This window comes from Xanthomarina gelatinilytica, assembly GCF_000348685.1.
In the GTDB taxonomy this organism is placed as follows: Bacteria; Bacteroidota; Bacteroidia; order Flavobacteriales; family Flavobacteriaceae; genus Xanthomarina; species Xanthomarina gelatinilytica.
The window spans coordinates 115,343-173,013 of the sequence record NZ_ANLA01000004.1 but is presented as its reverse complement, the minus strand read 5'-3'; the positions used below and the strand labels follow the sequence as shown (position 1 = coordinate 173,013).

43 protein-coding genes (2 of these 43 running past the window's edge) are annotated in these 57,671 nt (G+C 35.8%); 26 read left to right on the top strand and 17 right to left on the bottom strand.

What is annotated here, in order from left to right; translation table 11 throughout:
- Positions 1-402, top strand: the 3' portion of a protein-coding gene (locus D778_RS01375) for an acyl-CoA thioesterase (RefSeq protein WP_007646995.1). Its footprint begins 78 nt before the window's first position; 402 of the gene's 480 nt are visible here — the last part of the coding sequence; its start codon lies off the left edge, out of view; it ends in the stop codon at positions 400-402.
- Here the strand turns inward: D778_RS01375 and D778_RS01370 are convergent.
- Entirely contained in the window at positions 391-1,287 is an 897-nt protein-coding gene (locus D778_RS01370) for a DMT family transporter (protein WP_007646994.1), read from the bottom strand. The genes D778_RS01375 and D778_RS01370 overlap by 12 nt on opposite strands.
- Positions 1,280-1,633 (bottom strand): arsenate reductase family protein, encoded by a 354-nt coding sequence (locus D778_RS01365; protein WP_007646993.1) that lies wholly within the window; start codon positions 1,631-1,633, stop codon positions 1,280-1,282. The genes D778_RS01370 and D778_RS01365 overlap by 8 nt, the downstream gene beginning before the upstream one ends.
- A 107-nt stretch (positions 1,634-1,740) precedes the next feature.
- Between D778_RS01365 and D778_RS01360 the strand changes: the two genes are divergently transcribed.
- The gene (locus D778_RS01360; RefSeq protein ID WP_007646992.1) at positions 1,741-2,196 is read left to right on the top strand and encodes a DinB family protein; all 456 of its coding nucleotides are present in this window, start codon (positions 1,741-1,743) and stop codon (positions 2,194-2,196) included.
- Here the strand turns inward: D778_RS01360 and D778_RS01355 are convergent.
- Positions 2,191-2,907 carry a DUF3298 and DUF4163 domain-containing protein gene (locus D778_RS01355; RefSeq protein WP_007646991.1) on the bottom strand — a complete coding sequence of 239 codons (717 nt, stop codon included), beginning with the start codon at positions 2,905-2,907 and terminating at the stop codon, positions 2,191-2,193. The genes D778_RS01360 and D778_RS01355 overlap by 6 nt on opposite strands.
- Before the next feature lie 180 nt (positions 2,908-3,087).
- On the opposite strand from D778_RS01355, the gene D778_RS01350 reads away from it, so the two are divergent.
- Positions 3,088-4,227, top strand: a complete 1,140-nt coding sequence (locus D778_RS01350; protein WP_007646989.1) for a cystathionine gamma-synthase — start codon at positions 3,088-3,090, stop codon at positions 4,225-4,227.
- Positions 4,228-4,276: 49 nt separating this feature from the next.
- Here the strand turns inward: D778_RS01350 and D778_RS01345 are convergent, their stop codons facing one another.
- Positions 4,277-5,077, bottom strand: coding sequence for a THC0290_0291 family protein (locus tag D778_RS01345; RefSeq protein WP_040491194.1), 801 nt, complete (start codon positions 5,075-5,077; stop codon positions 4,277-4,279).
- 238 nt (positions 5,078-5,315) lie between these two features.
- Here D778_RS01345 and gdhA point away from each other — a divergent pair, with 238 nt between their 5' ends.
- The 4 genes from gdhA (at position 5,316) to D778_RS01325 (ending at position 12,272) form a co-directional block, all read left to right on the top strand.
- Entirely contained in the window at positions 5,316-6,659 is a 1,344-nt protein-coding gene (gdhA, locus tag D778_RS01340) for an NADP-specific glutamate dehydrogenase (protein ID WP_007646985.1), read from the top strand.
- A 110-nt stretch (positions 6,660-6,769) separates the two neighbouring features.
- Positions 6,770-9,115, top strand: a complete 2,346-nt coding sequence (gene porZ, locus D778_RS01335; protein WP_007646983.1) for a type IX secretion system anionic LPS delivery protein PorZ — start codon at positions 6,770-6,772, stop codon at positions 9,113-9,115.
- Positions 9,115-9,837: a DNA repair protein RecO gene (gene recO, locus D778_RS01330; RefSeq protein WP_007646982.1), complete on the top strand. Its 723-nt coding sequence runs from the start codon at positions 9,115-9,117 to the stop codon at positions 9,835-9,837. Before porZ ends, recO begins: the two co-directional genes overlap by 1 nt.
- A gap of 17 nt (positions 9,838-9,854) precedes the next feature.
- Positions 9,855-12,272, top strand: coding sequence for a TonB-dependent receptor plug domain-containing protein (locus D778_RS01325; protein ID WP_007646980.1), 2,418 nt, complete (start codon positions 9,855-9,857; stop codon positions 12,270-12,272).
- A gap of 135 nt (positions 12,273-12,407) precedes the next feature.
- Here D778_RS01325 and D778_RS01320 read toward each other — a convergent pair whose 3' ends face one another.
- Positions 12,408-17,714 (bottom strand): choice-of-anchor D domain-containing protein, encoded by a 5,307-nt coding sequence (locus tag D778_RS01320; protein ID WP_007646978.1) that lies wholly within the window; start codon positions 17,712-17,714, stop codon positions 12,408-12,410.
- 118 nt (positions 17,715-17,832) lie between these two features.
- Between D778_RS01320 and D778_RS01315 the strand changes: the two genes are divergently transcribed.
- The 4 genes from D778_RS01315 (at position 17,833) to D778_RS01300 (ending at position 22,572) form a co-directional block, all read left to right on the top strand.
- Complete coding sequence (locus D778_RS01315) at positions 17,833-18,303, top strand: regulatory protein RecX (RefSeq protein WP_007646976.1); 471 nt, start codon at positions 17,833-17,835, stop codon at positions 18,301-18,303.
- Positions 18,304-18,930: 627 nt separating this feature from the next.
- The gene (locus D778_RS01310) at positions 18,931-20,217 is read left to right on the top strand and encodes a Y-family DNA polymerase (protein ID WP_007646974.1); all 1,287 of its coding nucleotides are present in this window, start codon (positions 18,931-18,933) and stop codon (positions 20,215-20,217) included.
- Positions 20,218-20,288: 71 nt separating this feature from the next.
- Entirely contained in the window at positions 20,289-20,729 is a 441-nt protein-coding gene (locus D778_RS01305; protein WP_007646972.1) for a LexA family protein, read from the top strand.
- 31 nt (positions 20,730-20,760) lie between these two features.
- On the top strand, positions 20,761-22,572 hold the full coding sequence (locus tag D778_RS01300) for a sodium:solute symporter family protein (protein WP_007646971.1): 1,812 nt from the start codon (positions 20,761-20,763) through the stop codon (positions 22,570-22,572).
- Positions 22,573-22,622: 50 nt separating this feature from the next.
- On the opposite strand, the gene D778_RS01295 is transcribed toward D778_RS01300, so the two are convergent.
- From D778_RS01295 to D778_RS01275, 5 genes are all read right to left on the bottom strand, one after another.
- Positions 22,623-26,024 (bottom strand): PKD domain-containing protein, encoded by a 3,402-nt coding sequence (locus D778_RS01295; protein ID WP_040491192.1) that lies wholly within the window; start codon positions 26,022-26,024, stop codon positions 22,623-22,625.
- A gap of 100 nt (positions 26,025-26,124) precedes the next feature.
- A complete protein-coding gene (locus D778_RS01290; RefSeq protein WP_007646967.1) occupies positions 26,125-26,418 on the bottom strand; it encodes a F0F1 ATP synthase subunit delta/epsilon in 294 nt (97 codons plus the stop codon).
- 78 nt (positions 26,419-26,496) lie between these two features.
- Entirely contained in the window at positions 26,497-28,005 is a 1,509-nt protein-coding gene (atpD, locus tag D778_RS01285; protein WP_007646966.1) for a F0F1 ATP synthase subunit beta, read from the bottom strand.
- 180 nt (positions 28,006-28,185) lie between these two features.
- Positions 28,186-29,688, bottom strand: coding sequence for an SGNH/GDSL hydrolase family protein (locus D778_RS01280; protein WP_007646965.1), 1,503 nt, complete (start codon positions 29,686-29,688; stop codon positions 28,186-28,188).
- Positions 29,689-29,699: 11 nt separating this feature from the next.
- Positions 29,700-32,444 (bottom strand): TonB-dependent receptor, encoded by a 2,745-nt coding sequence (locus D778_RS01275; protein WP_007646964.1) that lies wholly within the window; start codon positions 32,442-32,444, stop codon positions 29,700-29,702.
- 254 nt (positions 32,445-32,698) lie between these two features.
- Between D778_RS01275 and D778_RS01270 the strand changes: the two genes are divergently transcribed.
- From D778_RS01270 to D778_RS01265, 3 genes are read left to right on the top strand one after another with little or no spacing between them, the layout of a single operon-like run.
- Positions 32,699-34,012, top strand: coding sequence for an arylsulfotransferase family protein (locus D778_RS01270; protein ID WP_007646963.1), 1,314 nt, complete (start codon positions 32,699-32,701; stop codon positions 34,010-34,012).
- A gap of 6 nt (positions 34,013-34,018) precedes the next feature.
- A complete protein-coding gene (locus tag D778_RS14655) occupies positions 34,019-34,162 on the top strand; it encodes a hypothetical protein (RefSeq protein WP_007646962.1) in 144 nt (47 codons plus the stop codon).
- Positions 34,162-35,550 (top strand): sulfotransferase domain-containing protein, encoded by a 1,389-nt coding sequence (locus D778_RS01265; RefSeq protein WP_155949855.1) that lies wholly within the window; start codon positions 34,162-34,164, stop codon positions 35,548-35,550. The genes D778_RS14655 and D778_RS01265 overlap by 1 nt, the downstream gene beginning before the upstream one ends.
- A 1-nt stretch (position 35,551) precedes the next feature.
- On the opposite strand, the gene glmS is transcribed toward D778_RS01265, so the two are convergent.
- From glmS to D778_RS01250, 3 genes are read right to left on the bottom strand one after another with little or no spacing between them, the layout of a single operon-like run.
- Positions 35,552-37,399 (bottom strand): glutamine--fructose-6-phosphate transaminase (isomerizing), encoded by a 1,848-nt coding sequence (gene glmS / locus D778_RS01260; protein ID WP_007646960.1) that lies wholly within the window; start codon positions 37,397-37,399, stop codon positions 35,552-35,554.
- Between the two features lie 5 nt (positions 37,400-37,404).
- Positions 37,405-39,024 (bottom strand): DUF4270 domain-containing protein, encoded by a 1,620-nt coding sequence (locus tag D778_RS01255; RefSeq protein ID WP_162138285.1) that lies wholly within the window; start codon positions 39,022-39,024, stop codon positions 37,405-37,407.
- Between the two features lie 25 nt (positions 39,025-39,049).
- The gene (locus tag D778_RS01250) at positions 39,050-39,859 is read right to left on the bottom strand and encodes a glycogen/starch synthase (RefSeq protein WP_040491188.1); all 810 of its coding nucleotides are present in this window, start codon (positions 39,857-39,859) and stop codon (positions 39,050-39,052) included.
- A gap of 108 nt (positions 39,860-39,967) precedes the next feature.
- Here D778_RS01250 and panC point away from each other — a divergent pair, with 108 nt between their 5' ends.
- From panC to D778_RS01205, 9 genes are all read left to right on the top strand, one after another.
- Entirely contained in the window at positions 39,968-40,816 is an 849-nt protein-coding gene (gene panC / locus D778_RS01245) for a pantoate--beta-alanine ligase (protein ID WP_007646953.1), read from the top strand.
- A gap of 13 nt (positions 40,817-40,829) precedes the next feature.
- Positions 40,830-41,180, top strand: coding sequence for an aspartate 1-decarboxylase (gene panD / locus D778_RS01240; RefSeq protein ID WP_007646951.1), 351 nt, complete (start codon positions 40,830-40,832; stop codon positions 41,178-41,180).
- A gap of 3 nt (positions 41,181-41,183) precedes the next feature.
- Positions 41,184-42,170: a lysylphosphatidylglycerol synthase transmembrane domain-containing protein gene (locus tag D778_RS01235; protein WP_040491186.1), complete on the top strand. Its 987-nt coding sequence runs from the start codon at positions 41,184-41,186 to the stop codon at positions 42,168-42,170.
- Between the two features lie 156 nt (positions 42,171-42,326).
- Positions 42,327-43,475, top strand: coding sequence for an alpha/beta hydrolase (locus D778_RS01230; protein ID WP_007646946.1), 1,149 nt, complete (start codon positions 42,327-42,329; stop codon positions 43,473-43,475).
- Between the two features lie 59 nt (positions 43,476-43,534).
- Positions 43,535-44,893: a DNA repair protein RadA gene (radA, locus tag D778_RS01225; RefSeq protein WP_007646945.1), complete on the top strand. Its 1,359-nt coding sequence runs from the start codon at positions 43,535-43,537 to the stop codon at positions 44,891-44,893.
- A 70-nt stretch (positions 44,894-44,963) separates the two neighbouring features.
- Complete coding sequence (gene ileS / locus D778_RS01220; RefSeq protein ID WP_007646943.1) at positions 44,964-48,401, top strand: isoleucine--tRNA ligase; 3,438 nt, start codon at positions 44,964-44,966, stop codon at positions 48,399-48,401.
- A gap of 4 nt (positions 48,402-48,405) precedes the next feature.
- Positions 48,406-48,789 (top strand): TraR/DksA family transcriptional regulator, encoded by a 384-nt coding sequence (locus D778_RS01215; protein WP_007646941.1) that lies wholly within the window; start codon positions 48,406-48,408, stop codon positions 48,787-48,789.
- Positions 48,790-48,967: 178 nt separating this feature from the next.
- Positions 48,968-49,588 carry a DUF4097 family beta strand repeat-containing protein gene (locus tag D778_RS01210; RefSeq protein WP_040491185.1) on the top strand — a complete coding sequence of 207 codons (621 nt, stop codon included), beginning with the start codon at positions 48,968-48,970 and terminating at the stop codon, positions 49,586-49,588.
- An 86-nt stretch (positions 49,589-49,674) separates the two neighbouring features.
- On the top strand, positions 49,675-50,295 hold the full coding sequence (locus D778_RS01205) for a lipoprotein signal peptidase (protein ID WP_007646937.1): 621 nt from the start codon (positions 49,675-49,677) through the stop codon (positions 50,293-50,295).
- On the opposite strand, the gene D778_RS01200 is transcribed toward D778_RS01205, so the two are convergent.
- Genes D778_RS01200 through D778_RS01185 form a run of 4 tightly spaced genes read right to left on the bottom strand, consistent with a single transcriptional unit; the run spans position 50,296 to position 53,161 of the window.
- Complete coding sequence (locus tag D778_RS01200) at positions 50,296-50,859, bottom strand: 5-formyltetrahydrofolate cyclo-ligase (protein ID WP_007646936.1); 564 nt, start codon at positions 50,857-50,859, stop codon at positions 50,296-50,298.
- Between the two features lie 6 nt (positions 50,860-50,865).
- Positions 50,866-51,840 carry a succinylglutamate desuccinylase/aspartoacylase family protein gene (locus D778_RS01195; protein ID WP_007646935.1) on the bottom strand — a complete coding sequence of 325 codons (975 nt, stop codon included), beginning with the start codon at positions 51,838-51,840 and terminating at the stop codon, positions 50,866-50,868.
- Positions 51,840-52,712, bottom strand: coding sequence for a 30S ribosomal protein S6--L-glutamate ligase (gene rimK / locus D778_RS01190; RefSeq protein ID WP_007646933.1), 873 nt, complete (start codon positions 52,710-52,712; stop codon positions 51,840-51,842). The genes D778_RS01195 and rimK overlap by 1 nt, the downstream gene beginning before the upstream one ends.
- Positions 52,713-52,732: 20 nt before the next feature.
- Positions 52,733-53,161, bottom strand: a complete 429-nt coding sequence (locus tag D778_RS01185) for an ATP-dependent zinc protease family protein (RefSeq protein ID WP_007646931.1) — start codon at positions 53,159-53,161, stop codon at positions 52,733-52,735.
- Between the two features lie 204 nt (positions 53,162-53,365).
- Between D778_RS01185 and uvrC the strand changes: the two genes are divergently transcribed.
- The 3 genes from uvrC to D778_RS01170 all read left to right on the top strand — a co-directional run.
- Positions 53,366-55,159, top strand: coding sequence for an excinuclease ABC subunit UvrC (gene uvrC / locus D778_RS01180; RefSeq protein ID WP_007646927.1), 1,794 nt, complete (start codon positions 53,366-53,368; stop codon positions 55,157-55,159).
- Positions 55,156-57,387 carry a patatin-like phospholipase family protein gene (locus D778_RS01175; protein ID WP_040491184.1) on the top strand — a complete coding sequence of 744 codons (2,232 nt, stop codon included), beginning with the start codon at positions 55,156-55,158 and terminating at the stop codon, positions 57,385-57,387. The genes uvrC and D778_RS01175 overlap by 4 nt, the downstream gene beginning before the upstream one ends.
- Before the next feature lie 260 nt (positions 57,388-57,647).
- Positions 57,648-57,671: the 5' end (the start) of a homogentisate 1,2-dioxygenase gene (locus D778_RS01170; RefSeq protein ID WP_007646925.1), read on the top strand. Its footprint extends 1,137 nt past the window's final position; only the first 24 of its 1,161 coding nucleotides appear in the window; its start codon is at positions 57,648-57,650; its stop codon lies off the right edge, out of view.

Below are 57,671 nucleotides of genomic sequence, written 5' to 3'. Positions count from 1 at the left end.
TTTATGAGTCATACCAGAATGGCCTTTTTGGTTGAAAATGGTTTTAGTATGAAAACTTTGGGTGAATACCATATTGGTCCTGTGGTGTTTTATGAACATATGTATTATTTTAAAGAAGCATTTTTAGGACAGCAAATCGTTGTTGGTTTAGAGGTTTCTGGCTTAAGTGAAGATGGGATGTTTTTTAAATTCGATCATAATTTTTACAATGAAAAAGGAGAAAACATTGCCCATTGCGAAATGCTTGGTGCTTGGATGGATCTTAACTCCAGAAAGTTAACCAAATTGCCGGAAACGTTATTGGCCATTAAAAACACCTTCCCAAAATCTGATGCTTATAAAACCCTTACAAAAGAAGACACAAGGGTTTCTGGCAAAAAACCGGTTCATTTAACGATATAGTTTGGGTTTTTTGGTTACCAAATAAACACCTGTAAAAATTAAGCAAGCAGCTACAATTTTAATTAAATTCATAGTGTCGCTTCCCATTAATAAAGCAAAAATACTGGCAATTACAGGTTGTATATATAAAAACGTACTTACAGTTGAAGCTTTTAAATGCCTTAAGGCAATTGGGTTTAAAAGATAAGTGGTGAAGGTTGCCCCTACCACTACAAATAAGACTGAAAACACAATATATGGTGAAAAAGAAGTCCAGGCTATGGTAGAAAATTCGCCATATCCAAAAGGCAGAACCAAAATAAACCCAAACAAAAACAACCATTTTATAAACGTAAATGGATGATATTTGCTGGTTAGTTTTTTTATAACAATAAGGTAAATACTATAAGAAACAGCATTAATAAATACCAATAAATTTCCAAGAGGAATATGATCTGCTACGTGAGTGGATTTGCCGTAAACCGATAATACTATAGCCCCTGAAAAGCCGAGTAAAATCCCTATAATTTTTAAACCGGTAATTCTTTCCTTTAAGAAAAAAGCAGACAAAACCAACACCACAATTGGAACTACCGTCATAATTACAGAGGCATGGATGGGAGTTGTATATTCAAGACCTTTAAAGAAAGTTAACATGTTTAAGGCAATACCAAAAACAGAGGCAAAAAACAGTATGATAAAATCTTTGGGTTCTATGCGTTGTTTGGGAGTAAACAAACTTAAAATCCAGAATAAAATGGCTGCTCCCAAAACACGTATAAAAATAAAACCGAAAGGTTTTATAAATCCATCGTCAATAACATCGTTGGCAAACGTAAAGGTAAAACCATAAATAACCTGCACCAAAAACACAGCAATAAGCGCAAAAATCCTGGTTTTATCCATGTATGGCTTCTTTGGCTAGTTGGATTGTTTTTTTGGAATTCCCAATAAAAATATGGTTGTTGTAAACAATTACAGGGCGACTTAAAAAGGTATAATGTTCCAAAAGATATTGTTTGTAATCGGCTTCTTTCAGGTCTTGATTTTTTAAATCCATTTCTTTGTAAAGCTTGGCTCTTTTACTAAAAAGGGTTTCATAGGAGCCAGCCAACTGTTTCATTTCTTCAAGTTGCTTAACAGTAATCTCTTCGTTTTTAATCTCTTGTAAAACAAACCCGGAAGGTAGGTTTAGTTCCTTTAAAATACGTAAGCAGGTATTGCAAGTTTTTAAATAATAGACCTTCTTCATTTTATGCTCACGTTAGTGAGTAACTTTTGTGTTAACATTTATTTTCTCTTGACAAAGAACGTCCATTTTTATTGAAAAAATAATTACTTTTAATAAAAAATAACAAGATGGATTGGGCTTTTGACATTACAAACAAAAATAGGGCAATATTTAAAACGTTTTTAGAAACCTTCACTTTAGAAGAACTCAACAAGGTTCCCAAAGGCTTTAATAACAATATTATTTGGAACATTGCACATACCATTGTCACTCAGCAATTGTTGGTTTACAATTTGTCTGGATTGCCAATGCTTTTAACAAACGACATGGTAGAAAAATACCGAAAAGGCACCAAACCGGAACAAGATGTTACTTGGGCTGAAGTGGATTTGATAAAAGGTTTGCTGTTTTCTACCATAGAAAAAACAAAAGAAGACTACAACAATAACGTATTTGAAACTTATAATGAGTACACGGTTACTACCAAAAGCACTTTAACAAATGTAGATGAAGCCATAGATTTCAATAATTTTCATGAAGGCATTCATTTAGGTTATATCTTGGCGCTAAAACGTGCTCTATAAATAGTTTAATGAAGTCTGTAATTCTTCCCATGGAATCTGTATTTCAGTCATTCCAGAAGAATATGGAGCTATTTCATAGGTGTTGTAAAGCAAAATAACACCTTCTTCGTTAAATCCAATATTTTCGGGAAGTGTAAAATTATCTGGTTCAAAATACAGGTCTTTTTTATCTGCAATTTCCTCATCAAAATACGTTTTGGCAATCTTGGTAAATGCTAAATAATCTTCAAACAGGTCTTCATTTTTCAACATTTTACCTGTTTGGGCATTAAAATTCAAAAAAGAAACATTTAAGTGTCCATGAGCACCACCAGTGTTCATGTAGGTTGTAATGGAGAGTGAAATAACATCCGCAGATTGGTACATGACTTCACCATCTATTTGAGCTTCCCATGCGATAATGGTTTCAGGAAAATCAGACTTAAAAGATTCGTACTCATTGTTAAAAGCATCAATACTTTCTTCTATGGTTTTTAAGGCTGGAGCTTCAGTATCTTTTATGTTTAAAGAATTTATAACATGCTGATGGATGGAAAAATTAATGTTTTTGGAAATATCATCGTTTCCAGAAGCTTCTGGTATGTGAATTTCAAGTAGTTTATTGTTTGTTGTAGTTTTGGTAACTTCTTGAAACTCCACGGTTTTTTCCTCTTTACAAGTTTGTGAGATTAAAGAAATGATGATGGCATAAATAAAAATTTTAAAACGCATGGCACTAAAGGATTAAGATGATGTTAAAGGTAGTTATTGCATTCCAATAGACCGAATGAAACAGTAACTTTGTATGAAATAATTTTTTAATTTGTAATGGTAAGCTTTACCCATACATTTTTAATGAACTTTAAATAAGAAAGCAAACAGGTTTCTTATTGGCTTAAAACTTTACAACCCATGAAATTCAACACCAAAACAATACATGGAGGCCAACAACACGATCCAGCATATGGCGCTGTTATGCCACCTATTTATCAAACCTCAACTTATACTCAATCTACACCTGGAGCACATAAAGGTTATGAATATTCCAGATCCCATAACCCAACTAGAACAGCCCTGGAAAATGCTTTAGCAAGTCTTGAAAACGGGAATTACGGACTGGCTTTTGGTTCTGGTTTAGCTGCCATAGATGCTGTGTTAAAACTGTTGCAAGTAGGCGATGAGGTTATCTCTACAAACAATTTGTATGGAGGGTCCTATAGGTTGTTTACATCCATATATAAAAAATTTGGGATTAAGTTTCACTTTATTGGGATGCAACAAGCTGAAAACATAGAAGCTTACATCAACGAAAATACCAAACTTATTTGGGTTGAAACCCCAACCAACCCAATGATGAACATTATAGATATAAAAGCTTGTGCAGCCATAGCAAAAAAACACAAATTACTTCTTGCTGTTGATAATACTTTTGCAACCCCTTATTTGCAACAACCATTAACTTTGGGTGCGGATATTGTCATGCACTCTGCAACCAAATATCTTGGTGGTCATAGCGATGTGGTTGTGGGAGCTTTGGTGGTAAAAGATAAAGACTTGGCAGACAAACTTTACTTTATTCAAAACTCCAGTGGAGCCATTTGTGGCCCTCAAGACAGCTTTTTGGTATTACGAGGCATTAAAACCCTACATGTAAGAATGCAGCGTCATTGTGAAAATGGGAAAGCAGTAGCCGAATATTTATCCAACCATCCCAAGATAGAGCACGTGTATTGGCCTGGATTTGAGAATCATCCAAATCATGCAATTGCAAAAGCACAAATGAAAGGTTTTGGTGGAATGCTGTCATTTTCTACCAAAGGGAATAATTTTGAAGAAGCCATTAAAATTGTTGAAACATTAAAGGTGTTTACCTTGGCAGAATCTTTAGGAGGTGTTGAGTCTTTGGCAGGACATCCTGCAAGTATGACACATGCCAGCATACCCAAGGAAGCGCGTGAAAAAACAGGGATTTTAGACTCCTTGATAAGGTTAAGTGTTGGCATTGAAGATATAGACGACTTGATTGAAGACTTAAAACAAGCTATAAATTAAACCAAAAAAAACCAAGAACATGTCTTGGCGTCTTATGTGTTTTAAAATTTTAATCCAGATAATAAATATATCCAAAATTCAACCAGATTAGCCAATCGTTATATTTGTTAGAAGATAATTGATGGTTTAAACCGTCTATCCAGTCACTTCCATAATACTGCCACCTCAAATCCAGCATCAAATCAGATAGAGGAGCTAACTTATATCGAACTCCAATACTGGTTACCACAGACCAAGTACTCCCTTTGGAAGGGTCTATGGAACCAGGTTCCCAAGCACTCCAGAAATTGTTGGCATTGTTAATGTTTCCATCTACAATTCCTGTATCAGGATCCATAAAATTGGTATATGCCTTAGGGTTGTACGATGTATAATGAACTCCTAAACTCACAAAAGGCGCAAACCTGTAAGCAAAAGCCATAAAGTCTCGAATACTTAAAGGGAAATATTCTAATTGCATACCAATATCAAAATTATTGGCTTCCCCAGTGTGGGCTCTTAGCCTGGCAGCATCAACCGAATTTCCATCAGCCCATTGTCCATGATGATCTAGCTTGGTTTTGTTAAAGGAAATCTCACTTCTTAATTTGAAATGATCGTTAAAATAAGTGTCTGTAGAATAACAATTACAATCTGCTCTGTAGGCAAAATTGATGTAGTGCACAATACCTATTCCATATCCTGAGTTTCCATAATTGGTACCTTCATCATTTCGAACTCCAAAATCCGATCGAAATTGAACGGGACCTACTATGGCTCCAATTTCATGTGAAAATCCAAGTTGAGAAAAACTTGACTGAATTCCAATAAGTAGGAAAAAGAATACGGTTAACTGTTTCAAATTGCACATATAAGCATTCGATAATTAGAGCATAATAATAAACAAATATATAAAAACTCGACCAACTACCAAATAAATCAGATAAAACGCAAATTACAGGTAGTTTTTTACTTTAATAAGCTAAATCTAATAATTTATTCTCCAATAAACATTGTGAAAAAACAAAAAATAATAATTAATTTTTAAAGATAATGTATATTTGCTGAACAAATTAACAAATTACACAACAGTATTAAATTTAAATTAAATGAAAAATAAAATAGATGCTTTTCTAAGTCTTGTAAAGGAAAAGAATGGGCATGAACCGGAGTTTTTACAAGCTGTACATGAAGTGGCAGAAACTGTAATTCCATTTATAGAAGCGAATCCTAAATATCAGGATAAAATGTTGTTAGAGAGAATGGTTGAGCCGGAACGCACAATAATCTTTAGAGTGCCATGGATTGACGATCAAGGAAAGACTCAAGTAAATAGAGGGTTTAGGGTAGAGTTCAATTCTGCTATTGGACCTTACAAAGGTGGTTTGCGTTTTCACCCATCTGTAAACCTAAGCATATTAAAATTTTTAGGATTTGAACAAGTATTTAAAAACTCGCTTACAACCTTGCCAATGGGTGGAGGAAAAGGTGGAAGTGATTTTGACCCTAAAGGGAAAAGCGATAATGAAGTTATGCGTTTTTGTCAATCGTTTATGACAGAGTTATTCCGTCATATAGGTCCAGATACCGACGTTCCTGCTGGAGATATAGGAGTTGGTGGAAGAGAAGTTGGATATATGTTCGGACAATATAAAAGATTAAGAAACGAATTTACAGGTGTCTTAACAGGAAAGGGGATCTCTTTTGGAGGATCTTTAATTAGACCAGAAGCTACAGGTTATGGCTGCGTGTATTTTGCCAAAAATATGTTGGCCACAAAAAATGATACGTTTCAAGGAAAGACTGTGGTGATTTCTGGATCTGGAAACGTCGCACAATTTGCATGTGAAAAAGCCACAGAACTTGGAGCCAAAGTAGTAACCTTATCGGATTCTTCAGGATTTATTTACGATGCTGATGGAATTGATGCAGAAAAATTGGCTTATGTTCAAGAAATCAAAAATGTTAGAAGAGGTAGAATTAACGAATATCTTGATAAATACCCTTCTGCAACCTTCCATGAGGGAGAGAGACCTTGGTCTGTAACCTGTAATGTAGCTATGCCATGCGCCACTCAAAATGAATTAAACGAAGCAGAAGCACATATGCTAATAAAAAATAAGGTTCAGGTAGTGGCAGAAGGTGCTAACATGCCAACCACACCTGAAGCTATTACAGCTTTCCAGAATGCAAAAGTGATGTTTTCTCCAGGAAAAGCATCCAATGCAGGAGGTGTGGCAACTTCCGGATTGGAAATGAGCCAGAACTCTTTAAGGCTAAATTGGACTAGAGACGAAGTGGATGCCAAGTTAAAACAAATCATGGATAACATTCATGAGTCCTGCGTTCTTTATGGTACACAGGATAATGGTTATATTGACTATGTGAAAGGAGCGAATATCGCTGGATTTGTTAAGGTGGCAGATGCCATGTTGGCACAAGGCGTGGTATAATTTCCTAAATATAAAAATGAAAAGCTTCCAAATTGGAAGCTTTTTTTGTTCAATTTATATGTTTTTATTCTAAAACTCGTTATATATAGATATATTTGAAAAGTTTTTAAATGACTATGAATATCAGAAACTACCTAATTTTAATCTTCTTGTTTCCAGTATCTTTAATGGCCCAGGATTATTCTGCGTTATGGAAAGGACACTTTTCCTACCTAAATGTAAAGGATGTCACACAAGGTAATGGTAAAATATACGTGGCTGCAGAGAATGCTGTGTTTTCTTATGATCTTATGTCCTCTGAAATGGAAACACTTACAACTATAAACGGACTTTCAGGTGAAGAAATCTCAACCATTCATTATAGCGAAGCATATCAAATGCTCGTTATTGGCTATGCAAATGGACTTATAGAAATTGCTTTGGAAGATGATACCAATATCTTAACGGTTGTTGATATATTGGAAAAACCAACCATTCCACCTAATGATAAAATGATTAACCATTTTGAAGAATACAATGAGCTGCTTTATATAGCTACTGATTATGGTATTTCAGTATACGATATGTCCAGACTGGAATTTGGGGACACCTATTACATCGGTACAGGTGGAGCTCAGTTAAGGGTCCAACAAACAGCAATTTCCGAACAATATATTTATGCAGCATGTTTAGATGGTGGAGGCTTAAAAAGAGCCTTGGTGAACAGTGACAATTTAATAGACTTTCAAGAATGGCAAACCGTAACAGGAGGTAATGTCATTGCTGTAGAATCTACAATGGATGATAGAATTTATATCATTAAGGCAAATAGACAGGTGTTTGAGGTTTTAGATACTTCCATAAATTCAATAACAACCATACCAGATCCAATTTTAGATTTTAGTGAATCCAATAACAATCTATTTGTAACTACTAAAAATGAATCTTATTTTTTCGACAATGCTTTTAATGAAATAACCGTTGTACCAATACTTCCAGATTACCCTACTGAATTTTCTGTCACAACTTTTGATAGTGAGTACATGTATATTGGAACAAGAGATTATGGTATTTTAAAAATTGCATATAACAATCAAACAGATGTGACCGAAATTCATCCAGAAGGACCTTTGTTAAATAACGCATTTGCCATCCAGGCAATGCCTAATAACCTTTGGGTAACTTATGGAGATTATTCCTTAACATATAATCCAGCTCCTGTAAGGAAAAGAGGGTTTAGTCATCTTATTGATGAATCTTGGGTTAATGTACCTTATGATAGTGTTTTAGGAGCTAGGAACTTAAATAAAATTGCTGTTAACCCATTCAACACTCAACAAGTGTTTATCAGTTCCTTCAATGATGGTCTTTTAGAAGTAAATAATGATAGTCCCACTGTATTGTATGATGAGTCCAATAGTGCTTTAAGATCTCTCGTGATACCTGGAAACCCTAACTTTAAAAGCATTAGGGTTAGTGCGTCTAATTTTGATGTAAATGGAGTACTGTGGACCATGACAGCTAGAGTCGCCAAACCTTTAGTTTCGTACGACCCTAATTCAAACCAATGGAATAGTTATGATTTTACCAATTTAATCCCTGATGCTTTAGAAGGCGAATGGGGTTACAGTGATATTGAAATTGATGCCAATGGTACCAAATGGATTGGAGCTTATAAAAATGGACTTATAGGCTACAAAGATGGACAACTTAGAGGGTTGTATTCCGAAGAACAAAACATGCCTACAGCATTTGTTTCTTCATTGGCCATTGATAAAAGAGATCAAATCTGGATTGGTACAATTAGTGGTTTAAGGGTGTTGTACAATACGGCAGGTTTCTTTACCGATCCAGCAATAGAAGCGCAATCTATTATTGTATTGGATGATGGATTGCCACAAGAACTTTTATTTCAAACCTATGTGTCTGACATCGAGGTGGATGGCTCCAACAACAAATGGATTGGAACTATTGGTGCTGGATTATACTATTTTTCATCAGATGGCCAAGAAACCATTTACCATTTCACAAAAGACAACTCCCCTTTGCCAACAAACAACGTGGTAGATGTTGCCATTGACCAAACCAACGGCATAGTTTACATTGCTACAGACAAAGGACTGGTGTCTTACGGCTCCGGTGGTTCAGAGACCATGACTACCTTAGAAAATGCCTTTATTTTTCCAAATCCAGTAAGACCGGATTATAACATGAATGATAAAAAAATTCAAATAAGAGGCATTACCGAAAATATGAATATTAAAATTACAGATATAGAAGGTAATTTGGTAGCAGAAGCTCAATCCAACGTAAATACCAGATATAGAGGTTATAATTTAGAGATAGATGGAGGTTCAGCCTATTGGAATGGAAAAAACCTAGGGAATAACTCTGTTGCTTCTGGAGTGTATCTTATCATGCTATCCGATTTGGATTCTTACGAAACAAAAGTGCTTAAACTAATGGTGGTGAGATAATGCTAACAACTACAAATGCCATTGTTTTATCAAAGATAAAATACAGGGATAACGATTTAATTGTTAAATGTTATACTCAAAAATATGGTCTTGTAAGTTATTTGCTTAGAAACGTATCCAGTTCTAAAAAAGGAAATTCAAAATCTGCCTATTTTCAATTGCTATCCCAATTACAGCTAGTCACTTTGCACAAAAACAATAGGTCTTTGCAAGAAGTTAAAGAGGTTAAGGTGCACTATCTGTACAGTAACTTACAAACCCATGTAATAAAAAGCGCCATTACTTTTTTTTTGGCCGAACTTCTAACCAGCACCTTAAAAGAAGAAGAATCAAACGAACATCTTTATACCTACCTGGAAACCACTTTGCAATGGTTGGATACCCATAACCATTATGCCAACTTCCATTTGCTGTTTTTACTGAAGCTCACCAAACATTTAGGATTTTATCCTGAATTACCACAAAACAACGAATCTTGGTTTAATTTGGCAGAAGGAACCTTCCAACATCACAAAACAAATATGTATGCAGTTTCAGGTGAAAATATAATTCTCTTAAAACACCTCTTGGGCATAAATTTTGATAAGTTAAACACGATTAAAATCAATTCAAATCAAAGACAGTCTTTTTTAAAAATGATGCTTTTATATTTTGAATTGCATCTGGAGGGGTTCAGAAAACCTCAATCCATGGAAATTTTTAATCAAGTATTTAATTCATAAATTTTTAACTAACCAACATGAGATTGTTTTTAACAATAGGTCTCTGGCTCTGTATTGTCATACCTGCTCAAGCCCAAGAAATTAAAGTATTAGAAAGTGAATCTAGGCTACCCGTTCCTGGTGTAACTATTTATAACCAAACTAAAACCATAATGGTGATAACAGATTTTGAAGGGATGGCCTCTTTAAATTCTTTTACAGACTCTGAATATCTTTATTTTGAAGATTTACTCCACAAAAAGTTAAAAATTAAAAAAGAGACCATCATTGCCAACAACCATACGGTTTTATTGGAAGCCAAAATTGAAGGTCTGGATGAAATTGTTATTTCTGCCTCTAAGTTTGAACAAAACAAAAGAGACATTCCTCAAAAAATTATTGGAATTTCTGCCAAGGAAATCCAAATCTCAAATCCACAAACCAGTGCCGATTTGTTGGAAAGCTCTGGGAATGTGTATATCCAAAAAAGTCAGTTAGGAGGAGGAAGCCCTATGATTAGAGGTTTTTCAACCAACAGATTGTTGCTTACCGTAGATGGTGTGCGAATGAACAACGCCATTTTTAGAAGTGGAAACCTTCAAAATGTCATCTCTATCGATCCGTTTACCATACAAAACACAGAAATTACCCTTGGAGCTGGTTCTGTGGTTTATGGTAGTGATGCCATAGGAGGTGTTATGAGCTTCTATACCAAAAAACCACAAGTGTCCTATTCAGACAAGCTGTATCTTAAAGCCAATGCTGTTGCTAGATATGCAACGGCAAACAAAGAAAAAACAGGTCATCTGGATTTTAATTTCGGTCTCAAAAAATGGGCGTTATTAACCAGTGTTTCATATTCCGATTTTGACGACCTAAGAATGGGAAGCCATGGACCAAACGATTATTTAAGACCAGAATATGTGGTAACCAATAATGGCCAGGACCAAATAGTGTCTAATGACAACCCTAAATTACAAGTGCCAACAGGTTATGACCAAATAAACCTCATGCAAAAAGTACGTTTTGAGCCACAAGAAAACTTAAGTTTCGATTTAGGTGTAACTTATACAAAAACGTCGGATTACCCAAGATACGATAGATTAATTAGATATCGTGGAGATGATTTACGTTCAGCTGAATGGTATTACGGTCCACAGCAATGGTTTATGGGTAACCTACAAATGACCAAAATAAGCAGCAGTTCCAATTTATACGATAAAATTCAAACAACTCTAGCCTATCAAAATTTTAAAGAAAGCAGAAACGATAGGGACTATCGAGATGTGATGAAAAGCATGACAGAAGAAGCTGTAGATGCAGTGTCGTTTAATGCCGACTTTGAAAAATTACTATCTCCAAAAACCGAATTGTTCTATGGTGTGGAATATGTGTACAATAAAGTAAAATCCATAGGCAAGGAATTGAACATAGAGACCAACGAAACTGCTCCAATCGTGTCTAGATATCCCAATGGTTCTACATGGCAATCCATGGCAGCTTATACTAATATTAAGTTTAAACCAAACCATAAATTTATCCTACAGTCTGGCTTACGTTACAATTATATTTTAATGCATGCCGATTTCACCGAAAACAATCAATTTCTAAATTTACCTTTTACTGAAACCGATCTAAATTTTGGAGCTTTAACGGGTTCGGCAGGAATTAGTTGGTTAGCCAATGATATTTTACAATGGCGATTTAATTTATCTACGGCTTTTAGGGCACCCAATATTGATGATATTGGAAAGGTTTTCGATTCAGAACCTGGTTCTGTGGTAGTGCCTAATCCAGACTTAAAGGCTGAATATGCTTATGGTGGTGAGTTAGGTCTAACCCTAAATTTTGATGATATGGTTATTTTTGATGTCGCTACTTATTATACCTATTTAGATCAGGCATTGGTAAGAAGGGATTATACTTTAAATGGAGAAACTGAAATTATGTATAATGGTGAATTGAGCAATGTACAGGCCATACAAAATGCTTCTGATGCCAAAATATACGGTTTTGAAGCTGGAGTGCGTTTAAACTTGACCAATCATCTTAAGCTTACCTCCCAATATAATGTTACTGGTGGAAAAGAAGAGGATGCAGATGGCAGTGAAGTTCCAGCGAGACATGTGTCGCCTAATTTTGGGAACACCCATTTTATTTGGCAAAAAAATAAATTTTTAGTCGATGCCTTCGCTGAATACAACAGCGAATTGTCTTTTTATCAATTGGCACCTTCAGAGCAGGAAAAGGATTATATGTATGCTCTAGATGACAACGGAAACCCTTACGCTCCTTCTTGGTACACCTTAAATTTAAGAACCCAATACCAAATCACGAAAGCAGCAACCCTAACAGCCAGTTTGGAGAACATCACAGACCAACGTTATAAAACCTATTCCTCAGGAATTGCTTCTCCAGGAAGAAACCTGATTATTTCTTTAAGCTATAGCTTGTAACTAAAAACAAACAAAAAAGCCACTACAAACATGTGTTGTAGTGGCTTTTTCTAATTTGTGTCACACTCAGCCTGTCGAAGTGTCTTCAAAGTGTATTATCGCTCCTCAACAACAAACAACAACTAAACAACAAGCTTACTTACGTTTTACAGCCTTTTTAGTGAGCACTTGCCCATTTGCTAAAGTTACTCTAGCTACATAAGTTGCCTGGCTTAAATTAGAAAGATTGTATGTTTCGGTGGAACTATTTCCTTTTAAGTTGTAAACAGTTCTTCCTAAAAGGTCTATAATATCAACAGTTTGTATTTTATATTGACTTGGAACCTTAAATGTAACCTCTCCATTGTCATGTTCTATGATACTAACATGGTTTGAAGTAAGTTCTTCTTCATTTACCGAAAGGAAAGAGTCCCTAAACACCAATTCAAAACGCTCATTAAATTCACCTACTCCTGAAGTGAATGTGTAAGGAGCATTATTTAAATTATGGATAATGTTTAATAGATTGTCTTTTACAAAAACATTGTTATTGGAGAAAAACTCCCCTTCAAATTGCTCAATGGACAAACTATATAAAGTTGCTTCATTTATAGATGTGTAAAAGCCGAGTGGAATAACTTCATCTAAATTCAAACTGTTAGGGTGTTTTCCTTGAATGGCATATTTTTTATCAGATTCTGGTATTAGAGAATATAATATAGAGTTAGCTCCTGTTGATAAGTTCCTAAGTGCATCAATAGCCATAGCATCAACATCATTTGTTGCTCCATCAAGGTAGCCGATTAGAACTTGATTAAATACACCATTATCCGAAGTTAAATTAACCCATAACCTGTTGGCTTCTGTAGTTGAAGTTCTAAAAAATTGATTGTTATTTCCAGTAACTCTCATGGAGTTGTTAAAAATAGGTTCATTATAAAACCCAGGAGAACCTGCAAAAGATTTGTTTCCTATCACAAAGAAACCTTGTCCAGAAGCAATATACCCATTGGGTATGTTTGAACCACTTACAGAAGCAGAACCTGTAGCCACTCCTCCAACATAATTAATTATGGCATAATCATCTTGAGAAAAATTTAAATTTTGATTTCCAGGAGCATTAGCATCAGCGTTTGTATAATGAGACCACAAATAAATAACTCCTTCAAGAATGGAAGATGTTTCTTCAAAAAATGTTTGAGCACTAATAGCAGAAGGATAGGGGTTCCCTATAAAATTCCAATTATTATAGACAACAGTTGGGTCTATATAAATAGGGACATTTACAAAGCCATTATTAAAAGCTCCACCAGAAGTTAATGAGCCTTCAAACAAATATAGATAAGATTGATTTGCCGTAAAACCTATATTGCTATGGGTAGCAGCATATCCTACACCTGGAGTCATAGTTCCAGAAGGCTGATTGAACCAATCGTTTCCATCGTCGTCAATATCATCTTGACCAGGAGTAAAAGTTCCTGTATTTGCATCTTCAATTAGTAAGTCATTAAAGAAATTGGCTCTGTAAACATATCGTCTGTTCGCATTGGCGTCTATTAAAGCGTTTTCAATTTGGGCACTTTCTAAAGGAGAACTCCAATACGTGTAATCGTACCAATGTTGGAGTGGATGAGTTAATTTAGATAAAGTGTTTTTACCAGTACCAGTAAGGGTCATGGTTCCTAAATCATTCACTTGTACCAGAGATCCTTGTGGGTCTACATATATTTCGCCAGCTACCAAAATATTATTTTCAACTTTTAGGTAAGTGTTGTTTGAAATTGTTACTGTTGCAGTTGAATTAATTTCACATTCACAAGCTTCAACACTACCACCATGATTTGCAGTAACATAATCTCCAGTAAAAACAGCTTTTTGATACGATGTTGGTGCTGAGCCATCTCCATTCCATGCAAATCCATCCCATATTTTAACTTGATCGACGGTAGAAGTTAATTTAAAGTTATCCAATCCAACTTCATCAAATGTTAATCCAGCACTTACATCTGGATAAATTATAATCTCAAAGGTGTTTACAGTATCAGGAACTGCATGGGTTACTTGAGTCCATCCACCAGAATCTTTTAATAAAGCCACAGTACCCTGAGAGGCACTGTCGTAAAATATTTCATAAACCAAGCTGTCTTCAGAGTCTAAATCAAAAGTATAATAATAAAAACTAAATTCAACATTTTCATAAGCTGTAAGACCTGTATGTGTAAAATGCATTTCATGGGTTTGATTCGTGTGTCCGGAACGTTCCAGATCTGTAATCCCCCAAAAATTTGAACCATTTTGAGCTGCATTAATTATGGATAAATTAGACGTTACATCCCAATAATTAGGGATAGGTGCATGAATCACAGTATAAGCCCAAGTATCAGATGTGCTGGATTCAAAATCTTGGGCTACAATTATTTGAGGAGCAGCTGGAGCACATTCTGTATAATTTAAAGCGTTTCCTTGAATAGCAAATGTATAAGGGTTTTCTCCTCCAGTAATATCATTATTGGCTATAGATACTATGGCATTTTTAATTCCTAGAGTAGAAGGGTCAAAAGTAACAGTGATGGTTTCAGAATTCCCTGCTGCTACAGAAAAATTTGTTGGTGTTACTGAAAAATCTAAAGCATCGGCTCCTGTGATTGAAATAGTAGAAACATTCAAAGATTGATTCCCTAAGTTTTCAATTTCAAATGTTTTCGATGCTATTGTAGGGTTTAAAGGATTTAAATTGGCACTTCCTATAAAAGTATGATCCAATGGACTGATAGCTACATTTCCATTAGGAATATTCATGCTGTTTCCTTGAACATTTATTTCTCTTCCATTCCCAACCCCTTTAACAGTAAAAACGTAAGGGTCTTCGCTATCCGTAATATCGTTGTTTTGTATAGAAACGGTTGCAATACGTGTCCCGACATCAGATGGCGTAAATGTAATATCAAAAGATGTTTGAGTTCCTGAAGCTATCGAGTTGGAAGGGGATGCAGTTACGGTAAAATCGCTCGCATGGGTTCCACTAATTTGAACAAGTTGTGGTGCGCCAGTTAAGTTCAAAGTACCAGTACCAATACTTTCAATATCAAAGGTTTTAACAATGGATGTGCTAACATTTGTTGCACCAAAAGCCGTATTGTTCAAACCACTGGTTGTGGTATCTCCATTGTTAATAACATTATTATTACCTTTCAAGTGTATTTCTGGCCCTGTTGGTCGTACAATGTTTATGGTGTAGTCTTCTACTTCGCCAAAATTAAAAATACCTTCTTCACATGGTGTAGCATAACCTTCACCGTTATCAGATTTTGAACTAACTCTCATTCTCACATTTCCAATTGCTGCATTAGTAGGGATACTGATGTTTAATGGAGATAAGGAAGGTTGCCCATTTGTGGTGTTCGTTAATGTGCCTAATTCTATAGCTTCATTAGAAGAATTGTTAAAAGAACCATCCCGATTCCAATCAATCCAAACTTTTACATGCGAAGTATAATTTCCACCCGTATTAACATTAACACTTAAATCATATTGTTGACCTAAAGAGAGGCTTGTTGTAATCCCAGTAAAGTCGGTATAAGCATTAGTAGAGCCAGATGAATTGTTAATAGTGTTTAACTGAACATTCACAATTCCAGAATTAGTAGATGTTCCTCCACTAGATGAACAATAAGTAATTCCTGTTGTTTGACAAACAGTATTCCCTCTAGACCAATCATTTGTATTTATGTTCCTTACAAAAATGGTATAGCAATAGTTTAGGCCATCTGTTAAACCAGTTACTGTTGTAGTGATGGCATTACCCTTAAATACAAAAGAATCAGGCCCACTATAGTTTGGGTTCGCAATATAACCAGAACCATCACCTGTAGGATTAAAAGTTGTTGCACTTCCTTGGTTAGCAACTATTAATATCTCGTAACAGGATGTAGGTAAAGGATTATTCCAAGATATTACAGATGATGTAGAAGCGATGGAAGCGCTTGTAATGTTGGCATCAGGTGTGTCAATAAGGAAAGTATCATTCCATGAACCCGAAGAATTAATTCCACTTGCCCACCCTGTAAGGGTATTACCATTGTAGGCAACTACCTTAAAAGTATAATCCAAACCATTGGTTAAACCTATTATGGTTATATTATTAAGACTGCCTTTATAGACAGCTCTGCCCAATGTTCCATAAGTTGTGGCTAGAGTATAGTTGGTATTTGCAATATAGCTATCTGCATCTCCAGCACTTGTAGCTGGCATAAAAGGAATGGTGGCATTAGGTTGAACAAAAACAATATATCCAGTAGCGCCACTTGAAGAATTATTCCAGCTTAAATCTATACTTGTATCACCTATACAAGCTTCCAGTCCAGTAGCATTATTAGGAGGGTTATTAAAAACAGTTAAAGTCCCAGAAGCAGAATTAAGATTGCCACAAGGAGCATTGGCATTTATCACACAGCGATATAGATTGTTGTGCATCCCTAGGGTTACATTGGAAATATTCAAGGTATTTGTAAAAACATTGGAATATGGAGCAGCATTGGTTAAATTGCTCCAGTTGGCACCTCCATTGGTAGACACTTGCCATTGATATCCAGTTGCATTGGCAGCTACCACATTAAAAGTGGTGTTATTTCCTATCGCAATATTTCTATTTGGAGGCTGAGTACTGATTACCGGTGGATTGTTTATGGTTACGGCATAACTCGCGCTATTGGTGGACCAACAAGAAACCCCATCAAAAGCCCTAACATAATAAGTGCCTGATGTAGAGACATTATAGGTTGCCGTTGTAGGATTGGCCGTTGAAGTTCCTGTAGCTGTTGTTTGCCAATATAAATTGGCATTTGGCGCAGAATAACTTAAAGTGGTATTGTTACAGGCTGGAGTTGTACCAGAAATGCTTCCAACTGGATCGGCTGGAGGTGTGCAGGAAATCACTTGATTAAATATAAAATCATCCCAATAAACAATAGCTCCAGAATAAGTTCTTACTTCAAAATTAAAATTATCGGCTGTTGCTGGTGCAGTAATCGTCACGTTATATTGAGTCCAACCCCCTGAATTATTAGGCAGATACCCATTATTTGGGCCCCTAATAGCATCTTCTGAATCATAGTCATTATTGTCAATATTAGTACTACCATTTCTCCAATAAGACCAAATTCTTGCATCTGTTCCATCATCTTCAATAACTTTATACCAAAATGACAACTCATAATCTTCTCCAGGTATTATACCGTAAATAGTTTGGCCTAAATCACTAGTTCCACCAACATGTCTTGCAGAATAAGTTCCACTATGAACATTTATTGGCGTAGATTCTTGAGTTATATTTTCTATTGTAGTCCATGAAGTAGGTGTTGTTGAATTTATCCATAATTCAAAACCACCATTAGCAATCTGCCCAAAACCAGACAAAACAAAGCACAAGAAGGCTGCTAATACAAGGGAGTATTTTTTAATCATAGGGAATAATTAATTAAGGCTCATTAAAAAATGAGCACACAAATATAACACAAATTATCTTATAATTCAATGGTTCACAACTACTTACTTGTTAACAAATTGTTATTATCTTGCAGCCATGAAATCCAGTAAAACCTACACTTTAGAAGAAGCCAAGCGAACACTTGAAAACTACTGTGCTTACCAGGAACGTTGCCACAAAGAAGTGGTTCAAAAACTTAAAAACATGCGCATGATTCCAGAAGCCATAGACGTGATTATCGTGCATTTACTGGAACATGATTTTCTTAATGAAACCCGTTTTGCAAAATCGTATGTGCGTGGCAAATTCCGTGTTAAAAAATGGGGTCGCAAACGTTTGGAACTGGAACTTAAAAAACGCGACATTAGCCTTTTCAATATCAAGGAAGCTTTTAAGGACATTTCAGAAGCAGACTACTTAAACACCTTTCATGCCTTGGCAGAAAAAAAAGCAGCCAGCATTAAAGAAACCAATCCTTTAAAGAAAAAAAAGAAATTGGCAGATTACCTGCTTTACAGAGGTTGGGAAAGCCACCTGGTGTACAATAAGATCCATGAACTGTTTTAAAATAAGTCTACCTGTCATTGCGAGGACGAAGGACGTGGCAATCTCATTCAAGTAAGCATATGTCCACAAACTGTTTAGCTTCTATATAGCTCAAATATGGCTCAAGTATAGATAGTGTAGGAGAGTGTATGAAAAATATACAGTCATTTTAGGATTAAGAAAAAGAATTGTATCCTGATATCAGGATTTATTTATTAATCTGTATAGTTATTTTAGGACGGGTCATTTTTTCTATACACAGCTTAAATAATAGCCTCGTTTTTTTGGACTTTAAGAAAAAAGGCGTATCTTAATTTTTCAAAGTCCACTCCCTTGAATCAATACAGGTTATGCCTGTTTTCAACCGCTCTAAACCCTTATAAATAAAAGCATCCTTAGGGGTTCACCCGTAGTTACTCCCTAGTTACTCCGTATGTAAGTAATATAAACCCCATATCACACCCTAAAACAACCTAAGAAAACCTGCTCTTAAAGTGAGATCCATAGCAGGATAGGTCAGAAACTTGTATGGGCCTTTGGTACAAGCAATAGAACTTAACATCTAGCTATTGGAACTTCAATTTTTTTTCAACCAAACAACAAACATTTTAACACCTAACGTTTTTAAAAATTCAATACCTTTATGCCATGTATGCCCTTGTAGATTGCAATAACTTTTACGCCTCTTGCGAACGGGTTTTTAACCCTAGTTTGCGCCACAAACCTGTCGCTATTTTAAGCAATAACGATGGTTGCGTGATTGCGCGAAGCGATGAAGCTAAAGCCTTGGGTTTGCCCATGGGAGCTCCTGCTTTTAAATACGAAGCCTTTTTTAAAGAACACAACGTACAAGTTTTTTCTTCTAATTATCCACTGTATGGAGACATGAGCAGTCGTGTTATGAGTATCTTAAAACAGTTCACGCCAGATGTGGAAGTGTATAGTATAGACGAAGCTTTTTTACAATTTAGAGGCTTTGATGGGATAACACAAAACTCTCAAAACACTGAAAGATTTGACTTTAAGGAATATGGAGATCAAATTAGAAAACGCATTTTAAAATGGACTGGCATTCCAACCTGTGTTGGTGTGGCACCAACCAAAGCTTTAAGCAAGGTAGCCAATAAAATTGCACGTAAATTTCCAGAGCAAACCAAAGGCGTGTACGTGATTGATTCTGAAGACAAACGCATCAAAGCCCTTAAGTGGCTAAAAATTGAAGATGTTTGGGGAATAGGACGTGCCTTGCACAAGCGTTTAAAAGAAAAACACATTCTTACAGCCTATCAGTTTACACAACTTCCCGACGAATGGGTTAGAAAGAACTTTTCTATTGTGGAATGGCGTTTAAAAAAAGACCTGGAAGGCATTCCAACCTTACAGTTGGAAGAAGTAGCTTCAAAAAAGGCCATTGCAACCACCAGAAGTTTTGAATATACCTTTTCAGATATCCATAATTTAAAGGAACGTGTATCTACCTTTGCCAGCAGTTGTGCCGAAAAACTGCGCAAACAAAAAAGTAGTTGTCATATCATCTTGGTAAGCTTAAGCAGCGATAGGCACAAAAAAGATTTGCCTCAGCATCGTGTTAGTAAAATGATCCAGTTGGCATACCCAACAGACTCCTCCCTTATTATAAGTAACGAGGCTGTAAAGGCCGTAACTGCCATGTTTAAAAAAGGGATTAAATATAAACGTGCTGGAGTTGTAGTTACAGGACTGGTTCCTACCAATAACCATCAATTACATTTGTTTTTGCAAGAAAACCCAAAACATAAGCCTTTGATGAATGCCATAGACAAACTAAATGGAAAGTATGGCGACCATAAATTAAAACTGGCCAACCAAGATTTAAAACGCACCTGGAAAATGCGTCAGGAACGGTTGTCACCACGCTATACAACCAATATAAACGATATTTTAAAGGTGAAATAATTTTGTCCATAAAAAAAAAAAAACCATAAATAAAAACTAAATTCAATATTGAAATTAAAACAAGTTTTCCCATGATAATGCACAAATCAGAAACCCTCACTTTCTTCACACCAGATGTTTCAAACCAATCTGGAGCTGTTTATTTAGACACAGGCATATCAGCAGGATTTCCTTCTCCAGCTGAAGACTTTAAAGAAGAAAGGCTCTCTTTGGACAACATTCTGGTAAAAAACAAACTAGCCACTTTTTATGCACGTGTTTCAGGACAAAGCATGGTTGGTGCAGGATTGGACGATAACGATTTATTGGTGATTGACAGAAGCCTTGAGCCTGCTCACAATAGAATTGCAGTTTGTTTTCTGGATGGTGAATTTACCGTAAAACGTTTACGTGTGGAAAAGGATGGAGTATGGCTACAACCTGAAAATGAAAACTATGAGCCTATTAAAATTACTGAAGAGAACGATTTTGTTATTTGGGGCATTGTAACCAATGTCATTAAAAAAGTATAACTTAGAAACCTAAAGTAAATACCACACACTTATGGTCCAATTATCTTCGTTTGATGTTGTTTTAATTGTTTTGTTTTTTGCCATCACACTCTTTATAGGCATTTATGTTTCCAAACAATCTGGAAAAAGTGCAGCCGAATATTTTCTTTCTGGAAGGAACATGCCTTGGTGGCTGTTAGGGGTTTCCATGGTGGCAACCACTTTTTCTACAGATACTCCCAACTTGGTAACAGACATTGTAAGAACCAATGGTGTATCGGGAAACTGGGTTTGGTGGGCCTTTTTATTAACGGGACTTTTAACCGTTTTTGTGTATGCCAAGCTCTGGCGAAAATCGGAAGTCAATACAGATATCGAGTTTTACGAATTGCGCTATGGTGGAAAACCAGCTCGTTTTTTAAGAGGCTTTCGTGCCATTTATTTAGGAATTATATTCAATATTCTTGCCATGTCTGCCGTAACCTTGGCAGCTATAAAAATAGGTGCCATCATGTTGGGTTTGCAACCTTGGGAAACGGTTATTTATGCTGGAACCATAACCGTTGTTTTTAGTGCCTTAGGAGGTTTTAAAGGCGTGGTCTACACCGATTTTATCTTGTTCTTTACAGCCATGGCTGGTGCTTTGGGAGCAGCTTATTATCTGGTTGGCTTACCTGAAGTTGGTGGCTTGGAGGCATTGTTGCAACATGAAAACGTGGTAGGGAAACTAAATATCTTACCGGATTTTAGCAATACAGAAGCCCTAATTACCTTATTGATCATTCCATTGGCAGTTCAATGGTGGAGCTCTTGGTATCCTGGAGCCGAACCAGGTGGTGGAGGATATATTGCGCAACGTATGTTGGCAGCTAAAAATGAAAATCATGCCATTGGAGCCACATTCTTTTTTAACATCATGCATTATGCTTTACGTCCTTGGCCATGGATTATTGTTGCCTTGGCTTCATTGGTTGTTTTCCCTGATATAGCTAGTATTCACCAAGCCTTTCCTTTGGTGGCAGAAGATAAACTTGGGCATGACTTGGCTTATTCTGCCATGTTAACCAAACTGCCTAGTGGCTTGTTAGGTCTGGTTTTGGCTTCTTTGGTTGCAGCCTATATGAGTACCATTTCCACCCACTTAAACTGGGGAGCATCGTATGTGGTAAACGATTTTTATAAACAACAAATCAATAAAAACGCCACTGAAAAACAATTGGTTACAGTAGGTAGGCTGGCAACAGTAACTTTAATGGTTTGTAGCGCCTTACTGGCTTTGGTGCTTACCAATGCTTTGCAATTATTTGATATTATTTTAATGTTTGGAGCAGGAACAGGATTGATTTTTATTCTGCGATGGTTTTGGTGGCGCATCAACGCTTGGAGCGAAATTTCAGCCATGTTTGTTTCCGGAATTGTTTCCATCCTATTAAATTTTACCGATTTAGGAATTTACTTTTTTGGTGATGAAGGGCTTTTTCCTGCTTGGGCAAAATTCCCTATGATTGTCTTGGTTACTACCATTGTTTGGGTAGCAGTAACATTTTTAACTCAAGCTGAAAGCAAAACCGTTTTACAAAATTTCTATAAAAAAATACAACCAGGAGGTCCAGGATGGCAAAAAATTGTATTGGAAGCTAGACAAGAAAACATTGAATTGGAAAATACGAAAGCAGGTTGGAGTGTGCCTTCGGGAATATTGGCTATGTTAGTAGGTTGTGCACTTATTTACTCTATTATGTTCGCTACAGGCTATATTATTTATGGAAATTACTTAAATGGCTTATTGCTTATTGGGGCAGCCCTTATTTTTGCACTGTTGCTAATGAAGCTTTGGAAAAAAATAAAAGTGACTATTTTGTAAAACAAAAATGCCAAGCAACTGCTTGGCATTTTTGAATATGACCGAAGGATTTAAAATAAGATTTTTCTATACACAACATGATTGTTTTCCAAAGTAATCTTTAACACTAAAACCGTATTTGATTTTTTAATGGATTCTATTTCAAGCTTGTTTGAATGTAAATCGATTTCATTAAATAACTGTCTGCCCAAAATATCATAAACCACAACATTGTTTAATGTTTCTTTTTGAGAATGAATCACTAAATGGTCATCACCATAGATGTTAATGGTATTTGTAAGGGATTCAAACTCGGTAACGGAAATGGTATTTTGATCAACCAATTTAATGTCGTCCAAAGCGATATCCGATTCAAAACCAGATCCAGTAATACCTCTAAACCTTATTTTAATGGTTTTTCCATCGTAGGTAGCTAAATCTACGGTTGCTGTATGCCAATCAGTTCCTTGATCCCCGGAAATGGCAGGAATGATGTTTTCATTCCAAACACCATCAGCAAAGACATCTATATGTAAGCTGCCCATGCTTGCTCCCTCCATATGGTAAGCAAATTCCAAATTATATGTAGCATCCATAATCATACAGGAACTTTCTAAAATGGCAGTACTGCCAAAACAATTAGAAGCTTCGGTATAGATATAATTGCCAGTTGTTGAACCTGGATTGTAATCATTTGTTGGTCCTGTTCCACTGGAAGTGGTTCCGCCTTCATCCACACGCCAATCTATATCGTCTTCACTTCCATTGCTTAAGTTTATCCAAAAACTGGAGCTTAGATTACAAGTTGTTGCACCACAATCTGAAGCTGTTCCACATAGTGCTTCTCCTTCAAAATCTGTACTAAAACCAGAAGCGATAGTTCCAGGATAAACAGTTATATAATCCACCTTAGTGGTTGTATGGTTTCCATTGGCATTTGTAACAGTAAGCGCTATGGTATAAGTACCCGAACTGGTAAAAATAACTTCTGGATTTTGAGAATTGGCTGTTGTACCATTGGTAAATGTATACGTTGCAGGAGTAATGTTCCATAACCATGAGGTAGGAGTGTAATCGGATTTATCCGTTAATACCAAGGTGCTTCCTACACAACCTTGTGTGGTTTCTGCCTTAAAACAAGCTGTTGGAGCCACATTTCCAGGATCTTTTAAATCGCTCATCCACAAGCCTTGTCCGTAGGTTGCAGCATAAAGTTTACTGCTACACTCTGTGATGTTTGAATGAATTTCCAACTCTGTTACTTCCAAATTGGCCAATCCTGTATAAAAAGGTGTCCAGTCCGAAAGGGTATTATCTTTATAATAAACACCTACATCCATCCCTACATACATGGCATCAATAGGACTGGAAGCGTCAATTACAATAGTATTTAACGAGATATTAGGCAACGTTCCTGATATGTCTGTCCAAGTATTTCCTGCGTTTGTGGATTCATAAATGTTATTTCCTAGAGCTATAAAAAGATGATTGTGGTCTGTTGGATCTATTTCAATGTCTTTTGGAGACGAAGAACTAGGTAAATTAGCTGTTAAATTACTCCATGTTGGTGAAGCGGATAAGGCGTTATTGGAATAATAGAATTTTCCAGAGCCACTTCTGGACGCATACACCACATTGCTGTTAGAAGGAGCTATGGCAAGATCCACCATGTTTGAAGTGCCTCCAAAATTTGAAATCTTAGTCCATACAATAGCTCCAGGAGCAGGTGCTTTAACATCGTCTGAACGCCAAACGTTATCATAGCCAGCATACATTCTGTTAGGATTGTTTGGGTCTAATTTATAAGGGGTAACCCAAGCACCACTTTCTGTAATACCATTCACACCATTTTCTGCAATGGTAGAAAACGAGGTGCCATTATTGGTTGAGCGTCTAATATCTCCGTAATATAAGGCACCATACATGAAGTTGTCGTCTGTAGGATCAATAATACATTCCATACCATCTCCACCAATTTCGGTATGAAAAACAGAATTTCTATTAATTGCCGTTCCATTATCTTGATAGCCATTGATTACAGTGTTTTCTGTAATCTGTGACACACCAATTTTATATACTTGAGCAATGGCCAATCCACTGCTGATATCGATCCAGTTGGCTCCAAGGTTTGAGGAGTAATAAATACCACCATCATTACCACTATAAATGTCGTTGTTAAATGGTGAAAATTCCAAAACATGTTGGTCTGCATGAACTCCATCTATGGTTCCAGAACTGCCTACCCAATAAGTGTTAATGTTCATAGTGGTACCACCATCGATGGATTTCCATATGTTGATACCACCAGTATAAATAATATTGGCATTGGTAGGGTCTGCTGCTATAACCAAGTCGTACCAAGCCTGACTTCCAGAACCACCATTTGTGTCGTATCCTAAGATATTTGGTGAAGTTGTTCTTGTTGTGAAGCTTACACCACTATCAGTAGATCTGTAAACACCTACCAGGCCACTTCCATTACCAGCTAACAAGTACACCCAATCTGGTTGGTCTGCCGAAACGGCTAAAGCAATTCTTTGAGCGTTACTTGGGACACCACTTGTTACTTGACTGAAGGTGTTACCTCCATCTGTAGAGACATCAACGGTTGTTCCTGAAGCATAAATAATGTTGGAATCCCCTGGCTTATATGCAATATCTTTCATTGAAGAACTAGTTGTTGTGTAAGACCAACTTAAACCTCCATCTATACTTTTATAGATACGACTACCACTGGTTGATGCAATTAAAACATCTGGATTATTAGGGTCCATAAGTACCTCATAAACGGTTCTGTTGCCCATTCCTGAGTTGCTACTGCTCCAAGTCAAGCCACCATCGGTACTTTTATAAACTCCATAGCCAGGAGCGTCTCCACCATCCCTATCTCCTGTTCCTAAGTAAATAATATTAGGATTGGAAGGGTGTATTACAATACTGGATATTCCCAGACGTACCAATCCATTGGAATATTCGGTCCAAGTAACCCCATTATCTGTGGTTTTCCAAAATCCACCAGAAGGAGCACCTACAAAAATGGTATTTGGGTCTGTTGGATGGAAAGCAATGGAGCTTACGCGTCCATTTCCGTTTAATTGTCCAGTTCCGTTGTTTGGTAAAGCAATAGGTCCTACAAGTTCCCAGTTTCCGGTGTTGGTAGCGTAGCCTCTTTGGTTTGTGGCGTGCAACCTGTTGTAGCGTGACATTTCATCCAGAACATGTCCTTCACTTGGAAAGTTACCGTTTACATCTACTCGATGTTCCCAATAATATTCCCATCTTTTAAATTGTTTGATGCCTGTTCCTTTTGGAATTTTAAGGGCATTTCCAGCTTTTTCTTGATAATATTTTTCAAAGTCTTGTTTAATGTCATAGAAATTTGCATCTCTATCAAACATCATGTTGGGCCATTTGTCTTGTGAAAAAACCATGGAGGTAACCATTAAGGTTACAATAAGTAGTGTATTTTTCATTAGTTAGATTTTGGTTGTTGTTAAGCAAATATGGTATAAAAAAATAAACCTTGCAAATAGCAAGGTTTATAATAGTTTCATATATAAAAGGTTATACGGTTTAATCTGCCAGTATAATCACTTTATTATCTTTCATCTCTATGGTTCCAGACTTTATCTTTAAAAGAAAGGTCTTATCGTCATCAAGATGCTTATGTACTTCAGCTGGTAATTCATCAAATACCAAATGACTTTGCGTATGTGTATGAATTTTTATGGTTCCTTCCTTAAGAAGCGAGACTATGGGAGCGTGATTTTTTAACATTTCAAACTCACCGTTGACTCCAGGCACTACTACAGAGTCCACTTCGTTGCTAAATAAGGTTGCTTCTGGTGATACAATTTCTAAATACATGTCTCTTTTAATTATGAGTTAAGAGTTATAAGTTAGGAGCATCAATTTTGAACTCTAAATCCTAAACTCTAAACTGGATTAAGCTTCTGAAAGCATTTTTTCTCCAGCTTCTATAGCTTCTTCAATAGATCCTTTAAGGTTGAACGCAGCTTCTGGTAAGTGATCTAACTCACCATCCATAATCATGTTGAATCCTTTAATGGTTTCTTTAATATCTACTAAAACTCCTGGGATACCAGTAAATTGTTCGGCCACGTGGAATGGTTGCGATAAGAAACGTTGCACACGTCTAGCTCTAGATACAGCTAATTTATCTTCTTCAGATAATTCTTCCATACCAAGAATGGCAATAATATCCTGTAATTCTTTATAGCGTTGTAATAGCTCTTTTACACGTTGCGCACAATCGTAATGTTCATTTCCTAAAATGTCTGCAGTAAGGATTCTAGAAGTAGAGTCCAAAGGATCTACAGCAGGATAAATACCTAGCTCAGCAATTTTACGTGATAATACGGTTGTAGCATCTAAGTGGGCAAAAGTTGTAGCTGGTGCAGGATCCGTTAAATCATCTGCAGGTACGTAAACGGCCTGTACAGATGTAATGGAACCTCTTTTTGTGGAAGTAATACGTTCTTGCATGGCTCCCATTTCTGTAGCTAAGGTTGGTTGGTAACCTACTGCAGATGGCATACGACCAAGTAATGCAGATACCTCAGAACCAGCTTGAGTAAAACGGAAGATATTGTCTACGAAGAAAAGAACGTCTTTTCCTTGACCTTCTCCAGCACCATCACGGAAATATTCAGCAATGGTTAAACCAGAAAGTGCCACACGTGCACGTGCTCCAGGAGGTTCGTTCATTTGTCCGAAAACGAAAGTTGCTTTGGAATCTTTCATAGCGCTTTTATCTACTTTAGATAAATCCCATCCACCTTCTTCCATGGAATGCATGAAATCTTTTCCATAACGGATAATTCCAGATTCCAACATTTCGCGTAATAAATCGTTACCTTCACGGGTTCTTTCACCTACTCCAGCAAATACTGAAAGTCCACCATGACCTTTAGCAATGTTGTTAATTAATTCTTGAATCAATACGGTTTTACCAACTCCTGCACCACCAAATAATCCAATTTTACCACCTTTTGCATAAGGCTCAATTAAGTCGATAACCTTAATACCAGTGTACAACACTTCGGTAGAGGTTGATAAATCTTCAAATTTAGGAGCTTGTCTATGGATTGGTAAACCAGCTTCTCCAGCTTTTGGTAAGTTTCCAAGACCATCAATAGCATCTCCAATTACGTTGAACAAACGACCGTAAACTTCAACACCAATAGGCATTTGAATAGGTGCTCCAGTAGCCTGAACTTCTGTTCCTCTACTTAAACCATCAGATGAATCCATGGCAATAGTACGTACAGTGTCTTCACCAATGTGAGATTGTACTTCTAATACCAGAATAGAACCATCAGGTCTTGTAATTTCTAATGAATCGTAAATTTTTGGAAGTTCAGCACCAGCAGCGAATTCTACATCGATAACTGGACCTACTATTTGTGCAACTTTACCTGTAACTTTTGACATTACTATTATGTTTATTTATTTGCTAAATTTTTTAATATGAAAAACACCTGGTTTTTCGCGCTGCAAATATAGGAGTTTTAATTTAAAAATAACATCAAAATTTTTACCTTTTTTATTCATTAAAAACGCCTTCTTCCAATGACTTAGAAGAAGGCGTATAATTTTTGAATTTTTTATATGTTATTGTAAGCTAGGCGAGTAGTTTGTTGGGTAATCTCCACAATCCACAAAGTTTCCTGAAGCTTCAAAATTAGAACCATAAGTGGCATCTATGGCTCTCATCATTTCATTGGCCATCACAGCATAACCTCTGGATGTTAAATGTACACCATCTAAACTGATCAAACCTCCTGTTACCAAACTGGTGTTTAAGATATAATTTCCTGAAGCAATTCCTGTAGTGGATGCTTCTATTAAAATAGATTTAAAATCAACCATGGCAAGACCGTTTGCGTTGGCAACAGATTCTATGGTAACATTATAAGCATCTGTAGCTGTTTTTATAGCCTGTTGCTCTTCTGGGGTCAATACCCATTTGTCTGCTAAAGGAATAGCAACACCATTAACTGTTAATGGATTTCCAGGAACAGCTTCCGTACCAATAAAAGATGAAGCTGGTAACACTAATAAATCATCGGCTGTAGCTTGTCTCATGCTAACTAATTGCGGATTTATCGCTGTCAAATCTGTTAAATCTTCATCCATAATAACTACAGCGTTTGATTCTGATGCTTCGAACATGATGGTTCTTTTGGCTATTTCAGCATCTGCTTCAGCTTGTGATACAGCTCCTATTCCAACTAAATAAGCAAAAGCTTGAGCTACACCAGCATTATAAGCTGCGTAAGCATTGTTTACAACTGCAGCTGTTCCAGCATCAAGAGGTACTGGATTATAAGGAACCGTTGTAAAATGTGCTAAACTAGTAATATATGGCACGTTGGTAACAACCCCTTTGGCACCATTGGCCGTTAACGCATCTACTGCTGCTGAAAAAGAAGCTGCAAATACATTAGGGTCTGTAATGTCATTTACTCCATAGGTTGCAGGATTTAAGTTTCCTGTTTGATCTACTCCTGTTCCACCGGAAGTTGCATAAGATAGTACATCGTTTCCACCAATTTCAGATAAGGTAAAAAACGTTGGGTTTTGAGCCACAGCATCTCCAATAACAGTTGCTGTTGGACTGGAAGCCATTCTTCCAAAATAAGGGTTTAGGGAAGCGTAACCTGGGATTCCAAGATGGAAACTTTTAGCGCCTGGAATACCATAGTTATTGAAAGAACCAGATAAATGATCGGTGATTTGAGTTGTAGGGGTTGCCGGCAATACAACAGGTCCAGAACCATCAAAATATAGTCTAGGGTTAGCAACAACTGTTCCACCCATGACAAAACCACCAATATTATCGTTCATTAGAGGTTGAGAAAAACTGCCACCACCTAACATCTCGAATTTCTTGGACATGATATTGGGAAAGGAGTTTTCTTGTGTAGCTATAAATAAAGCGCCATCAGAGAATCCTGCAGAAAAGGAAGCACCCACGGCTACATAATTTGAAAAATCTGCTTCACCTGCTGTTAAAGGAGGTAAATTATCAACTGTTGAAGACGAATCGTCATCGTTGTTACACGCTGTAAAACTTAGTAGAACAGCTAGTAACCATATATATTTTGTTTTCATTTTCATATTTTTTATAAGTTATTAATTGTCCAAGACGCATAGTAAATAGAACCAATACTACCAGTACCAATAGCTGTGTAATATTCTTCACCTAAAGCATTGGAAGCTCCTATTTTAAAGGTTGATTTTATTTTAGGAATGGTATAGTTTAACTGTGCATCCAAGGTATGGTAAGAAGGAATGTCTCCATCACCAAAGGAAGCTTCCCAATAATATGCATCGCTCCATTTCCAAGCTAAGTTAAATCCTAAGTTCTTAACTACCTCTGTATGTCCAAAAGACACCTTCACCTTATGTTCTGGTGTGTTGAAATTTGTTCTGAAATCTGGATTGGTGGCACTATCAAAATCTTCTTTAGCATACGTATAGCTACCATCCAAATCGAAACCATTGAATACTTTAACGCCAACACCTATGGAACCACCATATGAATTCACATCAGCATCAGAATTGGTATAGGTTTGGTACACTTGGTAATCGCCATTGACTACGGCTGTAATAGATGTATTGTCTCCTACGGTTCCATATAAAGGAGCAATAACGTATTCATTGGAGATAAAGTCTTGGTATTTGTTATAGTACACACTTAAATCTACAGTTACTTTGTTCAGTTTTCCTCTATAACCTACTTCAAAAGAGGTTACTTGTTCTGGTTTTACCAAATCTGGATTGGAAATTGTTAAATCTGCTGGGTTTCCAGAAGCTGCAAAAGCTTCAACAGAGTTTCTGGAGTAAGAGTTGTTATAAGCTGCACTACCTGTTTGATTGATGGTAGCTGGTTGCCCACTTATTTGCCCAGCAGCACTAACTGCATAATCCCTGGAATATCTGTCTAAATTTGAAGGGGCACCACCTATTAATACATAAGGTCCAGCATCAAGTCCGATAAATAAATCTTGTGTGGTTGGATTTCTAAATCCGGTTTGTACAGATGCTCTAATGTTATGGTTTCTATTCACGGTTAAACCGGCAGAAATTCTAGGAGATACAAAACCATCAAAGAACTCCGATTTGTCGTAACGCGCAGAACCTGTAAGTTTTAATTCCAGGCCTTCGTTTAACTCGAATTGTTTTTGTAATTGTGTGTAAATACCATATTCAGAATATGGAATGGTTCCATCATAATCGGTGTAAATGGTTCCAGAAGAATTTAGGTTATATTCTCTAAAAGAACCACCAACTTGTACTTCTACCACATCCCAAAGATGACTAAAGTTGTAGTTTCCATCTACATGGTAATATTTGGATTCATCCTGGAATTTAGATCCCGTAGTTAATTCTGGGTCATTGATACTTTTTTGTAATGCAGCGTTGAATTGAGGTGAACCTGGCTCAAAACGTCCTGATTCTGCTTGAGCTCTTGCAGCAGCATGTGCCTGGTCTTCTGTGGCTCCACCTAAAGTGGCTGCAGCAAATGTGCCTATATATTCTTGAAACCATTGCTGGTCGCTTTTCCAAGCTCGGTTGATTTGAATACCAGTAACTGTCATATCGTAAGAGTCTCCAGCTTTATCTGCAACCACATAACCTCTTAAGAAGAAATTGTTGTTTCTAAATTCAATTTTGTGTTGTTGTTGAAAGAAACCATCAATATGGTATCTATTGGATCCTTGATAAATAGTGGAACCTGTTCCAACTTTACCCACATAGGCAATTTCAAAATCGTTTGCCCAAGGACGATAGTAAAGCCCCCAATCTGCTTTTACACTCTCAGCATTGTAGTCGGTTAAAGCACTTTCTTCATACCCAGTTCTACTAACCACAACATCTGGAATAATACCAAGACCTCCAGAAGCTGCTTTAATATTTGTTGCTACTTCATCTCCATAGATATTGTAACCATCATAATTTAAGCTGGCTCTAGTGTCTCCTGTACCAGGTTTACCTTGGTAGTTGTTAGCAACCCAATCGGTTCCTTTTAACCAGCCAAAATTTACTTTGGCAGCAAATTTATCGCTAAATTTATGTGCAATTCTCAGTCCAAGATCCCTGTAAGTGTTATCTCCAGCAGCATCTTGAGAGGTAATACCTTGTTTGTAGTAACCACTGATTCCCTGTACATCGAAAGGATTTTTACTTCTCATGAAAAGAATTCCGTTAAAAGCATTCGCACCATATAAAGCAGAGGCTGCACCAGGAAGCAATTCCACACTTTGAACATCTGTTTCAATCATACCCACTAAATTTCCAATAGGGAAGTTTAAAGCAGGAGTGGAGTTGTCCATACCATCTACCAATTGCATAAAACGGGTATTTGCAAAAGTGGCAAAACCTCTTGTGTTAATGGAATTAAACGTTAAACTGTTGGTGTTGATGTCAACTCCTTTAAGGTTTTCCAGACCACCATAAAAATCTGCAGAAGCTGTATTTTTGATTTCTTTTAAACCAAAACGCTCTACAGTAACGGGAGATTCAAAAATTCTCTCTGGAGTTCTAGATGCTGAAATTACCACTTCATCCAAAGAGGTTCCTTCTTTTAAAATAAAGTTTATTGTTTGATTGTTTGCAGTAACCTCTTGTGTCTCTGTACTAAAACCTATGTTACTTGCTTGTAACGTAAATGGTGGTACTTGACTAACATTTAAAGTGAAATTACCATCAAAATCGGTAGAAGTTCCAGTCGAAGTTCCGACTATAATGACGTTTGCTCCAGGAATTGGCTGACTGTTTTCGTCAGTGACTACCCCAGAAATTGTTGTTTGTGAATATGTTATGCCACAAAAAAACAACAATAAAAGTGAAAGGATTGATTTCATTTTATAGATTTAGTTAATTATTAATTGATTTAGTTAATTATTATTAGGCAATATAAATAATATTATGAAAACTTTAAGAAGTTTTTCATTAAAATTATGCGCGCATAATATTTTTAACAAATGAGCTGGATTTTGACATATCATTAATTATTAATAACAAATATTGAGAATATGATTTTTAAATAAGCAGATTTCAATTTATTTTTTATTCTATATTTGTTTGCATGTTAAATGTAACAAATTGAAAATTACGTATGAAAGTAGTAAGAAAAATAGCTTTAGGTATCATTTTAATCTTTTTGTTAATGGTTTGGAGTGGCATTGTAAGAAATGTTACTTTAGGGGAAAAAACCATGGGACTATTGACTCAGCCCATTAAAGTTTTCTCAGAAGGTGTTTCCAACATGAAAAAAGCCTATACCTATATTTTTAAAGCCCCAGATTACTACATTAAAACAAAAGACCAAGACACTTTAAACATCAATAAATTGAATTACAACCTCTATGGCTTGTATTCTTATAGGCAGGGAGACGCATTTAATATAGAACTCAAAAATTTTAAGGACAATAGTTTAAAGCATGAGTGGAAAGTACCTATTGATAAGTTATCGGAACACTATAAAGTGGATGGAAATGATAGGCTGTATCCTGCAACCCTTATGCCTAATTTGGATATTATAGTGTCTTGTAATGAAAGACCAGGACTTTTAAGGATGGATGCAAGCTCCAAAGAAAAATGGTTTAACGAAGACTTTATTTTTCATCATGCCATGAACAGGGATTCCTTGGGCAATATGTGGATTCCTGCAGTGAAACATGAATATGGTGTCATTGTTCCCATGAAAGTGGAATTGGAAGGCCATGTTACAGATTACAGGGACGATTTAATAGTTAACGTAGATGTCAATACCGGAAAAACCCTGTACAGCAAATCCCTAACAGATGTTTTTTTAGAGAATAATCTTGATTATTTAATAAACAAAAGCCCTTATGTAAACGATCCATTTCACTTAAACGATATACAACCTGTTTTGGAAAGCACACCTTATTTTAAGGAAGGAGATTTGTTTTTAAGCTTTAGAAGCCCATCATTGGTCATTCAATATAGGCCTAAAACCAATAAAGTGGTAAAAGTCCTTGAAGGGCCATTTACATTTCAACATGATGTGGATATTATCTCGCCAAATTCCATTGCTATTTTAAACAATAATTCCATAGTTACCAAAGTGACTTACGATGAGATTGAATTTAAACCAACAAATCAATCGGTTAATCGAAAAATAAACCATTCAAATGTACTTATTTATAACTTTGAGGAAGATAGCTATAGTCCTGTTTATGAAGATGTTTTTCTAGAACATGATATTTTTACTGGAGCCGAAGGTTTATATCGAATATTTCCAAATGGTGATTTGTTTTTTGAAGAACAAGGTTCTGGCATCCTTTGGGTGATCAATCAATATGGCGTGGTTTTAAAAACCACACTAAAAAGTGATATAGAAGGCTATCATTATTTACCTAATTGGACAACAACCTATTTAGATGATGAGTTGCAATCCTTAAACTAAAACATTATGACGTTATACATTGGTCCCGGAATTGGTCTTGGCACACTTTTAATTATAGTTTTTATAGTATTATTGGTGCTCTTTGCCTTTGGAGTGGTTTTATGGATTCCCATTAAACGATTTTTTAGAAAAATATTTAGTAAAAATTAATGATTTACTATATAATAATAGGTCTTAGTGGCATTGTTCTTTCCAGCTCACTTATCTATTTCCGAAAACACTTTTTTGTAGCTTTAGAGTCCACATTGGCTTTGTCTGATGCTGTATTGTCCAATGAAGATGAACTCTTAAAACAAAAAAAATTAATTAAGGCCTTAAAAACCATGATGCTGTCCTTGGGCATTGCCTTGGGCCTTTTGTTCCTTACCATAGTTTTAACTTGTTTACCTGTATATTTATACAAATTAATAGCCAATCTCACTCTACAAGATTTAGACTTAAGTTCCATTTGGTTTATACTTAGTCTATCCTTAGGCAGTATTTTGCCATTTTTAATTAAACGGAAAAAACCAACAGAAGACTATACAGAAGCTTCCATATTGTTTCACAAGCTTATTTTAAATAATTACAACCTATCTAAAATGTTGTTTTCTTTTGATAGACGGTTTAAAAAAGAAAAAAACATACAAGATAAAAACACGTTTTTAATTGTATCTGGACTTGCAAGGGCAGGTACAACAAGTTTAACAGATCAGCTTTTTAAAGCTGGAGCTTTTAGTTCGTTGGATTATTCCAACATGCCATTGCTGTTGGCGCCAAACCTTTGGAGAAAAATGTACAACCCTAAGAAAGTGACCTTAAAAGAGCGTAAACATGGCGATAAAATGCTTTTTGGTTTTAATACCATAGAGGCTTTAGAGGAATACTTTTTTAAAGTTTTTTTAAACGACAGTTTTATATCTGAAAACCACTTGGAAAAACACGACATAACTGAAGAAGTCTATAATAACTATATAAAGTACCAATCTTTAATCCGTCAAGATGCAACTTCCACATATCTCTCAAAAAACAACAACATCATTTTAAGATATGAATCGTTGCGTTCTTATAACAAGGCATTTAAAATTATTTTTCTGTTCAGAAAGCCCGAAGAACATGCTTATTCTCTATTGAACCAGCATCTGCGATTTTCAGAATTTCAAAATGAAAGCGAATTTATCCAAACATACTTGAACTGGTTGGGTCATCATGAGTTTGGTAAAAACCAAAAAGTATTTAAGTTTGGTGAAAAAGCTCCAGAGATTCCGTACGATAAAAGCACCTTGGATTACTGGTTGGCGATTTGGTTGAATTACTATTCCTATTTAATACATATTTTAGATGAAAATTATCTGCTTATTGAATATGAAGACTATTTAAACAAACCCAAAGAAGTCCTGGAATATATTGAAGAGGAAATGAAAATGACTTTTGATTATTCCAATGTAACACCTTTTACCAATACCAAGCAAATAGACACTTCTGCCTGCGACCCAAACTTATTGGAAGCAACGCATGCCATATATTTAAAACTTAAAGAAAGAAAGCTTAAATTTTAGACTACTCTACAGTTACAGACTTGGCTAAATTTCTTGGTTGATCTACATTTCTATCTAGCATGACTGCAATATGGTACGACAGCAATTGTAAAGGAATGGTGGTGAGTAAAGGCGACAAGGACTCCAGGGATTCTGGCACCTCAATAACATAATCGGCTAATTTTTTCACGTTGACATCTCCTTCAGTAACAACACCAATAATTTTACCTTGTCTTGCTTTAATTTCCTCTATGTTGCTAACCACTTTTTCGTAATGTCCTTTTTTTGTTGCAATTACCACAACAGGCATGTTTTCGTCAATTAAAGCAATTGGGCCATGTTTCATTTCTGCAGCAGGATAGCCTTCAGCATGGATGTACGATATTTCTTTTAGTTTCAAAGCGCCTTCTAAAGCAACAGGGAAATTATAGCCTCTTCCTAAGTATAAGAAATTACGTGCATTCTTATATTTTTCAGCTATCATTTTAATATGTTCTTCAGATTTTAAAGCACTTTCCACCTTTTCCGGAATCAGTTCCAATTCTTGTAAATGGTATCTGTAATCAGAGTTGGAAATTTCACCTTTAACCTTTGCAAGTTTTAAAGCAATTAGTGTTAAAAGGGTAATTTGGGTTGTAAATGCTTTTGTGGAAGCAACACCAATTTCAGGACCAGCATGTGTATATGCACCAGCATGTGTTTCCCTAGCAATGGAAGACCCAACCACATTACAAACGCCAAACACAAAAGCGCCATTTGCTTTGGCTAGTTTAATGGCAGCTAAAGTATCGGCAGTTTCTCCAGATTGAGAGATGGCTATCACCACATCTTTGTTGGTAATAACAGGGTTTCTATATCTAAATTCTGAGGCATACTCAACTTCTACAGGAATTCTGGCAATATCTTCAAAAATATACTCGGCAACCAAACCTGCATGCCAAGAGGTACCACAGGCCACAATAATGATTCTGTTGGCATTTAAAAATTTTTCAATATTGTCGTCAATGCCTGCCATTCTAATAATACCTTCTTTTACAAGAAGCCTTCCACGATAAGTGTCTTTGATGGCAGTAGGTTGTTCGTATATTTCTTTAAGCATAAAGTGGTCGTATCCACCTTTTTCTATTTGCTCCAGATTCATTTGTAATTCTTGAACATATGGAACTACTAACGAATCGTCTTTAATTTTTCGGATTTTAATTCCTTTATTAGCTCTAATTATAGCCATTTCTTCATCTGCGAGATAAATGGCATTTTTAGTGTATTCAATAAAAGGAGAGGCATCGCTTGCGATAAAAAATTCGTTTTCACCAACACCAACAGCGAGAGGACTGCCTAATCTGGCAATAACAATTTCATCGGGTTTGTTTTTGTCAAAAACAGCAATGGCATATGCTCCAACCACTTGATTTAGTGCAACCTGTACAGCTTTGCCCAATTTGACGTTTTCTTTTAACTTGACATCTTCGATTAGGTTGATTAAAACTTCGGTATCTGTGTCGGATTTAAAGGTGTACCCTCTTTTAGTAAGCTCTTTTTTAAGAGATTCATAGTTTTCTATAATCCCATTGTGGATGATGACCAAGTCCCCAGAGCTTGAGTAGTGAGGATGCGCATTCACATCGTTTGGAACACCATGTGTTGCCCAACGTGTATGACCTATCCCAATGGAACCACTGGTAGAAATTTCATTGTTGACCTTTTGTACTAAATCGGCAACTTTGCCCTTGGTTTTGGAAACATTAAGGTCTGTCCCATCATATAAAGCAATTCCGGCACTATCGTAACCTCTATATTCCAATCTTTTGAGGCCTTCAATAATTATTGGGAAGGCTTTTCTATGACCTACATATCCTACAATTCCACACATAGTTTTTAATTATCTGGTTGGGTATAATATATTTCTAATTGCACTCTTTTGTCTTCTGGAACGTTTTCGTTGCTACCATAAAGGATTGTTCCTTTTGGTGACAATCCAGTACCTACAGGAATTCCATCTAAAATCCCATCGTTTAAGACATAAGAATTACTTATTTCATTAATATTACTGGTAATATACAAACCTAATTGGAAATTAGTGGAATCCCTCAACAAAATATTGTTTAAATGTTCTGTAAGTCTAATTTTGTATTTAACACCTTTTTCATTACCATCTCTCTCCAAAATAGACGAATAATTTAATTTGGAATTTATTGGATTGGTTGTGTTAGTGGTTAAATCATAAAAATAGTCCACTATAGGCGTGTTGTTTTTAATGTCATATAAAATAACCCGGTTAGGTTGCTGTTTTTTATTTTCATCGTCATCGTCTATCAATAAGGAACTAGCAACATCATCCACATAAAAGATTAAGTTCGCTTCATTTATTAAACGGCTGGGATTGCCATTGGCATCTTTATAAAGCAGGTTAAATTCGTCTAATTCTGCTTGGTCTTGAAATAGATTAACAACCGCAATGGAACCTTCGCCCCCTTTTAAATACAGTGAAGTGTCACCGTTTGTGGTATCTGCCGAATTGTTGGCGTTGTTTAATAAAGAGGTGGCAATTGGGTCTAGTGTTATTGTGCTAGCTCTGTTTCCTCTAAAATTCATTGTAAACTTGTTATTTCTAACAATTTCACCATCTACCCAATTGTTATAATAAACGGTTAAACTAGCTGCAGAGCTTAAAAAGTTTAGCATGAAAGCTTGTCCTTCCATTTCACCATCTGCAAGTTCTACTTTAAAGTAGAGGCCTCTAAAATAATCTTTAAAGTTATTGGCATTGCTTAATTCCGGCATGCCTTGTTTGTCAAATAGTAAAGTTTCCCAAAAATCATCATTGGGATTTAAAAGTTCGACACGCAAACTAGGTGGGATTCTACTTACCTCTTCGTCTTGGCCATTTTCGTCTTCTTCATAAATTATCTGTTCAGAATCACTTGCTTCAAAATCTGGATTGAAATATAGCAACTCCCCTAAATTTCCGGGAGAATCAAATTCATTATTGTTGGAATAATAAATTTGTGGATCTGCATCTTCAGCAGCAGGATCGTAATCCCTTAAAAAATAATTAGATCTGTAAATGGATAATTTAATGGGTTTATTTCCATACAAAGAATCTATATTGTAAGCAGGGTCCTCAGTTGTAGATTCTACTTCTTTTGAATAATAAGGTATGGTTAAATATGCGTGTGTAAATTCTGGGTCTGTACCAAAATCTGGATCAAAATTTGTTGAAGTCGGTACTACCTGCGTAATTATTTCATTTGTGGTATTCCCATAAATAGGATCAGTATAAATACCTAAAAAATTAGAAGGGAAATTATTTGTTTGTATTGGTTTTACCCTTTTGTTGTAAGCAACTACAGCAAATTTATCGCTATTGGTATCGAAATTATCAATGCCTTCAATGTCACTTTTCAAAGAATTGTAATCGTTTTGACAAGCAATAAATGCTAGGGATGTGATTGATAAAACACCTATAAACTTACAGGTCTTAATGAATGTTTTCATAAATAAAAATGGGATGATTTTGGTCTTAGCCCAATACTTGTGTGTTATAAAATTCAACATAAGCTTCTCCAAACTCATCTTTTGATTTAAAATCTAATACAGGTTTCTTTGAATCTTTTAAATGTTTGTTCAATTCTTCTGGAATCTCTTCCGAGCCTATAATCAAAGCATCAGAATGATCGATTGCAATTTTCATTAAACTGTTGTAAGTTGGTTTTTCCAGCTCTTTGATAAAGTTGTCATCTATGTTATCAAACTTCACTTTATTGATCATGTCTTTATTTAACGTACCATCAAAGCTTTGATTGTATATGGAAGTTACTATTTTACTTTCGTTAAACAAGGGCTCGTCTTTATAGTATTGTTTTAAGTACATTGGCAATAAGGCTGCCAACCAACCATGAACGTGAATAATGTCTGGAGACCAATTTAATTTTTTAACGGTTTCTATAACCCCTTTGGCAAAGAAAATGGCGCGTTCGTCATTATCCGGAAACAAATTACCTTCTTCATCTGTTAAAGTGGCTTTTCGTTTAAAATATTCGTCATTATCAATAAAATATACCTGTATGCGTTCCTTGGGAATGGACGCCACCTTAATAATTAAAGGCATGTCCAGATCATTGATAACCAAATTAATCCCAGAGAGTCTAATTACCTCGTGCAATTGGTGTCTTCTTTCATTAATGTTTCCATATCTAGGCATGAAAATTCGAATTTGCCCACCTTGTTGATTCACCATTCTAGGTGCTTCAAAGGACATAGAAGAAATTTCAGTTTCTGGTAAATACGGCACTACTTCAGATGATACATACAATATCCTCTTATCTTTCATAAACTTATTGCTTTTGGTAATTCAGAATAAAAAACACGCAAAAGTACAAAAATTTATGCAGATTCATTGTAAAATATTAAGTTTGCACGCGTTAATATTTTATTAAAGGTGAAGATTTTTACTGAAAAAACTCAAATTCAAAAAGCCATACAGCAAATAAAAGCCAAAGATTTGTCCGTTGGTTTTGTTCCTACCATGGGGGCTTTGCATCAAGGACACCTGTCCTTGGTCCAGGAAGCCTTTAATAACAATGATGTTGTAGTGGTAAGTATTTTTGTAAACCCTACGCAATTTGATAATGAAGATGATTTAGAAAAATATCCCAGAACCCTTGAAGCAGATACCAAATTATTGGCAGCTTTTAGAGAGAATTTAATTGTTTATGCTCCTAGCATACAGGATATTTACGATGGAGATGCCAAAGCTGAGCATTTTTCGTTTGATGGCTTGGAATTTGAAATGGAAGGTAAGTTTAGAACCGGTCATTTTAATGGTGTTGGCACCATAGTAAAACGGCTGTTTGAAATTATTACTCCTGACAATGCCTATTTTGGCAAAAAAGATTATCAACAATTAATGATCATTAAAAAACTGGTGGAAAAACACCACATTCCAGTGACCATTATTGGCTGTGATATTTATAGAGAACCTGACGGTTTGGCCATGAGTTCCAGAAACACACGCTTAAAAGAAGATTATAAAAAAGCAGCACCATTTATTTATAAAACCTTAAAAACTGCCAAAAAAAAGTTTGGCACAAAAAGTGCTAATACAGTGAAAGAATGGGTTGAGAAGGAGTTTGCCAATCATAAGTTATTAAACTTGGAGTATTTTATAATTGCAGACGACCAGACTTTAAAGCCCGTAAAGAGAAAATCCAAGAAAAAAACATATCGTGCGTTTATTGCTGTTTTTGCAGACGATATCAGATTAATTGATAATATCGCACTAAATTAATTACCTTTGCCACATGCAAATACAAGTTGTAAAATCTAAAATCCACAGAGTAAAATGTACAGGTGCAGACCTGAATTACATTGGTAGTATTACTATCGATGAAGATTTAATGGATGCAGCCAATATTATTCAGGGAGAAAAAGTTCAGATTGTAAATAACGATAACGGAGAACGTTTGGAAACCTATGTTATTCCTGGACCTAGAAACAGCGGGGAAATTACCCTAAACGGAGCAGCTGCCAGGAAAGTGGCTGTAGGAGATACGCTAATCTTAATTACTTATGCATTTATGGATATAGAGCAAGCCAAAGTGTTTAAGCCTTCTTTGGTATTTCCAGACGAGGCTACCAATAAATTGATATAAGAATTGAGTCCATCAATAAAGAAATACATAAAAATCCTACTCCCAATTCTGTTGGGAGTTTTTTTAATATGGTATTCTTTATCTAAGGTACCTTTAAACGAACTCTTGACCTATTTTAAAAGTGCCAATTACAGTTGGATATTTTTAGGCATGTTTTGTGGTTTGTTAAGTCATTTGTCCAGAGCCTATAGATGGCAATATCTTTTAGAGCCTTTGGGTTATAAAATAAGTTTGGGGAATAGTGTGATGGCTGTTTTTGCTGCCTATTTAATAAATTACACCATACCTAGGGCTGGAGAAGTCGCCAGGGCTTCAGTTTTAACGACCTATGAAGCTGTGCCGTTTGAAAATGGTTTTGGGACCATTGTGGCAGAACGTGTGGCAGATTTATTGGTGATGTTATTGATCATCATCATAACACTATTTATCCAATTCGATTTTATTTACCAGTTTTTTGTTCAAAAATTCAATCCCTTGCATCTGGGCATTGGCTTGTTTGGTTTACTAGTTCTGTTTTTTGTAGGAGTTAAATTTATAAAATCCAGTACCACTGGAATTGCCTTAAAAATTAAAACCTTTGTTATTGGACTTTTGGAAGGTGTTCTAAGTATTTTTAAAATGAAAAGGAAATGGGCTTTTATTGGCCATACCATTTTTATTTGGGTCATGTACATTGCCATGTTTTATACCACATCCTTTGCATTAACAGAGTTAAATAACATACCATTTGGTGCTATTTTAATAGGTTTTATTTCTGCCACTTTTAGCATAGCTGCAACCAATGGAGGCATTGGCTCTTATCCAATTGCAGTTTATGCAGCATTTTCGCTTTTTGCCATTCCAGAAGCACCAAGCATTGCTTTTGGCTGGATTGTTTGGACATCCCAAACATTACTTCTTGTTTTAGGAGGCGGGTTGTCTCTCATGTTATTGCCTGTTTTCAATAAGAATAGAGTATTGAAAAGTAGCCCAAACAAAGATGAAGTTTAAAGGATTAATATTTTAAATCTTATAGGTAATTTATTACCTTGCATGGCATCCTTAACCATGTTAAAATGAAACATCCATGACCAAAAATTTTGTCACACAGTGGAGTGATTATGGGGATGTTACATGTGACCTTTGAAAAACAATAAATATAAACACATGAAAAAACATATCTACTTATTAGTCTTTATTGCTTGTATGCAATTTATTGAAGCGCAAGTTATATATGAGCCATTTAACTCTGCAAAACTGGGTGAAACACGCGAAATAAAAATTCAACTCCCAAGAGGTTACGACGCAAATCCAGATAAAAAATACCCAATAATTATGGTGTTTGATGGCGATTATATGTTTGAAGCTGTTGCAGGAAACGTAGACTATTATGCGTATTGGGATGACATGCCAGACGCTATTGTGGTAGGTGTCAATCAAATAGATAGCAGAGAGGCAGACATGTATTATTCTGAACAGAATTCCTTGCCTATAGAAACGGGTGCTGCTTTTTTCGAGTTTGTTGGAATGGAATTGATACCTCACTTAGAAAAAACCTACAGAACCGAAAACTTTAGAGTGGCTGTTGGTCATGGCGAAACAGCAAATTTCATTAATTACTATTTGTTAAAAAGCGATCCGTTGTTTAAGGCTTATATAGTAATAAGTCCAGATTTGGCACCAGAGATGACCAGCTATATTCCTGAAAGACTGACAAAATTTCAAACCAAAATATTTTATTATTTAGCAACCTCCAATAACGATGTGGCCTCTTTAAAAGCAGGTTCTGAAGCTTTAAACACGGCCATTTCAGGAATAGACAATAAAAATGTTCTTTACAATTTCAAAACACTGGAAGAGCCATCTCATTATGCTTTGCCTGCTTACGTGATTCCAGATGCCTTACAAAAAATATTTTTGGTCTATCAACCCATCAGCAAACAAGAATATAAAGACACTATTTTAAAGTTGGAATCTTCTCCTGTTTTGTATTTAGAGGAAAAATATCAAACCATACGCGATCTTTTTGGCATAGACAAACAAATTCTTGTAAACGATTTTAAAGCCATAGAAGCTGCCATAGAAAAAACAGAGCAATTTCAATATTATGAAGATCTAGGAAAAATAGCCAGAAAACAATATCCAGAAACCATGTTGGGAAGCTATTACTTGGCTCGTTTTTATGAAGAAACAGGAGAACCTAAAAAAGCCATGAAAACCTATCAATCGGCTTATGTTTTAGAGGAAATAGCAGGTGTTACCAAAGATTTGGTTCTTGAAAAAGCAGAAGAGATAAAAGCAGATTTTGGCTATTAATTTTTCCGATTTTTTTAAATCGATATAACCTCTCTCCAAAAATAGATAAGAAGAAGCTTATGGCTAAAGTAAAGACAACTTTTTTTTGCCAAAATTGTGGCACGCAATATTCCAAATGGCAAGGACAATGTACAGCTTGCAAGGAATGGAATACCATAGCAGAAGAGGTGGTACAAAAAGCAGAGAAAAGCGATTGGAAAACAGCAACTTCAGCATCAATACGTGTTTCAAAACCCTTATTAATTAACGAAATTGATGTATCCCAAGAAGCCAGGATGGTTACAAGCGACCAAGAATTCAATCGCGTGTTGGGAGGAGGGATTGTTCCTGGTTCATTGATATTGTTAGGAGGCGAACCTGGTATTGGAAAAAGTACCTTGTTGCTTCAAATAGCCTTAAAATTGGCTTATAAAACCCTATATGTTTCTGGCGAAGAAAGTCAGAAACAAATAAAAATGCGTGCCGAACGCATCAATCCAAATAGCAGCAATTGTTATATTTTAACCGAAACAAAAACACAAAACATCTTCAAGCAAATTGAGGCTTTAGAACCAGATATTGTAGTTATAGATTCTATTCAAACTTTGCATAGCGATTATATAGAGTCGTCTTCGGGAAGTATTTCCCAAATAAAGGAATGCACAACCGAACTGATTAAATTCGCAAAGGAAACGGCAACTCCAGTCATTCTAATTGGGCATATAACCAAAGATGGTAACATTGCTGGACCAAAAATTTTAGAACACATGGTTGATACGGTTTTACAATTTGAAGGCGACAGGAACCATGTGTTTAGAATATTGCGAGCCCATAAAAACCGTTTTGGCTCAACCAATGAGTTGGGAATTTACGAAATGCAAGGCTCGGGTTTAAGAGAGGTTTCCAATCCTAGTGAAATATTGATTTCCAAAAAAGACGAAGAACTGTCCGGAAATGCAGTTGCAGCAACTTTAGAAGGCATGAGGCCTTTAATGATCGAGGTTCAGGCCTTGGTAAGTACTGCAGTTTACGGAACACCACAGCGTTCGGCAACTGGTTTTAATGCCAAACGTTTAAACATGCTTTTGGCAGTTTTAGAAAAACGAGCAGGTTTTAGATTGGGAGCAAAAGACGTGTTTTTAAACATAACAGGAGGCATTACTGTGGACGATCCAGCAATCGATTTAGCAGTGGTTGCAGCCATTCTATCCTCCAACGAAGACGAAGCCTTGCCAAAAGATTTCTGTTTTGCTGCAGAGGTTGGCTTATCTGGGGAAATCCGTCCGGTACAACGTGTGGAACAACGTATCCTTGAAGCCGAAAAATTAGGCTTCTCAACCATTTTTGTCTCTAAATACAATAAAATATCCCTTAAAAACACGGTTATTAAAATTCAATTGATTTCTAAAATTGAGGATTTGGTAAACTTTATTGTTTAAAAACCTATATTTCAATGCCTATTTTACTAAAAATCATTATTTTCGCAGGTCGAAAAGAATAAATGATACAATGAGTACAAAATTCCCTGAATATAAAGGACTTGACTTGCCAAATGTAGCGAATGAAATAAGCAACTATTGGCAGGAAAATAATATTTTTGAAAAAAGCGTCACAACCAGAGAAGGCAACAAACCCTTTGTGTTTTTTGAAGGACCTCCTTCTGCCAACGGTTTGCCAGGTGTGCATCACGTATTGGCTCGTGCCATCAAAGATATCTTTCCTCGATATAAAACCATGAAAGGCTTTCAGGTGAAGCGTAAAGCTGGTTGGGACACACATGGATTACCCATTGAACTTGGTGTGGAAAAAGAATTAGGAATTACTAAAGAAGATATTGGTAAAACCATTTCTGTAGAAGATTATAATGCGGCTTGTAGAAAAGCAGTCATGCGTTACACAGATGTTTGGAACGACCTGACTCAAAAAATGGGTTATTGGGTAGATATGGATGATCCTTATATTACTTACGAACCTAAATATATGGAGTCTGTTTGGTGGCTGTTAAAGCAAATCTATGACAAGAGTTTGTTATATAAAGGCTATACTATTCAACCATATTCACCAAAAGCAGGAACTGGATTAAGTTCGCATGAGTTGAACCAACCAGGAACCTATCAAGATGTGACGGACACAACTGTAGTCGCGCAATTTAAAGCAAAAGAAGAATCCCTTCCAGATTTTTTACAAAATGAAGGATCTATTTACTTTTTGGCTTGGACCACAACACCTTGGACTTTACCCAGTAACACAGCGTTAACGGTTGGACCAAAAATCGATTATGTACTGGTTGAAACGTACAACCAATATACTTTTGAACCTATAAATGTGGTTTTAGCTAAGTCTTTAGTTAATAATCAATTCGATGGAAAATTTAAAAGAGTTGAAACAAAACCAGAATTATTAGATTATAAATCCGGAGATAAAAAAATTCCATATTACGTTGTCAAAGATTTTAAAGGGAAAGATTTAGTAGGAATCACCTACGAACAACTTTTGCCATATGCCTTACCAAACGACAATCCAGAAAATGCCTTTCGCATAATTTCTGGGGACTTTGTAACTACAGAAGACGGAACAGGAATTGTACATACAGCACCAACCTTTGGAGCAGACGATGCCTTGGTTGCCAAACAAGCCACACCAGAAGTGCCACCAATGTTGGTGAAAGACGACCATGGAAATTTAGTGCCTCTTGTGGACTTGCAAGGAAAATTCAGACCGGAAATGGGAGAGTTTGCAGGCAAATATGTAAAAAATGAGTATTACAACGATGGCGAAGCACCAGAGCGTTCGGTAGATGTGGAACTAGCCATTAAATTAAAAGAAGAGAACAAAGCCTTTAAGGTTGAAAAATACAAACACAGTTATCCAAACTGTTGGAGAACAGATAAACCCATTCTTTACTATCCATTGGATTCTTGGTTTATAAAAGTAACTGATGTAAAAGAACGTATGTTCGAATTGAACGAAACCATCAATTGGAAACCAAAAGCAACAGGTACAGGACGTTTTGGCAACTGGTTGGCCAACGCCAACGATTGGAATTTATCCCGATCTCGTTATTGGGGAATCCCTTTGCCAATCTGGAGAACAGAAGATGGTAAAGAGGAAATTTGTATTGGTTCCGTTGAAGAGCTTAAAACTGAAATGAAACGTGCTGTTGAAGCAGGCGTTTTAGCAAAAGATATTTTCGAAGATTTTGAAGTAGGAGACAATTCTGAAGAAAACTATGCAAAAATTGATTTGCATAAAAATATCGTTGATGAAATTGTTCTAGTTTCAAAAAGTGGTCAACCCATGAAACGGGAAGCCGATTTAATTGACGTTTGGTTCGATTCTGGTTCCATGCCTTATGCACAATGGCATTACCCATTTGAAAACAAAGAGAAAATAGATGGTTGTCATTCTGAGTGTAGCGAAGAATCTCATAGAGGGACCTCATTCCCAGCCGATTTTATTGCAGAAGGTGTCGACCAAACTCGTGGTTGGTTCTATACCCTTCATGCCATTGCATCCATGGTGTTCGATTCGGTTGCCTATAAAAATGTGGTTTCAAACGGCTTGGTTCTCGACAAAAACGGACAAAAAATGTCCAAACGTCTTGGGAATGCCACAGACCCTTTTGAAACCCTATCCACTTATGGTGCCGATGCCACCCGTTGGTACATGATTGCCAATGCCAATCCTTGGGACAATCTAAAATTTGACGTGGATGGAATTGAGGAGGTTAAACGCAAATTCTTCGGAACGCTTTACAACACCTATTCTTTTTTTACTTTGTATGCTAATTTGGACAACTTCAGTTATACCGAAGCCGATATCACTTTAAGCGAAAGACCCGAAATTGATAGATGGATACTTTCAGAATTACATACCTTGATTCAAAAAGTGGATGCATTTTATGCAGACTATGAGCCAACAAAAGCAGCAAGGGTTATTTCAGATTTTACCCAAGACCATTTAAGCAATTGGTTTGTGCGTTTAAGCAGAAGACGTTTTTGGAAAGGGGATTATCAGGCAGATAAAATTTCGGCATATCAAACCCTTTATACCTGTATGGTTGCCATTGCCAAATTAGGAGCTCCAATTGCACCATTCTTTATGGATAGATTGTACATGGATTTAAATTCGGTTACCCAGAAGGAAGCATTTGAGAGTGTTCATTTAGCAGATTTTCCTGTGTTTAACAACAGTTATGTAGACAAGAGCCTGGAACGTAAAATGGAAGCTGCACAAACAATATCGTCTTTGGTTTTGTCGTTAAGGGCCAAAGAAAAGATTAAAGTGCGTCAGCCATTGCAGAAAATCATGATTCCTATTGATTCCAAACAACAAAAGGAAGAGATTTTAGCTGTTGCTAACCTAATTAAACACGAAGTAAACGTTAAGGAAATAGAACTCCTGGAAGACGCTTCAGATATTTTGGTAAAACAAATAAAACCTAATTTTAAAGCCTTGGGACCTCGTTTTGGTAAGGATATGAAATTGATAGCCAATACCATTATTGGTTTTACTGCTGAAGACATTAAAAAAATCGAGCAAAGTGGCCAAATTGAGGTTGAAATTAACGGAAAAAGTATTACTTTAGGACTTGAAGATGTAGAGATCACATCGCAAGACATAGAAGGTTGGTTGGTGGCCAACGAAGGCGCATTAACAGTTGCCCTGGATGTTACCATTTCTGAGGATTTACGAAAAGAAGGGATTGCTCGTGAGCTCGTTAATCGTATTCAAAATTTACGTAAAGATTCAGGTTTTGAAGTGACAGACAGAATAAACGTAATGCTACAAAAAGATGAAAAGATAGTGGATGCTGTACAAACAAATATGTTGTATATTAAAGCAGAAACTTTAACAGAAGAATTAGAAATTATAGATCAAGTAAATAATGGTATAGAAGTTGTATTTGACGATGTAAACACCAGATTATTTATTCAAAAACATTAAGAACATGGCAGAAGAATTAAACGTTAGGTATTCAGACAAGGATTTAGCAGAGTTTAAAGCATTGATTCAAGAGAAAATTGAAAAAGCAAAACACGATTTAGATTTAATAAAAAGTGCATATATGAACGACTTAAATAATGGAACAGACGATACGTCCCCAACTTTTAAAGCGTTTGAGGAAGGTAGTGAAACCATGAGTAAAGAAGCTAATTCGCAGTTGGCCATAAGACAGGAAAAATTTATTCGTGACCTTAAAAATGCGCTTATTAGAATTGAGAACAAAACCTATGGTGTTTGTAGGGTAACAGGAAAACTAATAAACAAAGATCGTTTAAAATTGGTACCTCATGCAACCTTAAGTATTGAAGCCAAAAATATGCAGCAATAAGATTCCAATTAAAAAAAGGATACCATTCAATAAATCTAAACGCTTCAAGAAATGAAGCGTTTTTTCTTTTTTTTAAATTTTATCAAGACCCTGTGGTCTAGCTACTTAAATATGTGATAGATGTGGTCATTGTTTGCCAAATGCCCATTATGGGCTTTTATAATTTTATTTTTGCAATATGAAAAAGGTTCTCTACCTCATTCTCTTTTTTTTGGCTTTGCAGGCCCAGGCTCAAAAAGTAACCAATAAATCGTTTTCTTCCAAAGGGGTTTCTACATTGGTAATTAATGGAGATATGGTTTTTAAAATGCATATTGAAACAGCAAAAACCCAAACCATATCCATACAATCTTTAGCAGAAGGAGAACATAGCGAAGATGTTGTTTTAATCACCCAAATTAAAAGCAATACGCTTTATATTTCCAGTATATATCAGCCTTTATTTGTTGCAGACAATGATAAACTGAGTGCACACAAAGTACTTTCTGTAGAATATAAATTAGTGATTCCAGAACAATTGAATTTATCCATTTCCAGTAGTATAGCATCGGTATTTTTGTTTGGCAATTACAATAAGGTAACCACAGAACTCATGAATGGCTCCTTTTTTGCAAAGAGCTTTAAAGGAGACCTTTTGGTAAATACCATTCATGGAGATATTGAAGTGGAAACCCATCAAGCTACTGCTGAGGCTTCAAGCAAACATGGGAAAGTAGATCAAGCCGTTTTGGGGAACGGAAACAACCAAATAACCTTAAATTCAATAAACGGCAACATAAGGATAAGCAAATCTGAATAATATGTTTATTTTTGCTCAAAGATTTCAACTACCATTAAAAAGGTTTCCACTTTCCTGTCTGCCAACAGGCAGACGTTCTATATGTTATGACCCTAAAAAAATCCATTCTTTTTATCGTTCTTATTTTGTTCATAGATCAAATAAGCAAAATTTATATTAAAACACATTTTGTTATTGGCGAAGAGCTAAAAGTACTGTCGTGGTTTAGAATTTATTTTGTGGAAAACGATGGCATGGCTTGGGGAACCAAATTGAGTGATTTTATATCTTTTATTTCTGATAGAACAGCTAAATTATCTTTAACTATTTTTAGGATAGTAGCCATTTTTGGCATTGGCTACTGGTTGTATGATGCCGTAAAAAAACAACAATCACCTGTACTTATTTGGGCCATTGTTTTCATTTTTGCAGGCGCTTTGGGAAATATATTGGATTCAGTTTTCTATGGCGTTTTATTTAATGACAGTTTTGGACAAGTAGCTTCTTTCTTGCCTCCAGAAGGGGGTTACGATACATTATTGCATGGTAAAGTGGTGGATATGCTTTATTTTCCTATTTGGAAAGGCTATTTGCCGGAATGGTTGCCGTTTTATGGAGGACAATATTTTACCTTTTTCGAGCCTGTTTTCAATGTGGCAGATGTAGCCATTAGTACAGGTTTTGGGTTGCTTGTCTTTTTTAATAAAAAAGCATTCTCCAAAGACTGATTAAAATCTATAAACCTGTTTAGGAGTCACGCAATAATCCAAAGCCATGTCACCCTTAAAAATATCTTCAATTTTAGTTTCTGCTTCAAAAAAAGACACCCCAATTTTAAGGGTTTCCGGTTTGCATTCAGCTAAAAAAGAATCATAAAAGCCTTTGCCATAACCAACTCTATGGCCTTCCTCATCAAAAGCAAGAAGAGGTATAAAGACCACTTCCAGGTTTTGTGCAGGAACCTCAATTCCATCTAGTGGTTCTGGAATGTTGTATGCGTTTTTCTTGATTACGGTACTGTCTGTTAACAGAAAATGGTTCATTGTGTTTGTAGTGAAATCGCTTTTGGAAATCACAATATGTTTATCCTTGCCTGAAAGTATGTTCAATAAATAATCGGTATTTACCTCTTTAAGTTCTTCAATGGAAAGAAAAATATGATAAAAAGAAAAATCCCAAATAGGAAGTGTTAAAAGCCTATTGGCAATCTGTAGGCTAAACTCTTCAACAGTTTCAGAAGATAATTCCTGACGTTTAAGCTTGTAGGTTTTTCGCAATTCGGCTTTGGTCATATAAAATTACTTTTTCAATTTGGTGGTAATATGAAACAGGGCATCGCCTTGATACACAATGGGAGACTCATTCACATTAATGATATATCCTGTGTGGTTTGCCCTAACAAAATGATTGAACTGTCCATAAGGATCTGTAATATTTCCTATAATATCACCTTTTGTTACTTTTGTACTTATAATAGCAGAAGCTTTAAACATACCAGAATAATTAGCACGTTGCCATTTTCCACCTGTTATAAACAGACTTTCTTTTTTTGGTGCTGTAACCTTGAATTTGGTTTGCAACATACCAAAATGGTGCAAAATCCGTTTGGCTCCATTTACAGCAGTATTGGTCACGTTATTATCTATGTGAAACGATTTGCCTCCTTCAAACAACAACATGGTTTTGCCCAATTTAAAACAAGTATTCCTAAAAGATTTTTTTAAATGTTTGGAATAAAGCACAAAAGGGGCTCCAAAAATTTTTGCCAATTGATCCAATTCCGGATTGTTTTTAGCAATACGTATTTGAGGCGCGTTAAATCGGCCAGCACCACCAGTATGGAAGTCTAAAATAAAATCTACTTCTGTAACTATCTCAGTTGTTAACTCAAAAGCCACACGACTGGCAAGTGAGCCTTTTTTTATCCCTGGAAACACTCTGTTTAAATCCCGACCATCAGGAAATTCACGTTTTAAGTTTATAAACCCAAATACATTTATAATAGGCATACAAATGATAGTGCCACGTTTAGGTTTGTTGATGCCTTTGGCTATTAATTGTCTTACAATTTCAACACCATTTACTTCATCTCCATGAATACCAGCCGTAAATAAAACCACAGGACCTGGTTTTTTGGAGCGTTCTACAAAAACAGGCACATCTATACTAGAGGTAGTATGTAAATTGGCCACGCCAAAATTGAGCTCGCAACTTTCACCAGCTTTTATTTTTTTACCTAAGATGGTTATATATTCTTTATGAACAAATTCCATTATCTGTTTTTTTCTATGTAAGTAATAATAGCTTTTGCAATATTTCTTCCTGTTGCACCTTCTATACCTTCCAGTCCAGGTGTGGAATTAATTTCCAAGAGTAAAGGGCCACGAGCAGATTGCAACATGTCCACGCCACATACAGGAAGCTTTAAGGCTTTGGCAGCATTCATGGCTAATTTTAATTCTGCATCGCTTAGTTTAATGATTTTTGCAGAGCCACCACGATGCAAATTGGATCTAAATTCGCCTTCTTTTCCTTGGCGTTTCATGGCGCCAACAACTTGTCCATCTACAATCAAAGCTCTTAAATCGGCTCCTTTGGCTTCTTTAATAAATTCTTGAACGATAACCCTGGCTTCTAGTCCGTTAAAGGCTTCAAGAACAGATTCGGCTGCGTTTTTTGTTTCAGCCAAAACCACACCCAAGCCTTGTGTGCCCTCCAATAGTTTTATTATTACAGGAACACCTCCAACATGCGCTATCACTTCTTCAACATCCCTGGAATAATTTGTGAAAACGGTTTTGGGCATCCCAATACCAGCCTTGCTTAAAAGTTGTAGACTTTTTAGTTTGTCCCTGGAACGCAAAATAGCTCCAGAAGATACAATGGAAAACACATTCATCATTTCAAACTGTCTCACAACGGCACAGCCATAAAATGTTATGGAAGCTCCTATTCTTGGGATAATGGCATCTACATAATCTAAGTATCTATCTTTGTAATAAATGGTTGGTTTTTCTTTTTCAATAATGATATCGCATTTTAAAGGGTCGATGACTTCTACTTTATGTTGTCGTTTTCGTCCTTCTTCAATCAATCTTTGGGTGGAATATAAATGAGGGTTTCTTGATAAAATAACAATATTCATGGGTGTGCTTTGTTAAATAATTAGATGGCTTGTTTTTTGTTGAATGATACGTGATGCAAATCTACATCCACCAGAAATTTTTTACTTAGAAATTGCCTTCCTATTAAAACAGGAAATTTCATATCGTCCCTAGTGCTTAATGTTAAGTTTATTTTATAGGTTTTGTTAAAAAATACCACTTCAGATTTTATTTTAAACCGGTTTTCTTTATAGCCGTTACTGCTTTTTACATCTGTTTTGGAAAAGCTATCGAAAACAACTTGTTTACCACTAAAATTAGGGTGTCCCTTACTGTAAAAGGTACACTTTAGTTTTTCGCCTTCAACAATTATTTCAGAACAGTGTATGGCAGAGGTATATGCGCCAGTATCAATTTTGGCGTCAATATTATATAAATTTAATTTTGGAAAGTCTATTTTATCAACTCTTCCAATTATAAGTTTTTCCATTTAAACGTATTAAAAAAAAGTGGAGCAAGTTACTTAAATAGTATTCTGAAAATAGGGATTTATTCATTTATTTTAAAAATAATTAACCTTGATTTTTAAAACTAAAAAAATTAAAAGAATTACCTTTGGTAAAAGCTGTTAAATTAATGATTCTATCTTCAATAGTTTCATCCATACATAAATTAAATAGACCAAATCCTGTTAATGAGCAAAACATCGCTTGAAATACAAATACAAACCTTACCAAATGAACCTGGCGTGTATCAGTATTTTGATGCAAATGGAACTATTTTATATGTAGGAAAAGCCAAAAACCTAAAAAAAAGAGTCAGTTCTTACTTTACCAAGCAACACGATTATGGTAAAACCAAAGTGCTTGTAAAAAAAATAGCTAGCATTAAGCACATAGTTGTAAACACGGAAACCGATGCCCTTTTATTAGAAAACAATTTAATAAAAAAACACCAGCCAAGATACAATGTCATGTTAAAAGACGACAAGTCGTATCCATGGATCTGTATTAAAAACGAACGTTTTCCCAGGGTGTTTTCTACCAGACGCGTTATTAAAGACGGCAGTGAATATTTTGGGCCATACACAAGCATGAAAACAGTAAGTACCTTGTTGGATTTAATAAGAGGCTTGTACAAATTAAGAACCTGTAATTACGATCTGTCCAAAGAAAAAATAGAAGCCGAAAAATACAAAGTATGCTTGGAATACCATTTAGGGAATTGTAAAGGTCCTTGCGAGGGGTTTCAAACCCTTGAGGACTACAATGAAGGAATTGCTGCCATAAAAGAAATTTTAAAAGGGAATTTTAAAGATTCCTTATCACAATTTAGACAACAGATGGCCCAATTTTCTGAAAATATGCAATTTGAAGAAGCGCAAATTATTAAGGAAAAAATAGAGATACTAGAAAATTACCAGGCAAAATCCACCATTGTCAACCCTAAGATAAGCAATGTGGATGTGTTTTCCATTGTTAGTGACGAGAGCTACGCCTATGTTAATTTTTTACAAGTGTCTTATGGCTCCATCATTCGTTCCCATACTTTGGAGATTAAGAAAAAACTTCAAGAATCAGACAAAGAATTACTGGAATTGGCCATCATTGAATTAAGACAGCGTTTTCACTCCAAGTCGAAAGAAATTTATGTACCTTTTAAAATTAATTTAGGTGAAGACGTAAAGGTGTTTGTTCCTCAATTGGGAGACAAAAAACATATTTTGGACCTATCCATTCGTAATGCCAAATATTATAGGCTGGAACAATTAAAGCAAGTAAAAATTGTAGATCCAGACAGGCATGCCAATAGGGTCATGGCTCAGATGAAAGCCGATTTACGCCTAAAGGAGGAACCCAGGCACATAGAGTGTTTTGACAACTCAAACATTCAAGGTACCAATCCAGTTGCTGCTTGTGTGGTTTTTAAAAATGGCAAACCCAGCAAAAAGGACTATAGGCACTTTAACATTAAAACAGTTGAAGGACCAGACGATTTTGCGTCTATGGAAGAAGTGGTTTACAGACGTTATAAAAGATTGTTGGACGAAGGAAGTCCACTCCCTCAATTAATTATTATCGATGGTGGAAAAGGACAACTTTCCTCGGCATTGAAAAGTTTGAATGCCTTGAATTTGAGACAAAAAATTGCAATCATCGGAATTGCGAAACGTTTGGAAGAATTATTTTATCCAGACGATCCAATTCCCTTATATTTAGATAAAAAAAGTGAAACCCTAAAAATCATCCAACAACTTAGAAACGAAGCTCACAGGTTTGGCATAGAACACCATAGAAATAAAAGAAGCAAAAGCGCTTTAAATACAGAGCTGGAAAGTATTCCTGGTATAGGAGAAAAAACCATTGTCGAGCTCTTGAAGGAATTTAAATCCGTAAAACGGATTTCACATGCCAAGTTAGACGAGTTAGAGGATGTTGTAGGTGTTTCAAGAGCTCAAAAAATTTATAATTACTACCATAATTCATGAAATACCTAATTATTGTCGTTTCTTTATTTTTTACCAGCGTAATGTTCTCTCAGGAAAACACCAAACAAGATGTAAAAATTGGTGTTGTATTAAGTGGAGGAGGCGCCAAAGGCTTGGCACATATTGGAGCATTAAAAGTTATTGACAGTCTGGGTATTCGGGTAGATTATATTGCAGGAACAAGCATGGGAGCCATTGTTGGTTCTTTGTACGCTTCTGGTTATACTGGAAAAGAAATTGATTCTATTTTTAAGGATGTGAATTTCGATAAAATTATAAACGACGACTTGCCTAGAGCTGCCAAGACCTTCTATGAAAGGGATAACTCAGAAAAATATGCCGTAACATTGCCATTTGAGCATTTTAATTTAAAATTGCCAACAGCCTTGTCCAAGGGACAAAACACGCTAAGTTTACTTTCTAAACTCACTTTGCATGTTAGCGATGTGGAAGATTTTAGCAAGTTGCCTATTCCGTTTTTCTGTATAGCTACAAACGTGGAAACCGGACAAGCTGTAATTTTGGACAAAGGAAACCTGCCCCAAGCCATTACGGCAAGTGGCGCCTTTCCGTCATTATTTCAACCAGTTATTATAGATGGTCAACTTTTAATTGATGGTGGTGTGGTCAATAACTATCCCATAGACGAATTAAGGGCCAAAGGAATGGATTTGATTATTGGTGTGGATGTGCAAGACGATTTGGCCTCCAGGGACGATTTAAAATCTGCATTGGACATTCTGCTTCAAATAAATAATTACCGAACCATCAATGATATGAAGCAAAAAGCCAAAAAAACAGATATCTACATAAAACCGGATATTTCAAACTTTACTGTGGTTTCTTTTAGTGACGGAAGGGAGATTATAGATAATGGTGAAGCAGCAGCCTTAAAAGAAATGGATGCTTTAAAGCATGTTGCTTCTATGCAAACCCAAAAAAAGACCAAACATATAACCATAAAATCTGTAGACAGTATTAAAATAAATGCCATTTATATTGAAGGAAATAAAAAATATACAGATGCATATGTTTTAGGGAAACTTAAATTTAAACAAAACGTTAAGTTACAATACAACAGTTATGTGGAAGGGGTAAACAACTTGGCTGCTACCAATAACTTTGAGAGCGTTGTGCATAAATTACAACCTTCAAGCAATAACGAGGGTTATGATATGTATCTGACACTAAAGGAAAGTTCCATTACAACTTTTTTTAAATTTGCTGTTCATTATGACGATCTCTATAAAACAGCTGCTTTGGTCAACCTCACCAAAAAGCAATTATTGATCAAAAACGATGTGCTGTCTTTCGATTTTATATTTGGGGACAACATTAGGTATAATTTTGAATATTATATAGATCAAGGGTTTTATTGGAGTGTTGGTTTAAAATCCAGTTACAATCAATTTAAAAAAGTGATACCAGCAACAGCACTTTTAACAGACGATGAATTGCAAACCCTTAATGTAAATAAATTGGATGTCGAATTAAAAGACCTTACCAATCAGTTTTATTTGCAAACCCTTTTTACCAAAGATATGTCCTTGTCACTTGGGGCAGAACATAAACGATTGAAAATTACAACCGAAACAGTTTTAACTGGCAACAATGATAAAAAAACCATTTTTGAGAACAGCGATTATTTAAGTTTGTTTGGCAAAGCTAAATTCGATTCTTACGATAATAAGTATTTCCCCAACGAAGGGTTTTATTTTGATGGAGACTTTCATCTTTATCTGTATTCGTCAGATTTCAATAATAACTTCAATGAATTTTCCATTGCTAAAGCAACCATTGGCTATGCCTATAGCTTTTCAGATAAGTTAACGGCAAACATCACTACTCAAGGAGGTTTTAACATTGGTGAAAACGACAACCCTTATTTAAATTTTGCCCTTGGAGGTTATGGAAACGACTTTATAAACAATTTCGAATCGTTTTATGGTTACGATTTTATCTCGCTTTCAGGCAATAGTTTTGTAAAAGGGGTTTTAACCTTGGATTATGAAATTTTCAAGAAAAACCACATCAATATTGCTGCAAATTATTCCAATATTGCAGACAATATTTTTGACGATGGTGAATGGTTTACATCCCCAGATTATTCAGGTTATGCCATAGGTTATGCCATGGAAACCTTTGTTGGACCAATAGAGTTAAAGTACACTTACTCTCCGGAAACCAAAGAAAGCATTTGGTTTTTTAATTTAGGGTTCTGGTTCTAATCTAGTTTTCCACTCCTTCCAAAATGGAAAATTGTTAAAAACGATATGTCATAAATATTTCCGATATTTGTAGAACTATGAAACATTTTTGGTCAGGTTTATTATCACATCTTCAATTTCTTATCAAAAGAAATCCAGAATAAATAGGCACATTTTGTATCTTTATATAAATTTATTTTATTGTATTGAGGGTTTTTTGAGAGAGAGTTAACCTTTTCCCTCAAACCCTTTTATAAGTAACCCATAATATTTTAAAACCAATGCCATTTTATCATAAATTAGGA

Coding starts and splice junctions, on each gene's coding strand:
- D778_RS01195 (WP_007646935.1), bottom strand. CDS start 51,840: ATGGAATTTGTTCATAAAGAATATATAACCATCTTAGGTAAAAAAATA.
- radA (WP_007646945.1), top strand. CDS start 43,535: ATGGCTAAAGTAAAGACAACTTTTTTTTGCCAAAATTGTGGCACGCAA.
- D778_RS01250 (WP_040491188.1), bottom strand. CDS start 39,859: ATGAAAGATAAGAGGATATTGTATGTATCATCTGAAGTAGTGCCGTAT.
- panD (WP_007646951.1), top strand. CDS start 40,830: ATGCAAATACAAGTTGTAAAATCTAAAATCCACAGAGTAAAATGTACA.
- D778_RS01300 (WP_007646971.1), top strand. CDS start 20,761: ATGGTCCAATTATCTTCGTTTGATGTTGTTTTAATTGTTTTGTTTTTT.
- D778_RS01360 (WP_007646992.1), top strand. CDS start 1,741: ATGGATTGGGCTTTTGACATTACAAACAAAAATAGGGCAATATTTAAA.
- recO (WP_007646982.1), top strand. CDS start 9,115: ATGCTAACAACTACAAATGCCATTGTTTTATCAAAGATAAAATACAGG.
- ileS (WP_007646943.1), top strand. CDS start 44,964: ATGAGTACAAAATTCCCTGAATATAAAGGACTTGACTTGCCAAATGTA.
- rimK (WP_007646933.1), bottom strand. CDS start 52,712: ATGAATATTGTTATTTTATCAAGAAACCCTCATTTATATTCCACCCAA.
- gdhA (WP_007646985.1), top strand. CDS start 5,316: ATGAAAAATAAAATAGATGCTTTTCTAAGTCTTGTAAAGGAAAAGAAT.
- D778_RS01320 (WP_007646978.1), bottom strand. CDS start 17,714: ATGATTAAAAAATACTCCCTTGTATTAGCAGCCTTCTTGTGCTTTGTT.
- D778_RS01210 (WP_040491185.1), top strand. CDS start 48,968: ATGAAAAAGGTTCTCTACCTCATTCTCTTTTTTTTGGCTTTGCAGGCC.
- D778_RS01200 (WP_007646936.1), bottom strand. CDS start 50,859: ATGACCAAAGCCGAATTGCGAAAAACCTACAAGCTTAAACGTCAGGAA.
- D778_RS01270 (WP_007646963.1), top strand. CDS start 32,699: ATGAAAGTAGTAAGAAAAATAGCTTTAGGTATCATTTTAATCTTTTTG.
- D778_RS01185 (WP_007646931.1), bottom strand. CDS start 53,161: ATGGAAAAACTTATAATTGGAAGAGTTGATAAAATAGACTTTCCAAAA.
- uvrC (WP_007646927.1), top strand. CDS start 53,366: ATGAGCAAAACATCGCTTGAAATACAAATACAAACCTTACCAAATGAA.
- D778_RS01325 (WP_007646980.1), top strand. CDS start 9,855: ATGAGATTGTTTTTAACAATAGGTCTCTGGCTCTGTATTGTCATACCT.
- D778_RS01295 (WP_040491192.1), bottom strand. CDS start 26,024: ATGAAAAATACACTACTTATTGTAACCTTAATGGTTACCTCCATGGTT.
- D778_RS01345 (WP_040491194.1), bottom strand. CDS start 5,077: ATGTGCAATTTGAAACAGTTAACCGTATTCTTTTTCCTACTTATTGGA.
- glmS (WP_007646960.1), bottom strand. CDS start 37,399: ATGTGTGGAATTGTAGGATATGTAGGTCATAGAAAAGCCTTCCCAATA.
- D778_RS01255 (WP_162138285.1), bottom strand. CDS start 39,024: ATGAAAACATTCATTAAGACCTGTAAGTTTATAGGTGTTTTATCAATC.
- D778_RS14655 (WP_007646962.1), top strand. CDS start 34,019: ATGACGTTATACATTGGTCCCGGAATTGGTCTTGGCACACTTTTAATT.
- atpD (WP_007646966.1), bottom strand. CDS start 28,005: ATGTCAAAAGTTACAGGTAAAGTTGCACAAATAGTAGGTCCAGTTATC.
- D778_RS01350 (WP_007646989.1), top strand. CDS start 3,088: ATGAAATTCAACACCAAAACAATACATGGAGGCCAACAACACGATCCA.
- D778_RS01305 (WP_007646972.1), top strand. CDS start 20,289: ATGATAATGCACAAATCAGAAACCCTCACTTTCTTCACACCAGATGTT.
- D778_RS01265 (WP_155949855.1), top strand. CDS start 34,162: ATGATTTACTATATAATAATAGGTCTTAGTGGCATTGTTCTTTCCAGC.
- D778_RS01355 (WP_007646991.1), bottom strand. CDS start 2,907: ATGCGTTTTAAAATTTTTATTTATGCCATCATCATTTCTTTAATCTCA.
- D778_RS01310 (WP_007646974.1), top strand. CDS start 18,931: ATGTATGCCCTTGTAGATTGCAATAACTTTTACGCCTCTTGCGAACGG.
- porZ (WP_007646983.1), top strand. CDS start 6,770: ATGACTATGAATATCAGAAACTACCTAATTTTAATCTTCTTGTTTCCA.
- D778_RS01175 (WP_040491184.1), top strand. CDS start 55,156: ATGAAATACCTAATTATTGTCGTTTCTTTATTTTTTACCAGCGTAATG.
- D778_RS01365 (WP_007646993.1), bottom strand. CDS start 1,633: ATGAAGAAGGTCTATTATTTAAAAACTTGCAATACCTGCTTACGTATT.
- D778_RS01370 (WP_007646994.1), bottom strand. CDS start 1,287: ATGGATAAAACCAGGATTTTTGCGCTTATTGCTGTGTTTTTGGTGCAG.
- D778_RS01280 (WP_007646965.1), bottom strand. CDS start 29,688: ATGAAAACAAAATATATATGGTTACTAGCTGTTCTACTAAGTTTTACA.
- D778_RS01290 (WP_007646967.1), bottom strand. CDS start 26,418: ATGTATTTAGAAATTGTATCACCAGAAGCAACCTTATTTAGCAACGAA.
- D778_RS01275 (WP_007646964.1), bottom strand. CDS start 32,444: ATGAAATCAATCCTTTCACTTTTATTGTTGTTTTTTTGTGGCATAACA.
- D778_RS01230 (WP_007646946.1), top strand. CDS start 42,327: ATGAAAAAACATATCTACTTATTAGTCTTTATTGCTTGTATGCAATTT.
- D778_RS01215 (WP_007646941.1), top strand. CDS start 48,406: ATGGCAGAAGAATTAAACGTTAGGTATTCAGACAAGGATTTAGCAGAG.
- D778_RS01315 (WP_007646976.1), top strand. CDS start 17,833: ATGAAATCCAGTAAAACCTACACTTTAGAAGAAGCCAAGCGAACACTT.
- D778_RS01205 (WP_007646937.1), top strand. CDS start 49,675: ATGACCCTAAAAAAATCCATTCTTTTTATCGTTCTTATTTTGTTCATA.